This is a genomic window from Ruegeria sp. BHSA118 (assembly GCF_059613405.1).
Genome location: NZ_JBXWSM010000033.1, coordinates 1 through 44,415, shown reverse-complemented (window position 1 = coordinate 44,415; position 44,415 = coordinate 1). Strand labels below are relative to the sequence as shown.

Annotated in this window: 43 protein-coding genes and 2 tRNA genes; 22 read left to right on the top strand and 23 right to left on the bottom strand. The window is 58.4% G+C overall.

Going from position 1 to position 44,415, the window contains the following annotated elements; translation table 11 throughout:
• Nucleotides 1-218: 218 nt before the first annotated feature.
• The 5 genes from AC2FNN_RS11830 to AC2FNN_RS11810 all read right to left on the bottom strand — a co-directional run bounded on the left by AC2FNN_RS11830 (nt 219) and on the right by AC2FNN_RS11810 (nt 3,425).
• Nucleotides 219-524, bottom strand: coding sequence for a hypothetical protein (locus AC2FNN_RS11830; protein WP_152457558.1), 306 nt, complete (start codon nt 522-524; stop codon nt 219-221).
• 59 nt (nt 525-583) lie between these two features.
• A complete protein-coding gene (nusB, locus tag AC2FNN_RS11825; protein WP_496758784.1) occupies nt 584-1,066 on the bottom strand; it encodes a transcription antitermination factor NusB in 483 nt (160 codons plus the stop codon).
• A complete protein-coding gene (locus AC2FNN_RS11820) occupies nt 1,063-1,614 on the bottom strand; it encodes a 6,7-dimethyl-8-ribityllumazine synthase (protein WP_496758783.1) in 552 nt (183 codons plus the stop codon). Before AC2FNN_RS11820 ends, nusB begins: the two co-directional genes overlap by 4 nt.
• A gap of 2 nt (nt 1,615-1,616) precedes the next feature.
• Complete coding sequence (gene ribB, locus AC2FNN_RS11815; RefSeq protein ID WP_496758782.1) at nt 1,617-2,738, bottom strand: 3,4-dihydroxy-2-butanone-4-phosphate synthase; 1,122 nt, start codon at nt 2,736-2,738, stop codon at nt 1,617-1,619.
• Between the two features lie 99 nt (nt 2,739-2,837).
• Nucleotides 2,838-3,425, bottom strand: a complete 588-nt coding sequence (locus tag AC2FNN_RS11810; RefSeq protein ID WP_496758781.1) for a riboflavin synthase — start codon at nt 3,423-3,425, stop codon at nt 2,838-2,840.
• Nucleotides 3,426-3,568: 143 nt separating this feature from the next.
• On the opposite strand from AC2FNN_RS11810, the gene AC2FNN_RS11805 reads away from it, so the two are divergent.
• From AC2FNN_RS11805 to AC2FNN_RS11795, 3 genes are read left to right on the top strand one after another with little or no spacing between them, the layout of a single operon-like run.
• Nucleotides 3,569-4,894, top strand: coding sequence for a capsule polysaccharide biogenesis protein (locus AC2FNN_RS11805; RefSeq protein WP_496758780.1), 1,326 nt, complete (start codon nt 3,569-3,571; stop codon nt 4,892-4,894).
• Between the two features lie 53 nt (nt 4,895-4,947).
• The gene (locus tag AC2FNN_RS11800) at nt 4,948-6,081 is read left to right on the top strand and encodes a polysaccharide biosynthesis/export family protein (protein ID WP_224855168.1); all 1,134 of its coding nucleotides are present in this window, start codon (nt 4,948-4,950) and stop codon (nt 6,079-6,081) included.
• Nucleotides 6,082-6,084: 3 nt separating this feature from the next.
• Entirely contained in the window at nt 6,085-8,085 is a 2,001-nt protein-coding gene (locus AC2FNN_RS11795) for a capsule polysaccharide biogenesis protein (protein ID WP_496758778.1), read from the top strand.
• Between the two features lie 2 nt (nt 8,086-8,087).
• On the opposite strand, the gene ribD is transcribed toward AC2FNN_RS11795, so the two are convergent.
• From ribD to AC2FNN_RS11775, 4 genes are all read right to left on the bottom strand, one after another.
• A complete protein-coding gene (gene ribD, locus AC2FNN_RS11790) occupies nt 8,088-9,188 on the bottom strand; it encodes a bifunctional diaminohydroxyphosphoribosylaminopyrimidine deaminase/5-amino-6-(5-phosphoribosylamino)uracil reductase RibD (protein ID WP_496758776.1) in 1,101 nt (366 codons plus the stop codon).
• On the bottom strand, nt 9,185-9,655 hold the full coding sequence (gene nrdR, locus AC2FNN_RS11785; protein ID WP_117869416.1) for a transcriptional regulator NrdR: 471 nt from the start codon (nt 9,653-9,655) through the stop codon (nt 9,185-9,187). Before nrdR ends, ribD begins: the two co-directional genes overlap by 4 nt.
• Before the next feature lie 120 nt (nt 9,656-9,775).
• A complete protein-coding gene (locus AC2FNN_RS11780) occupies nt 9,776-10,189 on the bottom strand; it encodes a secondary thiamine-phosphate synthase enzyme YjbQ (RefSeq protein WP_496758774.1) in 414 nt (137 codons plus the stop codon).
• A 21-nt stretch (nt 10,190-10,210) separates the two neighbouring features.
• Entirely contained in the window at nt 10,211-10,615 is a 405-nt protein-coding gene (locus AC2FNN_RS11775; RefSeq protein WP_496758772.1) for a hypothetical protein, read from the bottom strand.
• Nucleotides 10,616-11,076: 461 nt separating this feature from the next.
• On the opposite strand from AC2FNN_RS11775, the gene AC2FNN_RS11770 reads away from it, so the two are divergent.
• Nucleotides 11,077-12,117, top strand: coding sequence for a helix-turn-helix domain-containing protein (locus AC2FNN_RS11770; protein ID WP_496758770.1), 1,041 nt, complete (start codon nt 11,077-11,079; stop codon nt 12,115-12,117).
• 161 nt (nt 12,118-12,278) lie between these two features.
• On the opposite strand, the gene rpoD is transcribed toward AC2FNN_RS11770, so the two are convergent.
• The 4 genes from rpoD to AC2FNN_RS11750 form a co-directional block, all read right to left on the bottom strand.
• Entirely contained in the window at nt 12,279-14,267 is a 1,989-nt protein-coding gene (rpoD, locus tag AC2FNN_RS11765) for an RNA polymerase sigma factor RpoD (protein WP_171633431.1), read from the bottom strand.
• Nucleotides 14,268-14,380: 113 nt separating this feature from the next.
• Nucleotides 14,381-16,327: a DNA primase gene (dnaG, locus tag AC2FNN_RS11760; RefSeq protein WP_496758769.1), complete on the bottom strand. Its 1,947-nt coding sequence runs from the start codon at nt 16,325-16,327 to the stop codon at nt 14,381-14,383.
• 80 nt (nt 16,328-16,407) lie between these two features.
• Nucleotides 16,408-16,704, bottom strand: coding sequence for a hypothetical protein (locus AC2FNN_RS11755; RefSeq protein WP_152457544.1), 297 nt, complete (start codon nt 16,702-16,704; stop codon nt 16,408-16,410).
• A 119-nt stretch (nt 16,705-16,823) separates the two neighbouring features.
• Nucleotides 16,824-18,254, bottom strand: a complete 1,431-nt coding sequence (locus tag AC2FNN_RS11750) for a Glu/Leu/Phe/Val family dehydrogenase (protein WP_496758768.1) — start codon at nt 18,252-18,254, stop codon at nt 16,824-16,826.
• A 335-nt stretch (nt 18,255-18,589) separates the two neighbouring features.
• Between AC2FNN_RS11750 and AC2FNN_RS11745 the strand changes: the two genes are divergently transcribed.
• The 3 genes from AC2FNN_RS11745 to AC2FNN_RS11735 are packed head-to-tail and all read left to right on the top strand — an operon-like array spanning nt 18,590 to nt 21,355.
• On the top strand, nt 18,590-20,227 hold the full coding sequence (locus AC2FNN_RS11745) for a pilus assembly protein TadG-related protein (protein WP_496758766.1): 1,638 nt from the start codon (nt 18,590-18,592) through the stop codon (nt 20,225-20,227).
• Complete coding sequence (locus AC2FNN_RS11740; protein ID WP_496758765.1) at nt 20,224-20,754, top strand: TadE/TadG family type IV pilus assembly protein; 531 nt, start codon at nt 20,224-20,226, stop codon at nt 20,752-20,754. The genes AC2FNN_RS11745 and AC2FNN_RS11740 overlap by 4 nt, the downstream gene beginning before the upstream one ends.
• Before the next feature lie 4 nt (nt 20,755-20,758).
• A complete protein-coding gene (locus AC2FNN_RS11735; protein WP_496758763.1) occupies nt 20,759-21,355 on the top strand; it encodes a TadE/TadG family type IV pilus assembly protein in 597 nt (198 codons plus the stop codon).
• Here AC2FNN_RS11735 and AC2FNN_RS11730 read toward each other — a convergent pair.
• Nucleotides 21,317-21,796 carry a hypothetical protein gene (locus AC2FNN_RS11730; RefSeq protein ID WP_496758761.1) on the bottom strand — a complete coding sequence of 160 codons (480 nt, stop codon included), beginning with the start codon at nt 21,794-21,796 and terminating at the stop codon, nt 21,317-21,319. The two genes, AC2FNN_RS11735 and AC2FNN_RS11730, sit on opposite strands and share 39 nt — an antisense overlap.
• 157 nt (nt 21,797-21,953) lie before the next feature.
• Between AC2FNN_RS11730 and AC2FNN_RS11725 the strand changes: the two genes are divergently transcribed.
• Entirely contained in the window at nt 21,954-22,865 is a 912-nt protein-coding gene (locus AC2FNN_RS11725; RefSeq protein WP_496758759.1) for a pirin family protein, read from the top strand.
• A gap of 21 nt (nt 22,866-22,886) precedes the next feature.
• Here the strand turns inward: AC2FNN_RS11725 and AC2FNN_RS11720 are convergent, their stop codons facing one another.
• Nucleotides 22,887-23,474, bottom strand: coding sequence for a TetR/AcrR family transcriptional regulator (locus AC2FNN_RS11720; RefSeq protein ID WP_496758757.1), 588 nt, complete (start codon nt 23,472-23,474; stop codon nt 22,887-22,889).
• A 102-nt stretch (nt 23,475-23,576) separates the two neighbouring features.
• Between AC2FNN_RS11720 and AC2FNN_RS11715 the strand changes: the two genes are divergently transcribed.
• The 6 genes from AC2FNN_RS11715 to AC2FNN_RS11690 all read left to right on the top strand — a co-directional run bounded on the left by AC2FNN_RS11715 (nt 23,577) and on the right by AC2FNN_RS11690 (nt 28,399).
• Nucleotides 23,577-23,825 carry a hypothetical protein gene (locus AC2FNN_RS11715; RefSeq protein WP_496758755.1) on the top strand — a complete coding sequence of 83 codons (249 nt, stop codon included), beginning with the start codon at nt 23,577-23,579 and terminating at the stop codon, nt 23,823-23,825.
• A 126-nt stretch (nt 23,826-23,951) separates the two neighbouring features.
• Entirely contained in the window at nt 23,952-25,238 is a 1,287-nt protein-coding gene (locus tag AC2FNN_RS11710; protein WP_496758753.1) for a homoserine dehydrogenase, read from the top strand.
• Between the two features lie 69 nt (nt 25,239-25,307).
• On the top strand, nt 25,308-26,291 hold the full coding sequence (gene glpX, locus AC2FNN_RS11705) for a class II fructose-bisphosphatase (protein WP_496758751.1): 984 nt from the start codon (nt 25,308-25,310) through the stop codon (nt 26,289-26,291).
• Between the two features lie 93 nt (nt 26,292-26,384).
• Nucleotides 26,385-28,127, top strand: a complete 1,743-nt coding sequence (recJ, locus tag AC2FNN_RS11700) for a single-stranded-DNA-specific exonuclease RecJ (protein ID WP_496758749.1) — start codon at nt 26,385-26,387, stop codon at nt 28,125-28,127.
• A gap of 98 nt (nt 28,128-28,225) precedes the next feature.
• Nucleotides 28,226-28,300, top strand: a tRNA-Glu gene (locus AC2FNN_RS11695).
• A gap of 24 nt (nt 28,301-28,324) precedes the next feature.
• Nucleotides 28,325-28,399, top strand: a tRNA-Glu gene (locus AC2FNN_RS11690).
• Nucleotides 28,400-28,409: 10 nt separating this feature from the next.
• On the opposite strand, the gene AC2FNN_RS11685 is transcribed toward AC2FNN_RS11690, so the two are convergent.
• From AC2FNN_RS11685 to AC2FNN_RS11655, 7 genes are read right to left on the bottom strand one after another with little or no spacing between them, the layout of a single operon-like run.
• Complete coding sequence (locus AC2FNN_RS11685) at nt 28,410-30,251, bottom strand: V-type ATP synthase subunit A (protein ID WP_496758748.1); 1,842 nt, start codon at nt 30,249-30,251, stop codon at nt 28,410-28,412.
• A complete protein-coding gene (locus AC2FNN_RS11680; RefSeq protein ID WP_496758747.1) occupies nt 30,248-30,940 on the bottom strand; it encodes a hypothetical protein in 693 nt (230 codons plus the stop codon). The genes AC2FNN_RS11685 and AC2FNN_RS11680 overlap by 4 nt, the downstream gene beginning before the upstream one ends.
• A 1-nt stretch (nt 30,941) precedes the next feature.
• Entirely contained in the window at nt 30,942-31,619 is a 678-nt protein-coding gene (locus tag AC2FNN_RS11675) for a hypothetical protein (protein WP_496758746.1), read from the bottom strand.
• Nucleotides 31,619-32,062 carry an ATP synthase subunit C gene (locus AC2FNN_RS11670; protein ID WP_152457528.1) on the bottom strand — a complete coding sequence of 148 codons (444 nt, stop codon included), beginning with the start codon at nt 32,060-32,062 and terminating at the stop codon, nt 31,619-31,621. Before AC2FNN_RS11670 ends, AC2FNN_RS11675 begins: the two co-directional genes overlap by 1 nt.
• The gene (locus tag AC2FNN_RS11665; RefSeq protein ID WP_496758744.1) at nt 32,059-33,855 is read right to left on the bottom strand and encodes a V-type ATP synthase subunit I; all 1,797 of its coding nucleotides are present in this window, start codon (nt 33,853-33,855) and stop codon (nt 32,059-32,061) included. Before AC2FNN_RS11665 ends, AC2FNN_RS11670 begins: the two co-directional genes overlap by 4 nt.
• On the bottom strand, nt 33,852-34,457 hold the full coding sequence (locus AC2FNN_RS11660) for a V-type ATP synthase subunit D (protein ID WP_496758743.1): 606 nt from the start codon (nt 34,455-34,457) through the stop codon (nt 33,852-33,854). The genes AC2FNN_RS11665 and AC2FNN_RS11660 overlap by 4 nt, the downstream gene beginning before the upstream one ends.
• Entirely contained in the window at nt 34,435-35,796 is a 1,362-nt protein-coding gene (locus AC2FNN_RS11655; RefSeq protein ID WP_171119510.1) for a V-type ATP synthase subunit B, read from the bottom strand. The genes AC2FNN_RS11660 and AC2FNN_RS11655 overlap by 23 nt, the downstream gene beginning before the upstream one ends.
• Nucleotides 35,797-36,041: 245 nt before the next feature.
• Here AC2FNN_RS11655 and AC2FNN_RS11650 point away from each other — a divergent pair, with 245 nt between their 5' ends.
• The 8 genes from AC2FNN_RS11650 to AC2FNN_RS11615 all read left to right on the top strand — a co-directional run bounded on the left by AC2FNN_RS11650 (nt 36,042) and on the right by AC2FNN_RS11615 (nt 43,600).
• Nucleotides 36,042-37,781 (top strand): ABC transporter substrate-binding protein, encoded by a 1,740-nt coding sequence (locus AC2FNN_RS11650; protein ID WP_496758741.1) that lies wholly within the window; start codon nt 36,042-36,044, stop codon nt 37,779-37,781.
• An 82-nt stretch (nt 37,782-37,863) separates the two neighbouring features.
• Nucleotides 37,864-38,913 (top strand): ABC transporter ATP-binding protein, encoded by a 1,050-nt coding sequence (locus tag AC2FNN_RS11645; RefSeq protein WP_496758739.1) that lies wholly within the window; start codon nt 37,864-37,866, stop codon nt 38,911-38,913.
• A gap of 1 nt (nt 38,914) precedes the next feature.
• Entirely contained in the window at nt 38,915-39,991 is a 1,077-nt protein-coding gene (locus tag AC2FNN_RS11640; RefSeq protein ID WP_496758737.1) for an ABC transporter ATP-binding protein, read from the top strand.
• Complete coding sequence (locus AC2FNN_RS11635) at nt 39,988-40,851, top strand: carbohydrate ABC transporter permease (protein ID WP_496758736.1); 864 nt, start codon at nt 39,988-39,990, stop codon at nt 40,849-40,851. The genes AC2FNN_RS11640 and AC2FNN_RS11635 overlap by 4 nt, the downstream gene beginning before the upstream one ends.
• Nucleotides 40,848-41,645 carry a carbohydrate ABC transporter permease gene (locus AC2FNN_RS11630; RefSeq protein WP_224855122.1) on the top strand — a complete coding sequence of 266 codons (798 nt, stop codon included), beginning with the start codon at nt 40,848-40,850 and terminating at the stop codon, nt 41,643-41,645. The genes AC2FNN_RS11635 and AC2FNN_RS11630 overlap by 4 nt, the downstream gene beginning before the upstream one ends.
• Before the next feature lie 8 nt (nt 41,646-41,653).
• Entirely contained in the window at nt 41,654-42,055 is a 402-nt protein-coding gene (locus AC2FNN_RS11625; RefSeq protein ID WP_224855120.1) for a DUF2160 domain-containing protein, read from the top strand.
• 65 nt (nt 42,056-42,120) lie between these two features.
• On the top strand, nt 42,121-42,516 hold the full coding sequence (locus AC2FNN_RS11620; RefSeq protein WP_170346648.1) for a BlaI/MecI/CopY family transcriptional regulator: 396 nt from the start codon (nt 42,121-42,123) through the stop codon (nt 42,514-42,516).
• Nucleotides 42,503-43,600 (top strand): M56 family metallopeptidase, encoded by a 1,098-nt coding sequence (locus AC2FNN_RS11615; RefSeq protein WP_496758734.1) that lies wholly within the window; start codon nt 42,503-42,505, stop codon nt 43,598-43,600. Before AC2FNN_RS11620 ends, AC2FNN_RS11615 begins: the two co-directional genes overlap by 14 nt.
• A 10-nt stretch (nt 43,601-43,610) precedes the next feature.
• Here the strand turns inward: AC2FNN_RS11615 and AC2FNN_RS11610 are convergent.
• Nucleotides 43,611-44,415, bottom strand: an 805-nt coding sequence (locus tag AC2FNN_RS11610; RefSeq protein WP_496758733.1) for an MATE family efflux transporter, incomplete at its 5' end; no start/stop codon positions are given.

Below are 44,415 nucleotides of genomic sequence, written 5' to 3'. Positions count from 1 at the left end.
CTGACCTCTTGCGCGAACCCGTCAGACACCCTACTTAAGCGCGTGGCGGGTTCTGCCCTTCTTGTGACAGGTAGCATTCTGGTGGCCTTAAGCAATTCCGAGGGGGCTGGCTCTGTTCAGGTCCTGGCCTGATTACCCGGCGCCCACCTGTACATACAGGTCCTCGGGAATCAAACCGCACGGTTGACTGGTGGTCCCGCCGCACTTTCCCTGAAATTTCAGCGCCCTGCGCGAGCTTCCTGTTTCACGGTTGCCGGCTCAAAGCTGTGCGCGACCGGTGTTCCCCGACGCGGCCCCTGCGGCTTTTCCGCCATGCTCATGATCTTGTACGCGAACTGAACGCCGGCAAAGACGATGCCGTTCATGAACCAGATCATCACCAACGCGATCAGGCCGATTTCCGACCCGGTTATCAGATGCCGAAGGTTCGCGACGTTCAGCGCCAAAAGCACCCCGACAAACACGGCCGAGATGACAAAACCCCAGGCGACTTGCGTGATATACAGGCGGATCAGTTTGGGCATGGCGAACCTCCTTGCGCTTCGACAACAATGCTAGCGCATGTCTGGTTCAGGTAAACGTGTCAGAACGCCTCGGGCTGGGCCTCGCGCGCCATGTGATCCAGCACGGCATTGACGAATTTAGGTTCTTTACCCTCAGGGAAAAAGGCACGCGCCACATCGACGAACTCTGTGATCACCACCTTGGGCGGTGTGCCGCTTTGGGTCAGTTCCGCACCCGCCGCGCGAAACAGCGCGCGCAGGGTCGGGTCGATGCGCGCGATCGGCCATTTCGCCACCAGCGCGCGGTCGGTCATCTGGTCGATCGGCGCCTGATAGTTCACGGCGTCATCCACCAGCTTGCGGAATAGCGTGCTGTCGCCCTCGAGCAACTCGTCGCCCTCATAGACCGCGCCGAACCGGTGGTCCAGAAACTCGTTGACCACCTGCTCGGTCGTCTGGCCCGACTGTTCCATCTGGAACAGCGCCTGCACGGCGTAAAGCCGCGCGGCGGATTTCATCAGGCGTTTCCGGTTTGCCGGTTTCGGCGTGTCTGTCTGGGTCATGCTGTCGTTGATCCGTTGCTGTCGCCCGCCACCAGGATGGACTCGGACGGCGGCTTGAATCCGACGCCCTTTTTCGAAGCGCCCCACTTACGGCTGAGCGCGATCAGATGCAAGGCCGCAGCGGCCGCGCCGCCCCCTTTATTCATCTTTTCGGGATTGGCGCGGACTTCGGCCTGTTCGTCATTCTCGACGGTCAGGATGCCGTTGCCGATGCACAGCCCCTGAAGGCCCATCAACTGGATCGCACGGCTGGAGTCGTTGCAGACGGTTTCGTAATGCGTTGTCTCACCGCGGATGACGCAGCCAAGCGCGACATAGCCGTCAAAGTTGCACTGCCGGTCAGCCATGGCGATGGCCGTGGGAATCTCCAGCGCGCCGGGAACTTCGACCACTTCGCAGGTGCCGCCAGCCGCTTCGATCTCGGCCGTGGCGCCCGCAATCAGGTTGTCGGCGATCGAGCGGTAGAACGGAGCCGCCACGATCAGCAGTTTCACCGGCTTGTCGAAGCTGGGTGTCGGCAGAATTCCGTGTTTGTCTTGTTCAGCCATGTTCAGTCTTCCTTCAGAATCGAGCGGGTACCGACGATGGACAGACCAAACGCGTCCAGCCCAAGATACACCGTTTCAGGAGAGTCGGTCAGCAGAACCAGTTCCTGAATTCCCATCTTGGACAGGATCTGCGCCCCCAGACCGGTTTGTTTTATAGTGCGCGGCCCTTCGTCCCCAGTGGCATATAGCGAGTTGCGCGGCTGGCGGAACAGGCAGACCACTCCGCGGCCCTCTTCGGCGATCTTTTCCATTGCGCGCGGCAGCTCGCGCGATGATTTCGGGCCAAGCCCCAGGATATCCGGCGCTTCGTGCAGGGCGTGCGTGCGCGTCAGAACGGGCTCGGGTGTGGTGATGTCACCTTTGATCATGACAACATGTTCAATGCCGTGGGTCTGATCGGTGAAAATCCGCATTTCCCATTCACCGCCATATTCCGAGGTGACGGTCTGACGCGAAGTTTCAACCACCAAGTTGTCATTACGCGACCGATAGCTGATCAGATCGCTGATCGTGCCGATTTTCATGTTGTGCTTTTTGGCGAACTCGACCAGATCCGGCAGGCGCGCCATGGTTCCGTCTTCCTTCATGATCTCGCAGATCACGCCTGACGGGTTTAGTCCGGCAAGGCGCGAGATATCCACGGCGGCCTCGGTATGGCCTGCGCGCACCAGCACCCCGCCCCGCTTTGCCCGCAACGGGAAGACATGGCCCGGGGTGGCGATATGCGCCATCGTGTTCTGTTCGTTGATCGCGGTCGCCACGGTCAGCGCCCGGTCGGCGGCTGAAATCCCGGTGCTGACACCTTCGCGCGCCTCAATCGAAACCGTAAAGGCCGTCTCGTGCCGGGATGAGTTGTTCACGGCCATCATCGGCAGGCCCAGCGCATCTATCCGTTCCGCGGTTATCGGCAAACAGATCAGACCGCGCCCGTGGGTGGCCATGAAGTTGATCGCCTCGGCATCCGCAAACTCGGCCGGGATCACCAGATCGCCTTCGTTCTCGCGATCTTCGTGATCGACCAGAATGTACATCCGGCCGGCGCGCGCCTCTTCGATGATTTCTTCGATCGGGCTGATCGCGTCACGCAACTGGGCCTCGACCGGTCCGGGGGTTTCAAAGCTCATGGGGCAGCCTTTCACATGGCAGGTTTGCTCGGCGGAATAGACCACTGAGGGCGCAAAGACCAGTCCACAAACGGCGCAGGGGTTTTCCGACGCGACGTATCAGGACATCTCGGACAGGCGCGCGACGTACCGGGCCAGCGTATCGATCTCAAGATTGACGCGATCGCCCACACCCACATCGCCCCAGGTCGTGACTTCCTTGGTGTGAGGGATGAAGTTGATGCCAAACTCGCAATCATCCACGTCATTGACCGTCAGCGATGTCCCGTTCAACGCAACCGAGCCTTTGGGCGCTATGAACCGGGCCAGCTCCTTCGGTGCGCGCAAGGTGACACGTGTGCTGTCGCCTTCATCTTCGACCGCAACCACTTCGGCCACGCCGTCCACATGACCCGAAACAATGTGACCGCCCAGTTCATCGCCGACTTTCAGCGCACGCTCCAGATTGACACGTTTGCCGACGGCCCATGTATCAAGATTTGTCTTCGAAACCGTCTCGGCGCTGATCTGAACATCATACCAATCGTCGCCCAACGCGATCACCGTCAGGCACACACCATCACTGGCAATCGAGGCCCCAATATCGATACCGGTCGTGTCATAGGCCGTCCTGATCCGGGCGCGCAGATCCCCCTGCTGTTCCAGCTCGGTGACGGTGCCGATGTCGGTGACGATCCCTGTGAACATTCCGTTAACCCTCAGTTCCTAACCTGTGCCTGCTTTTCACCGTCGAGGTAAGCCCAATGGGCCGCGCGGGCAAGCCCCGCCTTGCCGTACAAGGCCCAAACAGGCATAGTTTCCGCAACAAAAAAACGAAAAGAGCAGTCCAGATGCCGCAAATGCCTTCCGGCTCAGATAAACGGGTCTTCCTGTTTCTTCAGGGACCTCACGGGCCGTTTTTCTCGACACTCGGGCAGATGTTGCGTGCCACGGGGGCACAGGTCTGGCGGGTTGGGTTCAATGCGGGCGATCAGGCGTTCTGGTTCGACAAGGCAAGTTTCATCGCGTTCCAGAACAAGCCCGGCGATTGGCCCGAGACATTGAACAGACTGATTGCCGACAAGGGCGTCACGGATATCGTTCTTTATGGCGACACGAGACCGGTCCACGCCCGCGCAGTTGAGATTGCGAAGTCTCAAGGGCTGACAATTCACGTATTCGAAGAAGGCTACCTGCGGCCCTGGTGGGTTACGTACGAGCGGAACGGGTCAAACGGGCATTCGCGCCTGATGTCACTGAATGTCGACCAGATGCGGCAGGCTCTGGCCCGGTCGGACAGCAAAACGCCCCCGCCACCGTCGCATTGGGGGGATATGCGGCAACACATATTCTACGGTGCCCTCTATCATTGGTTCGTCATGTTCCTGAACAAGAGATACCGCAATTTCCGGACTCATCGTGATCTGTCGGTTTCACAGGAATTCCGGTTGTATTTCAAACGCCTGATACTGATGCCTGTTCATCGCCTGCAACGCGGCATTGCCACGGCGCGTGTCAGATGGGGGGGCTTTCCGTACCACCTTGTGCTGCTGCAACTGGGGCATGACAGTTCGGTTCAGGCCCATTCCGAATTCTCCTGCATGTCCGATTTTCTGGAGCTGGTCATCGCAGGATTCGCGCAAGGCGCACCGGCACATCACAGGCTGGTTGTGAAAGAGCACCCTTTGGAAAACCACCGTGAACCATTGCACCTGCGCGCCACGGAGATTGCCAGAAAACACGGGGTGCAGAACCGTGTTCACTATGTCCCCGGCGGAAAACTGGCAGGTTTGCTGGATGAGGCGAACTCGGCCGTCACCGTGAATTCCACTGCGGGGCAGCAGGTCTTGTGGCGGGGTATTCCGCTGCGTATTTTCGGACGTTCGGTTTATGACAAGACCGACTTCGTATCACAGCAGTCGATCGCCGCTTTTTTTGCTGAACCAGACGCGCCGGATGTCGACGCCTATCGCTGTTACCGGCAATTCCTGCTGGAAACCAGCCAGGTTCCGGGCGGGTTTTATTCCCGGCGCGGCAGGCGGCAGTTGCTGCGCCGCGCCGTGGACATGATGCTCAGCGGCAGTGACCCTTATCAGGCCCTTCTGAACAAGAACGAGGCACCGACGCCACAGTTGAAAATCGTCGAGCAATTCGGGCGCTCTGTGACTGGAAGTTGAGCTGCTTCCCGGCTAATCTTCCCGCAACAACAAAAGACTGAGGATATCCGGCAGTGCAATTCTCTCCTAAGCGATGGATGCGGGGGGTTTCCCTTGTGGCCGCAATCGGCTTGATGGCGGCCTGCCAACTTCCGAAATCCGGGCCGAACAAGACCGAAATTCTGGCGGGTGCCGTCCAGAATGGTGGCAACGCGTTTGTCGTCGAAGTCGATGACCGCGTAACACGCCTTACATCCGCCGTGCCTCAGTTCGGCTTTTCTTCCTCGTTCAGCAGCGCCCAGGCCTTGACCGCCGACACTGTCCGCCCCGGTGACGTGCTGGGCCTGACCATATGGGAAAACGTGGACGACGGGTTGCTGTCCGGCGAAACCGGTGCGGCGACCATTCTGGACGAAGTTCAGGTCGACAGCGATGGTTTCATTTTCGTCCCCTATGCGGGTCGGATTCGGGCCTCGGGCAACACCCCCGAACAGCTTCGCGTTTTGATCACGAACAAGCTGCGGGAACAGACACCGGACCCACAGATCGAAGTGCGGCGTGTTGCGGGTGACGGTTCCACCGTCTCGCTGACGGGTACAGTCGCAACCCCCGGCATCTATCCGATCGAACGCCCAACCCGTTCCCTGCTTGGCATGCTGTCCAAGGCGGGCGGGGTCTCAGTAGCGTCGGATATCGCGTTGGTGACGCTGATCCGAGGGGATCAAAAGGGCACCGTCTGGTACGAAGATCTGTTCCGCAACCCGAAACTGGACGTCGCTTTGCGTGGCGGCGACCGCATTTTGGTGGAAGAAGACAGCAGATCATACATAGCGCTCGGCGCGACCGGAGGTCAGTCTCGTGTGGCCTTTGACAGTCAGGACCTTACTGCATTGGAAGCTTTGGCTCAGGTCGGTGGTCTGCTAACACTGTCCTCTGATCCAACCGGCATTTTCATTCTGCGAAAAGAGCGCCAGGACATCGCGCGCAGCATCACTGGACGCGCCGACCTGAAGGGGGATCAACGCATGATCTACCTGCTGAACCTGACGGCCCCCAACGGCCTGTTCATCGCGCGGGATTTCGTGATCCGCGACGATGATACGATTTATGTGACCGAAGCACCTTATGCACAGTGGAGCAAATCGATCTCGCTGATCGCTGGTGGCCTGACCCCCATCGCAAACGTCGCCACGCTGACCGGCAACTGATGCATGGTACCCGATCCGGACAGCGCAGCCGGGGCCGAGCGCACCCGGCTGTTCGTCTACAACGGCGGGTTTCTTACGCAAAAACGCCTGAGACGGATTCTGACGCTTGCCGGATATGACATCCGTCTGGGTCTTCCCAAGGATGGCGATTGCGTGGGCATATGGGGCAACAGCCCGACCGCGTATCGGGGCCTGCGCATCGCCGAAAAACACCATGCACCCGTTCTGCCGGTCGAAGATGCCTTTCTCAGGTCTCTGCACCCGGGGCGCGCCGGTGAACCGCCCTTGGGTCTTTTGCTGGACCGTTCAGGCCCGCATTTCGATGCAGCCGCACCTTCGGACCTCGAGAAGCTGCTGAACACTGATCCCTTGGACGATACCGCGCTGCTGAACCGCGCACGCGCGGCGATGGAACGGGTCAGGGAATTAAACCTCAGCAAGTATTCCGCGTTTGACCCCGATCTTGCCGCACCTGACCCCGGTTATGTACTGGTCGTCGATCAGACGGTTGGCGATGCCGCCGTCTCGGCAAGCGGTGCTGATCGTGCCCGTTTTCTTGAAATGCTTGTGGTCGCGCAGGAGGAAAACCCAGGCGCGCGCATTCTGATAAAGACACATCCGGAAACGATTGCGGGTCATCGTCAGGGGCATTTCACCGATCAGGACCTGTCAGACCGGGTCGCGTGGTTTGACAAGCCAATCAGCCCCTGGCCCCTGCTTGAAGGCGCCGTTGCGGTCTATACCGTGTCCTCGCAGCTGGGCTTTGAAGCAATCCTGGCCGGCCACAAACCGCGCGTTTTCGGTCAACCGTTCTATGCCGGCTGGGGCCTGACGCAGGATGAATTCCCAGTCCAGCGCCGTCAGCGCAACCTGACGCGCGCGCAACTGTTCGCGGCCGCAATGCTGCTTTATCCGACCTGGTACGACCCCTTTCGCGATCAGCTGTGCGAACTGGAAACGGTTCTGGACATTTTGGAGGCGCAGACCCGTGCATGGCGTCAGGACAGGCACGGTTGGACGGCCGCCGGTATGCGCCTGTGGAAACGCAGGCACATGCAGCAGATTTTCGGGCGGCATGGCAAGTTGCGTTTTACGGCCACAAAGCCTGACACCTCGGATCGCCCCCACATGGTCTGGGCCAGTCAGGCGCGCGAAAGCGAAGGGGCCGTTCGTGTGGAAGACGGCTTTTTGCGTTCTCGCGGACTTGGGGCGGCGCTTGTTCCGCCCCTATCCCTGGTAACCGACGAAATCGGCATCTACTATGACCCCACAAAGCCCAGCCAGTTGGAAAACCTGATCAGCGAGCGTGCAACATTGCGCCCGGATCAGGAATTGCGCGCTGAAAGGATTGTCGAGAGATTGCTGGCCGATGGTTTGAGCAAATACAACACGGGCCAATCCGCGCCGGTTCTGCCCCATGGTCACCGAATTCTGGTGCCCGGACAGGTTGAAGATGACGCCTCGATCCTGCTGGGCACCAACACGGTGCGCAGCAATCTGGACCTGCTGCAAACAGCGCGCGAGGCCAACCCCGATGCAATCCTGATCTACAAACCGCATCCTGATGTCGAAGCCGGGTTGCGGGACGGCCAGATAGACGCAGGGTCACTTGCGGACCTTGTCGTGACCCGGACTGACCCCGCCTCGCTGCTGACGCAGGTGGACGAGGTGTGGACGATGACATCGCTATTGGGGTTCGAAGCATTGTTGCGCGGGGTGAAGGTCACGACTCTGGGCGCGCCCTTCTATGCGGGATGGGGCCTGACCACCGATCTGGATACCGTACCCGTCAGACGAGGCGCACGGCCATCGCTGATGGGCTTGGTACACGCCACCTTGATTGACTATCCACGCTATTTCGATCCGATCACCAAACAGCCCTGCCCTGTCGAAGTGGCTGTTGAACGCTTGGCGCTGGGGTATTCGGCACCGTCCGGTCCGTTCAACCGTTTTCTGTCAAAGCTTCAGGGCGCGTTCGCAACGCATGCCCATCTTTGGCGTTGACGTTATTCCGACGCTCTGCGCCAACGGTGCAACACATCCCCACCGACCGCCTGCGTTTCGATCAATTCGAACCTGGGGGCGGCCTCCAGCGTTTCCAGACCTAGTGTCCCGACCGCGGCCAGGCCTTCGGCCCCGATGGTTAAGCCGGCAGTGAACCCGATCAGCTCGTCCACCAGATCTTCGGCCAGCAGCGAGGCCGCAAGCGCGGCACCGCCTTCGCAGAAGACACTGGTCAAACCGGCCTGACCCAGTTGCTGAAGCAGATCCAACGCATCGATATGATGATCTTTCAATGCACAGGGGATCAGCTTTGCCCCCAATCCCTCCCACGCCTGTGCGCGTTCGACATCCGGGTGATGCGCATGGCAGAGCCAGACAGGTATCTTTGAGGCCGTGCGCGCCAGCTGCCCCATCAGGGAAATATCCATATGGCGGGACACCACGACGCGGACAGGTTGATGCTCAACGCCAAGATCCCGAACGGTCAGCGAGGGGTCGTCGGCGCGCGCCGTCCCTGCTCCGACCATCACCGCATCGTGACGTGCGCGCATGGCATGGACCACACGACGTGCCTGCGGTCCGGTGATCCATTGGCTGTGCCCTGTCGAGGTTGCGATGCGCCCGTCAAAACTGCTGGCCATCTTCAGCGTCACAAAAGGTCGGCCTTGTTCAGTCTTGAGGAAGAAGCCTTCCAGATCCCGTTCTGCCTGTTCCGCAAGAACGCCAGTTACAACGTCGATCCCCGCCTCGCGCAACATGGCAAAACCCAGCCCGGCCACGCGCGGATCGCTGTCTTCGACAGCGGCCACAACGCGGGATACACCTGCGGCAATCAAGGCCTCGGCGCAGGGCGGAGTTTTGCCGTGATGGGCACAGGGTTCCAGCGTTACATAGGCGGTCGCACCACGTGCGCCCTGCCCGGCCTGAGCCAAGGCTTCGGTCTCGGCATGAGGGCGGCCGCCCGGTTGTGTCCAGCCCCGCCCGATGATCCGGTCATCACGAACAATGACACACCCCACAGCGGGGTTCGGCCAGCACGTCCCCTGACCGCGCCGCCCCAAAGACAGGGCAAGCGCCATGAATCGCTTATCTGTTTCGTTCACTCGTCAGTCGAAGGCTGCGGCGGGCGCAGTTCGTGGACGAACTCCTCGAAATCATCGGCCGCCTGGAAATTCTTGTACACACTCGCAAAGCGAACATAGGCGACAGTGTCGATCCGCGCCAGAGCTTCCATAACGATCTCACCGATCTTGTTGGACGGGATATCCGTGTCGCCCATGCTTTCCAGACGGCGCACGATGCCCGAAATCATCTGATCGATCCGTTCGGGATCAACGGGGCGTTTCTGCATCGAGATGCGGATCGAACGCTCCAGCTTGTCGCGATCGAAATCTTCGCGTTTACCATTGGTTTTTATGACAACCAGATCACGTAGCTGCACACGTTCGTAAGTCGTGAACCGCCCGCCACAGGCCGGGCAAAACCGGCGTCGGCGGATTGCCACGTGGTCCTCTGCCGGGCGTGAATCTTTTACCTGAGTATCGATATTTCCGCAAAACGGGCAGCGCATCCGCCGTCTCCTCGTCCCATGTTCGGCCTCTTTTTGTAAGCGCTGCGGCTTACTTATCCACAACTATAGGGCAGCCGCTAGGGTTTGGGTAGTCGGAAATTCAAACCGCTAAATAGTGGGTCAGGCCAGATACGCCGCAACCTTCCTTTGATGCGGCGCAGTGCGATGTTCAAACAGGTAAATCCCTTGCCATGTTCCAAGAACGGGCCGTCCCTGCGAGACCGGGATCGTCAGCGAAACCGGCAAGAGCGCGGCCTTGATATGCGCAGGCATATCGTCCGGGCCCTCGTAGATGTGCCGCAGATACGACATGGCGGGGTTGTCTGACGGTGGAACCAGCCGTTCGAAGAACGCCTGAAGATCTGTTTGAACTTCGGGGTCGGCGTTTTCCTGGATCAGCAATGAGCAGGAAGTGTGGCGAACGAACAGGGTCAAGACCCCATCTTTCGCCACCCGTTCAAGCCATTGCAAAACGTCGGACGTGAATTCGTACAGCCCCGGCCCTTGGGTGTGCAAAACGAACTCGGTCTGCATCGTGACTATCCTGCGGGTTTGTCAGTCGTTGAAGAACGGTCGATAGTTACACCGTGCATTCGCACCTTGTACAGATTCACTGTTGCCAGGTTGAAACCCGAACGAGACAAAGCTGCTTGGTTGCGCATCAACCGATTGAGGTGGCTTGATGGAAAACTGAACCGCTGTTCTGCGACCGGTTGTGACACTGGGCCCGTATCCTCGCAACACGTAAATCCGGTCCGTCCAGCCCAATCCCAAGGTTCGACGTGCATAATCCGCGGCGGCGCACCAATAGCCTTCGGCGCGCATGTCGCCGCGGGGGATGACCTCGAAATCAGTGGCGTTTATGGGTTCCGTTCGAAACCCGTTCCGCGCAGCGTCTGCTGTCAGTGGTACACTGAAGGCCAAGGCTGCCAGCGCGGCGAAAATGTATGACTGTTTCATGGTAATTTCTTCCCTGATTGCTTGTTCCAAATGGTGGTCTCCAAATAGGTTAGACGAACTTCACCGCGCGCACAGGGTGCCTCACGATCAATTCAGCCAGCCTGGTACATAGCGTGATCCGGTGTGAGCCAGCCTTGACAGCGGATCAGCAGGCCCAAGCCCGTCATCGCAGAACAATGCGTCACTTATGGGGAAAAATGAGCGTGCCGGGGAGCCCTGAGCAGAGATTGGTGATTTCTCCGAGGCTCTGACCTCATCCCCATGAAGGTCCCGACCCGGCAACAAAGCTGATTTGGACAGCCGCGCGTTACACTTCATGCGCGTTCCGGTCAAAACCTTTCGAGAACTTGCCAACACGCGATACTCACGCGCAAAATCCTTCCTGCCAAAAGCCAAAGTCAAAAAAGGAATTTCCGTGATAACCTGTTAATGTATTTGAAAATGTAAGGTGTTGTACCACGATGGACGTAGATATCGACCGACTACATTTTTTGATCCAGGCGCTGGATCGCCACGCCGGCAACAGCGATCTATCCCAACGGGTAATGAAACAGGCCGGTCTGCGTCAGCAAGATATCGCGCCCCCTGCCACAGTCTACAGCGCACATAAAGAGGCCCTGTTCATCCGGCACGCCTGTGACGCCGTTGGTGACATCACATTTGCGGCGCGCACTGGGCTCAAGGTCACGTCGGCCTCGACCGTGACGGGGTATATCAGTAAATACTCACGCGATTTGAGGCAGGTGATGGAAAACCTGTCGCGTTTTCACGGCATCATCGATCCGGCCATCGGGCTCAGCTTCCGTGTTGCCGGCAACTTCGCGGCGCTTGAGGCCGATTGGAAAGATGCCAGCTTTGCCCGCTATCATCGGCGCACGGAGTTCCTGTTGTTCGCTGCGCTGGCCAGGATGAGAAACCTCACGCAGGTGAACTTGCATCCGATCGAGATGCGCTTTCAGCACAAAGTTGGAAGCCGCGCCAAAACCTACGAAAAGCTGGCGGGCTGCCCGGTGATTTTCGGGGCTGAAAAGATTGAAATCATTCTGCCGTTATCTGCGCTGGAATTGAAGGTGCCGACCTATGATCCTAAGCTGCGCGAGCATTTGCTGGAATACGGAGAACGTCTGCTGGCCGAGAAACCACCTCCCAAGCACAAGACCCGCGCCCGCGTCGAAGGTCTGATCACCCGATCCCTGCCCGGCGCAATCCTGCAAGCCGAAGATGCGGCGGCGGATCTGGGGATGAGCCTCAGAACCTTCAGTCGACGCCTCAAGGATGAAGGAACAAGCTATCGCGATATTGTGGACGATCTAAGGTGTGATCTGGCCCAGACTTTCATCACAAATGGCATGACTCTGTCTGAAATCTCATACGCGCTGGGGTATGCCGATCAGGCGGCTTTTTCGACCGCCTTCAAACGGTGGACAGGTCAGCCGCCCAGCGCCTTCAAGACCCGAGTGGAACATCCCATTCGGACAGCTGGCCGGGGGTCATCAACCTGAAAAGCCTCGCCCCGGCCTGTCCCATGAGTGGACAAGACCGATATAGAAAGGCACACCGCCCTGGCCTTGTGCATTCGCGCCAACGTGATGCGAGAACCAGCCAATGTGAACGAAAAAAGGCGCCTCTGACGGGGCGCCTTCGTTCGTATTGATCTTTGTTCTTATTGATCCAGGAAAGACCGGAGTTTTCGTGACCGGCTGGGATGCTTCAGCTTCCGCAGCGCCTTGGCCTCGATCTGGCGGATCCGTTCGCGGGTCACGCTGAACTGCTGACCAACCTCTTCCAGCGTGTGGTCGGTGTTCATGCCGATGCCAAAACGCATCCGCAGAACCCGTTCTTCGCGCGGAGTGAGCGAGGCCAGAACCCGCGTCGTGGTTTCCTTGAGGTTTTCCTGAATGGCGCTGTCCAGCGGCAGCACGGCATTCTTGTCCTCGATGAAATCGCCCAGTTGGCTGTCTTCCTCGTCGCCGATGGGTGTTTCCAGAGAAATTGGCTCTTTGGCGATCTTCATCACCTTGCGCACTTTCTCGAGCGGCATCTGCAACTTTTCGGCCAGTTCTTCCGGCGTCGGCTCACGGCCGATTTCGTGCAGCATCTGACGGCCCGTGCGCACCAGCTTGTTGATCGTTTCGATCATGTGAACCGGAATACGGATCGTGCGGGCCTGATCCGCGATCGAGCGGGTGATCGCCTGACGAATCCACCAGGTCGCATAGGTCGAGAACTTGTACCCGCGACGGTATTCGAACTTGTCCACCGCCTTCATCAGGCCGATGTTACCTTCCTGAATAAGATCAAGGAATTGCAGGCCGCGGTTCGTGTACTTTTTGGCGATCGAGATCACCAGGCGCAGGTTGGCTTCGACCATTTCCTTCTTGGCCTGCCGCGCCTCTTTCTCGCCCTTCTGAACCTGCTGCACGATGCGGCGGAATTCCGAGATATCCAGACCGACATATTGGCCGACCTGAGCCATATCGTTGCGCAGCTCTTCGACCTTCGCGGTCGAGCGTTCGATGAACATCTGCCAACCCCGGCCCGGCTTTTCGGCCATCTCGGCCAGCCAGTTCGGATCCAGTTCACGGCCCCGATACGCTTCGATAAACTCGCGGCGGTTGATCCGTGCCTGATCGGCCAGCTTGACCATCGCGCTGTCCAGAGACATGACGCGGCGGTTGATGCCATAAAGCTGGTCGATCAGCGCCTCGATCCGGTTGTTGTGCAGGTGAAGCCCGTTCACCAGTTCGACGATCTCAGCCCGCAGTTTCTGATAGGTTTCTTCGTCTTTTTCACTGAACGTACCGTCCTCGTTCAGCGTGGCCGAAATCCGGCTGTCCTGCATTTCAGACAGCATCGAGAAGTCGGTCGAGATACGCTCCAACGTGGTCAGGACCTGATCCTTCAGCGCCGCTTCCATCGCGGCCAGCGACATGTTGGCCTGATCGTCGTCATCGTCATCGTCGTCGTTGTTCAGCGGGTTGCCATCCGCATCCAGCTCGGGGCCGGTATCCTTGGCTGGCTTGTTCGCCTGCACGGCCGAGGTATCGACGACCGGCTCTTCAACGTCACCGTCTTCGTCCAACTGGTTGCCGAACGTGGTTTCCAGATCAATGACATCCCGCAAAAGAATGTCTTCGGACAACAATTCGTCATGCCAGATGGTGATCGCCTGAAAGGTCAGCGGGCTTTCACACAGGCCTGCAATCATCGTATTGCGACCGGCTTCGATCCGCTTGGCGATTGCGATCTCACCCTCGCGGCTCAGCAGTTCAACCGAACCCATCTCGCGCAGATACATGCGCACGGGGTCGTCGGTGCGATCCAGCTTTTCAGTACCGGAACCGGCCAGCGCAACCTCACGGTTGCTTTCCGCGGCAACCAGTTCGGTCGAGCCTTTGTTCTCTTCCTCTTCGGCCTCTTCATCTTCGATGATGTTGATGCCCATCTCGGACAGCATCGACATTACGTCTTCGATCTGTTCCGAACTGACCTGATCAGGCGGCAAGACCTGATTGAGCTGGTCGTAGGTGATGTAACCTTTCTCGCGAGCCTCGGCGATCATCTTCTTGACGTTCGCCTGGCTCATGTCCAGCGAGATTTCCTGTTCCTGCTCGTCGGATTTGCGGTCTTCGTTCGTATCCTTGGCGGCCATTCAATGCTCCTGCAGGGATGGGTGATTCGTCTCAGCCGAATCATTAGCGCGTATAAGTGATTCGGCCACCCGTTTACCCGTTTTTCTTTTCCAGTGCCTTACGAAAACACCACTTATCGGCGTTTCCGCTCGAATTTGATGCCTGACATGATCGCCGCAAACGCGTCTTTCTCGTCACGATTGATTCGCGCACCATTGTGGGCAATGTCGAATACGGCCCGATCCTCGTTCTGGCTTCGACTCGTGCGGTTACGCTCTTCGGCGGCTTGCGCCAGCCGGTATGTCAGCGCCTCATCGGGCAGATCGGACAGTTCCTCTGCCGCTTCGGCAATCTCGGCATCCAACCCCCGGAGCGCTTTGATCTTTGCGAGTTCCTCGGCCAGTGTCATCTCGGCCTTTTCAACGTCGCCTGGCTTGGACACACAGGGGATGACTGCCACATGGCGAAGGGTCAGCAGGTTTTCAAGGGCGTCAGGCCCCATTGATGCGATAATGTGGTCTTTCAGGTGGTCCGGATCATCAATTGCGTGACGCAGGACAGCATCGCGCAAGGCCGCGTAATCAGGATTGTGACATTCCATTTCTTCCAATTGTTGCTCAAATTGGACAACAACCTTGGGATTCAGAATTGAGATCGCCAGAATCGCGGCTTCGCGCAGTTGGATATCCGCGTTTTCCGATGAGGCCAGAAACGAACTGCGCGCGCCCGGCGTCGCGGTTTGCTGCGGCTGCCATTTTCCCCGCGGTTGCCACGGACGGTTTTGCGGCTGCCGTTGCGGACGGAACAGCTGCCAGCGCAGGTCTTTGATTTCTTGCCCGTAATGCGAGCGGATCGAGGAATCCCGGATCAGCTTGATCTTGTCTCGCAATGCCTTGTCCAGTGCTGCCTTGCGTTCCGGGCTGTCGAATACCTTTCCTTCGGTCTCGCGCTGCCACAGAAGTTTGACCATAGGCACGGCCCCTTCCAGAACGGCCTGAACGGCGCCCGGCCCTTCGGTGCGCAACAGATCGTCCGGGTCCTTGCCTTCGGGCATCAAGGCAAAACGCAGGGATTTCCCGGCCTCCAGCAGCGGCAGCGCCAGATCAACCGCACGCATGGCCGCCCGCAGACCTGCTGTGTCGCCGTCCAGTGCTATGATCGGTTCATCAGCGATCCGCCACAGCAGTTGCAACTGATGTTCAGTAATGGCCGTTCCCAAAGGCGCAACCGACGCGCCAAACCCCGCCTCGGCCAGCGCGATCACGTCCATATACCCTTCGGCCACGATCAACGGCTGCCCTTTGCCCGCCGCCTGCCGCGCCGGACCTTGATTGTAAAGGCTGCGCCCCTTGTCGAACAACTCGGTCTCGGGCGAGTTCAGGTATTTCGCGTTGTCATTCGGGTCCATCGCCCGCCCGCCAAACGCGATACAACGTCCGCGCGGATCGCGGATCGGGTACATGATGCGGTTGCGGAAGGTGTCATAAGGCTTTTTGCCCTTGTTCGAAGGCTTGGCCAGCCCGGCCCCAAGGATCAGATCCTCGGCCACGTTTTTGCCGCGCAGATGGTCCCACAGCGCCTGCCAATCGTCCGGAGCAAACCCGATCTCCCACCGGTCCAGCGCTTGCGCGTTCAACCCGCGGCGCGCGAGGTAGTCTCGTGCGGCGGCTCCTGCCCCGGTCTTGAGTCGCAGGCGGAAGAACTGCACCGCCTGTTCCATCACATCGGCAAGCTGACTGCGACGATCCTGCTTTTCCTGCGCTTTCGGGTCGCGCGCAGGCATCGGCATGCCAGCCTCTCGGGCGAGGATTTCAACCGCTTCGATGAAGGAAACATTTTCCGTTTCTTTCACAAAGCTGATCGCGTCGCCCTTGGCGTGACAGCCGAAGCAGTAATAAAACCCCTTCTGATCATCGACATGGAATGAGGCCGTCTTTTCGTGATGAAACGGGCAAGGCGCCCACATGTCACCTTTGCCCTGATTGGACTTGCGTTGATCCCACATGACCTTGCGCCCGACAACCTGAGACAGGCTCAGGCGGGTGCGCAGTTCATCCAGAAATCCGGGGGGCAGTGACATGTGTCAAACCTGACAGAAACAGGAACGCGCGCCAAGGGGATGGCGCGCGTTTGTCCACAAGGAAATGTCCGGGCTGTGGATTATTGCTGCAAACACAGCTCGAGCCAAGCAGCGCCCAAATCCTTTTTGCGCACATCGCGCATCTTTTGTTCATAGACCCACGGCGTGATCAGCGGGATTGCGGCATTGTAGTTCTCGGGCCATGTCGGGCCACTATCCGCCACGGCTTGCGCCACATCGCGTTCTTTCACGCGGTCCAGCCGCGCCTTTTGGATCGCGGCCACCACATCCGCCTGATATTTGCAGCTTTGTTCCTTAGTTTCCTGAGCGGCCAAAGGGGTGGCCAGCAGAGCCGCGACAATGGCTATACGCAACATGGAGGTCTCCGGGATTCGTTTCTCTGAGTGTCTACTATCCGTCAAACTAACGGGCCGCTATCGACATTCAAGCCGCAGCGCGTACCGGCGGGGCGAAATGATCACCCCGCCCGCCTGCTTCAGAGCCCCTTGGCGCGATAGCTTTTGGCCACGCGGTCGATCGCCACGATATAGGCCGCAGTACGCAGGTCTTCGACATCGTCGCGGCTGTGCCACACTTCACGCATCGACTGGTAGGCAATACGCATCGTGTCATCGAGGCCCGAGCGCACCAGCTCAAGCTCGTCGGCACCCTTGAGGTATTTTGCCTTGAAGTCCGGCGACATCGACCACGCGTCCCCCAGATAACGGTCCAGCCGTTCCAGCTCGCTGACGATCAGTTCATGGCGCGCCTCTTCCTGGCGGCGCTGCATCCGGCCGAAACGAATGTGGCTGAGGTTCTTGACCCATTCGAAATAAGAAACCGTCACACCGCCCGCGTTGGCATACATATCCGGGATGATGATGGTGCCTTTCTTGCGAAGAATCTCATCGGCGCCAGCGGTGACCGGGCCATTCGCGGCCTCGATGATCAAAGGTGCCTTGATCCGTTCAGCGTTGGACAGATTGATGACACCCTCCAGGGCAGCCGGGATCAGGATATCACACTCGACCTCCAGAACGGTTGCGCCTTCCGCTGAATGAGTCGCGTCCGGATAATCCTTTACGCCGCCATGCTTGACGATCCACTGATGGACGGCTTCGACGTCGATACCATCCGGGTTATAGAGCGCTCCGTCCCATTCGATGATACCCACAATGCGCGAACCGTCTTCCTCGCTCAGAAACTTCGCGGCGTGATACCCCACGTTGCCGAGCCCCTGCACCACAACACGCTTGCCTTCCAGCTTGCCCGACAGGCCGGCCGTCTTGACGTCTTCGGGGTGACGGAAAAATTCGCGCAGAGCGTATTGGATACCGCGTCCGGTCGCTTCGACCCGTCCGGCAATGCCACCTGCGTTCAATGGCTTGCCGGTCACACAGGCCCGTGCGTTGATGTCGGTGGTGTTCATCCGCGCGTATTGGTCGGCCATCCAGGCCATCTCGCGTTCGCCTGTTCCCATGTCGGGCGCCGGAACGTTCTGCGACGGGTTGATCAGATCCCGCTTGGCAAGTTCATAGGCAAAGCGGCGCGTGATCTGTTCCAGTTCGTGTTCTTCGTATTTCCGCGGATCAATGCAAAGACCGCCTTTCGATCCGCCAAAAGGCGTTTCGACAAGAGCACATTTGTACGTCATCAACGCAGCCAGCGCTTCGACCTCATCCTGATTCACCGCAGTGGCATAGCGAATGCCGCCTTTGACCGGCTCCATATGTTCGGAATGGACAGACCTGTACCCGGTGAAGGTGTGGATCTCACCGCGCAGACGCACACCAAACCGAACTGTGTAGGTAGCGTTGCAAACCCGGATTTTCTGCTCCAGCCCCGGCGGCAGTTCCATCAGGGCGGCCGCCCTGTTGAACATCAGGTCAACACTCTGGCGAAAGCTTGGTTCTTGGATGCCGGTCATAAAATCCTCCGTACCGCTGGATGACGAAACGTCATGACGTTTTGTCGCACCACTCAAGTCTGGCTGCAATCAAACAATGCACTTTTTTTCATCACCTTCCTAACAGAGACTTGAGTTTCTGATGGTGAGTCGCCCAATCCGGTCAATCGCTTAACGGATTGTCTTCATTTCATCGACAGACCATGGGAAAACGTTAAAATTATACCCTCTGCGCGCCCAAAAAGGCCAAAACCAAGCCTTTTTCGCCCAATTCACGCCACGTTTGAAAATTAACTTTGTCCCAAATCTCTTTTTCTTTGACGCACGAATTCGACGTGTGAAGCGGAGTAACCAGAATGCTGAATTCCTTGCTTTGTAACGACGGCTCGAAACCGAAGCGCAAAACGTTCAAATTAGAGCAGTTCGCTCGCAACGAAGATGGCGCCTTCACTATTTTCGTATTGTTTATGGTGGTCCTGATGCTGGCGATTACCGGCATGGCCATGGATGTCATGAAATATGAACGCGACCGTGCCAGCCTGCAATCCACACTGGACCGCGCTGTGCTTGCCGCCGCGGACCTCGACCAGGACCTTCCTGCCAAGGCGGTCGTCGATTCTTACATGGACAAGGCCGGGCTGGGCAATTTGAACGCCGTTACGACGGTTGTTGAAGGTTTCGGCTCCAAAAAAGTAAGTGCTACGGCCGAAGCGGTTGTTCCGACCCGCTATCTGAGGTTCGGCAAAGTCACTGAACTGGGTCTCGTCGCGACCAGTGCGGCTGAAGAATCCATTGGCGCCGTTGAAATCTCATTGGTTCTCGACATCTCCGGCTCAATGTCGCGCCCGTCTGCCACACCATCGAAGACAAAAATCGCAGTATTGAGAGAAGCTGCGTCGGAATTTGTCAGGCTCATGCTGGACAAACCGAACGAAACGCAGATTTCAATCTCGATTGTTCCTTACGCAACGCAGGTCAACGCGGGTGCGCCAATTCTGGACAAGTTTACGAATGTCACGCAGGAACACAGCTATTCGCACTGCGTAAACTTCATTCCAGAGCAGTACAGCGATTCTGATCTGGAACGGGATGACACGTTGGAGCGTACCGCCCATTTCGATCCTTTCACCTATTCTGAAGGGACTATCGACCTGCCCGTTTGTCCGGTCCGCGCAGGGAGTGCGATCACCCCTGTCACCGACAATATGAACAAACTGCTTGCCCAGATTGCGTCCCTCACCCCAGGCGGCAACACGTCGATCGATATTGGGATGAAGTGGGGTACTGCCCTGCTGGACCCGAGCATGCGCGGAATTGTTCGCGACCTGTCGCTGGAACAGGATCCGTCCTATGCAGGTACAACAATTGTGCCAACAAAATTCTCGGTCCGTCCCTCGGACTATGGCACCGACGTTCTGAAGATCGCTATTGTTATGACAGACGGTCAGAACACCGATCAATACATGCTTAACCCATCGCTGCGCGAAGGTATGTCAGACGTCTGGTACAACCCGGAAGCTGATGAATACACCGTGTACCATTCTCAGGGTCGTCCGAATTTTTTCTGGCCTCAGCAAGACGTTTGGGCAGATCACCCCTACGGAAACCCGGAACCTGAGACACAGCTGAACGAAGAACCCGGAACAGCCGTTCGGTTGACATATCCTGAACTGTTTAACCGAGTATCTTTGGCATGGAACGCACGGTACAACTATTACTGGCAGTCCAGCGGGTGGGCGGAATGGTATTCCAAGGCCTACGCGAAAGTCGAAACATCTGCCAAGAACCAGCGTACCAAACATGTTTGTGATGCGGCCAAAGACCAGGGTATCATTGTTTACGGCATCGCTTTCGAAGCACCAAGAAGCGGATACAGGACCCTCAAAGACTGTGCCAGCTCTGACAGCCACGTCTATAATGTAAGCGGCCTGAACCTTGAGAAAGCCTTTGAATCTATCGCATCGTCGATCCGCAAACTGAGGCTAACCCAATGATCAGCAGAAAGCTGTCGCATCTCCGCCTGTTTCGGCAATCCGAGGCAGGGAATGCGACAATCGAGTTCATCATGCTCGTACCCTTCTTCCTGGCGCTTCTCGTGGCAGGAGCCGAACTGTCCATCATCACAATGAAGCATGCTGCTTTGGAGCGTGGAGTTGACCTGATCGTAAGGGATATTCGGCTGGGTACGGGTACAAACTGGAATCACGACGTGATCAGGGATCGGATTTGCGAAGTGTCCGGAATCAAGGATTGTACAGGGAATTTGCGACTGCAAATGGTCAAGCAGGACGCGTTCGCTGGTATCGTGCTTTCAGACAGCATCCCCTGCACGGACAGTTCCGAAGACCCCAAGCCGGTTTTGGATTTCAAAAGCGGCCAATCCAATGAGTTGATGATCCTGCGGGCCTGCCTGCGCATAGATCCGGTTCTTGAGACCTCAGCCATTGCCAAGCTTGTCCCGGACGCTACCGGCCACTATGCGGTGACCGCAACAACGGCATTCGTACAGGAGCCACTGTAAGATCATGTCTGTACTCCGATATCTGAAAAATCGCGTCAAAGATTTCAAGAATGACGAAAGCGGCATTCTGACCGTAGAAGCCCTCATGATTTTTCCATTGATGTTATGGACGATCACGTTCACGTTCACTGCATTCGAGGGGTTTCGTCAAAGCGCCTCCAATCTGAAGGCAGCTTATACGATCAGCGATCTGATTTCGCGTGAAACGCAGGCCGTGACCGATGTGTATATCGACTCGCTGCACGATTTGGCAGGCAAGATGGTCAATAACCGGTCAGATGTGAAGATGCGTATTTCTCTGATTGTTTACGATGAGGACGATGATCGCCACTACGTTCGCTGGTCGACTGTACGCGGCTTTGACAATGAGTGGGACGACGACAAAATCGAGGAAATCGAAGACCGCTTGCCGCCGATGCCCAATCAGGACACCGTTATTCTGGTTGAAACGTCCAATGAATACATCCCCACGTTCAGACCGGGCTGGGATTTTGCGACAGGTATCACCTTTGAGAACTTCATCTTTACCCGTCCCCGCTTTACGAACGAAGTTGCTTGTAACTTAACTCAGGCCCCGTTCGTCTGCACAAATAGCGGATAGAATTTCGGACATGAACTTGGCCTCGGCGGCAGACGTCATGCCGCCCACGCCGACCCGGTGACCGATCCGCCACCACAAGCCCGGGGCCCATTGGTTCGTATTTTTGTGCTTGGTACGAACCAGAAAACCGTTTGACGGCTTGAACGCAAACACACCGCGATCCACCGATTCAATATCAGCCACCTTCGCGATCAATTGGCCTGACCCGGTACGCAATTCCGACTGTGTCAGCTCAATACGGTCCTGGGTCGCGTGCCAAACACGATAGGCCAGCCAAAGCGACGCACCCCCTACGACAAACAGAAAAACCTGCCACACCGGTTCGGGCGGCGATGCCAAAGCGACGTATGTGACCAGCGCCCCAACCGTCGACAGCATCCCTACTCCGGTCCACCGTCTGGCGGATGATGCCTGAATCGTTGCCAGCACTTCGTCCTGCATGGATGTCTCCTGTCCGTTCAGCTTCGACTTAGCGATTTTCCAGGGGAAACAACAGGGCTTTGGTTGCGCAGCAAATTTGCACAGCTCCGGTTTATAGACGCTGATTGACCGCATTCTCGCAGCGGTTACATGCTGATCAAACGAACCGGAGGCGAATATGTCCCTTAGACCCACACTGGAAACACGCAGGGCCACCCCGACGATGGAAGGGGCTGGCGTGAAACTTCACCGTGCATTCGGGTTTCAGGACCCGTCCGAACTTGATCCTTTCCTGCTGTTCGACGACTTCAGGAACGAACGCCCGCAGGACTATCAGGCCGGTTTTCCCTGGCATCCGCATCGCGGAATCGAGACGATTACCTATGTTCTGGCCGGATCGGTCGAGCATTCGGATTCGCTGGGCAACATCGGCACTTTGGGCGCAGGCGACGTGCAGTGGATGACGGCGGGATCCGGCATCCTGCATCAGGAAATGCCGCAGGGAAACACCTCGGGGCAGATGCACGGGTTTCAGCTGTGGGGCAACCTGCCTTCGGATCAGAAGATGACCGCCCCGCGCTATCAGGATGTTCAAAGCAAGGACATCCCCGAAGTCACTGACGACGACGGCACCACCGTTCGGGTGATTGTCGGAGAGTTTTGGGGCAAAACCGGCCCCGTGGACGGCATTGCGGCAGATCCGCAGTACCTGGACATCTCGGTCCCCGCGGGTGTGAAGAAGACCTTCCGCATCGACACTTACCGTCGAGCCTTTGCCTATGTCTTTCAAGGTCAGGCAGCCTTTGCAGATGCGTCACGCCCGTCCGGTGTGCTGTTGGAAAAAGAGGTCGCCGGGCAAGAGGTGAATATCCGCGATATGTCGGGCGACCGCACGCTTGTCCGTTTCGGGACGGGGGACGAAATCACCGTTCAGGCTGGCCCCGAAGGCGTGCGGTTTCTGTTGATCTCGGGGGCTCCGATCAATGAGCCCGTCGCATGGCACGGGCCCATTGTGATGAACACGCGATCCGAACTGGAACAAGCGTTTCGCGAACTGCGAAACGGGACCTTCATTCGCCCTGCGCACTGACACAGTGATGGTCTGGCCCTGTCAGGCCGTCACCGCCTTATGCACCATGTTCCAATAAATCTGCTCGACCTCGTCCAGTGACAGCCGCCCTCCGGACCTGTACCAGGTCATCACACCGTTCAACATGGCAATCACCGCCAGCGTGGCGATCTTGGTGTCCGGTATCGCAAACTGACCAGCTTGCTGGCCAGAGTGAAGGATGTCTTCCAACGCGTTTTCGTACTGACGCCGAAGATCTTCGATTTCAGCGAAGTTTTCGGGCGAGAGGTTGCGCAGTTCCATATAGGCGATGAACACCTCGTCCGGGCGTTGCAGGTGGAAACGAATGTGAAAACCGACAAATCGGCGCAATGCTTGCTGGCAGTCATCGCAGCGCTCCAGCGCGTTGAACGCTGAAAGCAGATCCTGCATATGCTCTCGCATCAACCGATACAGCAAACTCTGCTTGTCCGGCGTGTAATTGTATAGCGCTCCCGCCTGAACGCCGACCTCTTTCGCGATCTGCCGCATCGAAACCGCTGCATAGCCGTGGCGGGCAAACAGGTTCAGGGCCGCCTTTCGAATACGCGGGCCTGTGATATCAGAGTGGGAGCCTTGAGTACGTGCCATGCAGCCACAGTATCTGAACAAATGTTCATATAGAACCCCGCTTGATCGGCGCCGGCAAAAGGTGCATCACGAAAGGACGAACGAAACCGAAAAGCGTGCCACATGAAACTCCTGCCTGTTCTGCCAATTATTCTTGTGTTTGCCGGGTGTTCAGACTTTCCCGAACTTGAAGGCAGTGAACCGGCCTCGGTCAAATCGGCCCCCTACCCGCGTCTTGTTCCGGTGCAGGAAACGTTGGGGCCTTCGATTGATCCCGTCAGCCAGGCCGCTGAGGTGGAAGAAAACCTGACGCAGCGCAGCGAGGCGCTGGCGAAAAAGGCCCAGGCGCTGCAAAACGCGCAAACCAACTAAAGCGTAGCATTTCACCTCGACAATCCCCCGGTGACGGATTGCACCCTTGGCCTGAACCCGCTAAGGCAGCGCTGATTGGACTAGCATCCGATAACAGAATAATTCGAGCGGAAAAGGACCCACGATATGACACAGGCACTGCGGCTGGGAATTGCGGGCTTGGGAACGGTCGGCGTGGGAGTCGTCAAGATTGTTCGCCGCCATGCAGAATTGCTGAAGACGCGCACGGGCCGGTCGATTGAAATCGTGGCCGTATCTGCGCGCGACCCGAACAAAGACCGCGGCGTGAACCTGTCGGGTTATGCCTGGGAAACCGACCCGGTTGCGCTGGCGAAACGCGACGATATCGATGTCTATGTCGAACTGATGGGCGGCGAAAACGGTCCGGCCAAGGCCTCGGTCGAAGCCGCGCTGGCCAGCGGCAAAGACGTCGTGACCGCCAACAAGGCATTGCTGGCCATTCACGGGCAGGAACTGGCTGAACAGGCCGAAGCCGCTGGCCGCGTCATCCGGTTTGAGGCCGCTGTCGCGGGCGGTATCCCCGTAATTAAATCCCTGACCGAAGGGTTGGCCGGAAACGAGATCACGCGCGTGATGGGTGTGATGAACGGCACCTGCAACTACATTCTGACCCGGATGCAGTCGCAGCGTCAGGGCTATAACGCTCTGTTCGACGAATGCGCCGAACTTGGGTATCTTGAGGCCGACCCCAATCTGGATGTCGGTGGCATCGACGCCGCGCATAAACTGGCTTTGCTGGCCTCGATCGCTTTTGGCACCAAGCCGAATTTCGACGGGATTGAGATCGAAGGCATTCAGCAAATCAGCCTCGACGATATCGACCAGGCCGAGGATATGGGCTTTCGCATCAAACTGCTGGGCGTGGCGCAGCGCACCGCGCGCGGGCTGGAACAGCGCATGCAGCCTTGCCTTGTGCCCAGCGACTCGCCCTTGGGGCAGCTGGAAGGCGGCACCAATATGGTCGTGATTGAAGGTGACGCGGTTGAACAGGTTGTTCTGCGCGGCCCCGGCGCGGGTGAAGGTCCGACAGCCAGCGCTGTGATGGGCGATGTCTGCGATCTGGCGCGCGGACTACAAATCCCGACCTTTGGCCGCCCAGCCACCACGCTTGAAACCGCAGTTCCCGCCGTCACCGGTCGATCTGCGCCGTATTATCTGCGGCTGGGCCTGCTGGATAAACCTGGTGCATTGGCCAAGGTTGCGGCCATTCTGGGCAATGCCGGGGTGTCAATCGACCGGATGCGCCAATACGCTCATGCCGAAAGCACAGCGCCTGTACTGATCGTCACCCATAAGACCACCCGAACGGCGCTGGACGTCGCGTTGGAGGGTTTCCGCGAAACCGATGTGGTCGCAGGCGACCCCGTTGCATTGCGGATTGAAGCGGTTTGACCTTGCGGCCTGCATGAAACGCAAGCTATGCCGATAGAAACGGCTTAAATGACCAGAGGATACATGACAATGAGTGCTGCCAAAACCGATTTCAACGACCGCCTGCTGTCTCTGGGGCTGGCAAGGGTGGCGGAACAGGCTGCGCTAGCCTCGGCTTCGCTGGTGGGGCGTGGTGACGAGAAAGCCGCCGATCAGGCCGCCGTAAATGCGATGCGCGAACAGCTGAACCTGCTGGACATAGCTGGCGTCGTGGTGATCGGCGAAGGCGAACGCGACGAAGCTCCGATGCTTTATATCGGCGAAGAGGTCGGCACCGGAAACGGCCCCGGCGTGGACATCGCGCTGGACCCGCTGGAAGGCACAACGCTAACCGCAAAGGATATGCCCAACGCGCTGACCGTGATTGCCATGGGCCCTCGCGGCTCGATGCTGCATGCGCCGGACGTTTACATGGACAAGCTGGCCATTGGTCCGGGCTTGCCCGAGGGTGTCGTCAATCTGGACATGTCTCCGCGTGAACGCGTTGAGGCTCTAGCTAAGGCCAAAGGCTGCAAACCGGCCGACATCACCGTCTGTATTCTGGAACGCCCGCGTCATGAAGCCATGATTGCCGAAGTGCGCGAAACCGGAGCATCGATCCGCCTGATCACCGATGGTGACGTGGCGGGCGTCATGCATTGCGCAGAAAGCGAAGTGACCGGTATCGACATGTATATGGGCCAGGGTGGCGCCCCCGAAGGCGTGCTTGCCGCTGCCGCGCTGAAATGCATGGGCGGACAGATCTTTGGTCGTCTGTTGTTCCGCAACGATGACGAGCGGGGCCGTGCTGCCAAAGCAGGCATCACCGATCTGGACCGGGTATATTCGCGCGATGAGATGGTGACCGCGGATGTGATCTTTGCCGCAACGGGCGTAACCGGCGGCTCTCTGTTGCCGCGCATCAAGCGCGAGCCGGGTTGGGTGGAAACCACGACGCTGCTGATGCGTTCAAAGACCGGGTCCGTGCGCCGCATGTCGTATCGCACCCCCACGTGGCCGCACGATAACGCCTAACGGCTTGCGCCGTTGCCTCCGGCGGGAGTATTTGGGAAAAGATGAAAAGGCCGGGTCCGAAAGGATCCGGCCTTGGTTCACAAGGGGCAGGCAATGGGTTTTCTTGGCGTAGAACAATCACTGACCGGCCGGCGCTGGGTTGGCCCGGAAGCCGAGCTGGAACGGGCTGCCGAGATGATGGCACAACAGACCGACCTGCCGCGTGCGGTATGTCAGGTTCTGGCCCGTCGTCGCGTGCCGGTCATGGAGGCGCGCGGCTTTCTGGACCCCAAGCTCAAGGAGCTGCTGCCAGATCCCCGTGACATGAAAGACATGGAAACGGCAGCGGCGCGTTTTCTGGACGCCCTACGCCATCGCCAGAAAATCGCGGTGTTCGCGGATTACGATGTTGACGGCGGTTGCTCTGCCGCGCTGCTGCTTGTCTGGCTTCGGCAGATGGGATTGCAGGCGACGCTTTATGTGCCGGATCGGATTGATGAAGGATATGGTCCGAATGTTCCGGCAATGCGGGAACTGGCGACCAGCCACGACCTGATCATTTGCGTCGATTGCGGCACGCTCAGCCATGAACCGATTGCCGCGGCCGCCGGGGCGGACGTGATTGTTCTGGATCACCACCTCGGCGGCGAAACCCTGCCGGATTGCGTTGCAGTCGTGAATCCCAACCGGCAGGATGAAGGCGGTGAACTGGGCTATTTCTGCGCGGCGGGTGTCGTGTTTCTGATGCTGGTCGAAGCAGGGCGCCAGCTGCGCGCGGCAGGCGCAAAGGGGCCTGACCTGATATCGATGCTGGATCTGGTGGCCCTGGCAACCGTGGCTGACGTTGCGCCTCTGATCGGTGCCAATCGCGCCCTGGTTCGACAAGGCCTGAAAGTGATGGCGCAAAGGCAACGCCCCGGACTTGTCGCGTTGTCCGATGTCTCGCGCATGGACACGGCGCCCAACAGCTATCACCTGGGTTTTCTGCTTGGCCCCCGCGTGAACGCAGGTGGTCGCATCGGGCAGGCCGATCTGGGTGCCCGCCTGCTGAGCACGGATTCCCTGCCCGAGGCACAAGCCTTGTCTGAACGTCTGGACGCGCTGAACACAGAACGCCGGGACATTGAAAATGCTGTACGCGCCGCCGCTATGGAGCAGGCCGAGGACCGCGGACTCGACGCGCCGCTGGTCTGGGCCGCCGGCGAAGGCTGGCATCCGGGTGTGGTGGGCATCGTGGCGTCTCGTTTGAAGGAAACCGCCAACCGTCCGGCCATCGTGATCGGCTTTGACGGTGATGAGGGCAAAGGTTCGGGGCGTTCGGTCTCGGGTGTGGATCTGGGAGCGTCGATCCAGCGGCTCGCGGCCGAAGGGTTGCTGGTCAAGGGTGGCGGTCACAGGATGGCCGCTGGACTTACCGTCATGCGCGACAAACTGGAACCTGCCATGGAACGCCTCAGCGAGTTGCTGGCAAAACAAGGCGCAGGTCAGGGCGGCCCTGCGGATATGAAGCTGGAAGGCGCCCTTATGCCCGGTGCCGCGACAGTGGACCTTGTCGAACAGATCGAACAGGCCGGACCGTTTGGCGCCGGAGCCCCTGCCCCGCGATATGCGGTTCCGGATCTTCAGGTGCGTTTTGCCAAACGTGTCGGGGAAACGCACCTGAAGTTGTCTTTGTCCGATGGCATGGGTGGTGGGCTCGAGGCGATTGCCTTTGGTGCCTTTGACGGTCCGATGGGCGAGAGACTGTCAAATCATGGTGGCGCGCGCTTTCACTTTGCAGGCCGGCTTGAGGTGAACACCTGGGGCGGGCGGCAATCCGTGCAGCTCAGGCTCGAGGACGCGGCAGAGGCAAATTGACGTCTCGCTTTGACGGCGCAAAAAACTTTCTCATCCCTGCGTTTTTCGGCTTGCGGGGGTCACGGTGAAACCGTAAAAGGCCCTCCACAAGCCAGCGTGGCCCGTTCGTCTATCGGTTAGGACGCCAGGTTTTCAACCTGGAAAGAGGGGTTCGATTCCCCTACGGGCTACCACTTGTGCTTGCGTCACTACCAAGTGGCCCGTTCGTCTATCGGTTAGGACGCCAGGTTTTCAACCTGGAAAGAGGGGTTCGATTCCCCTACGGGCTACCATTTCTCCTGATCACACCCCGAACTTTTCGCGGCACAGGTCTTGAATCTGCCCCCAGATCGACTTGAACTCCGGCGTGTTTTCCGCAGCATAGTGGAAGTTTTTCATCAGCCCGGTCAGTTGCGTGAACACCTGCCTTACCTCGGCCTTGTCGACAAAGACCGCCTTGGATTGCGTCACATCGTACACAAGCTTGAACGTCTTTATCTGCCGTTCAAGCGGCACCGTCGCATCGACTGTGTCAAATGCGTCCTGCTGCAAGTAGACCATATCGACGAACAAGGCTTTCTGTTGGGTTACAAAGTCGTCAATTGTGACGCCTTCTTCGCCGGTGACCTGCATCATCTGGTCCACCTGCTCGCCCTTTTCGATCAGTGCCAACAAATCGCGCACTTTCCCTGTCCACCCCGGCTCGGCGTTCCTGTCATACCAGTCGGACAATTGGTCAGTATACCGAGACCAGCTGAGCATCGGATCGACCGCCGGGTAGAACCGCTTGTAAGCGCGCTCGGATGACAACCCGAGGAAACACTTGACCGTCGACAAGGTAGACTGGGTTACCGGCTCGTCAAAATTGCCGCCAGCAGGCGAAACCGTTCCGATCAGCGTCAGGCTGCCAAGATCGCCGTCATTCGTTTTCAGCGCCCCGGCGCGTTCGTACAAACCCTTGATCGAGCTTTCCAGATAGGCCGGAAACCCTTCTTCACCCGGGATCTCTTCTAGCTTGCCCGAGGTCTCGCGCATGGCTTGCGCCCACCGGCTGGTGCTGTCGGCGATCAACAAGACATCATACCCCATCTGGCGATAATATTCGCCCAACGTGATCCCGGTGAAGATCGACGCCTCGCGCGCGGCAACTGGCATGGATGACGTGTTACAGATGATGATCGTCCGATCCATCAGGCTTCCGCCGGTGGTTGGATCGGTCATCTTCGGAAATTCCTCGATGGTCTCGACCACCTCACCCGCACGTTCGCCGCAGGCCACGACGATCACGATATCAACCTTCGCGTTCCGTGCGATCAGGTTCTGTAGCACGGTCTTGCCCGCCCCGAACGGCCCGGGAATACAGGCGGTGCCGCCGCGTGCAATCGGAAAGAACGTGTCGATCAGTCGTTGCGACGTCAGAACCGGTTCGGTGGGATACAACCGCTCGGACAGTGCGCGCTTCAGGATGTTTTCCGGCAATGGTCTCCGAACCGGCCATTTCTGCGAAAGGGTCAGCGTATGCTCGCCACCGTCTTCGTCTTCCAGGCGGGCCACGATGTCATGGATCGTGGCCGCGCCTTTTTGCACCCACACCACCTTGTACGCGCCGGTCCAGTTGAACGGCAGCATGATCTTGTGGTTGAAATGGCCTTCGGGCACCGTTCCGATGCTGTCCCCGGCAGTGACCGTGTCGCCAACCTTCACGGACGGCGTAAAGGACCATTTCGCGTGTTCATCCAAGGGCGCGACATCTGCGCCGCGCGGCAGGAAGGTACCAAATGCTGCCGCCACCTTGGGCAAAGGCGACTGCAACCCGTCAAACACCTGCCCCAGCAGCCCCGGACCCAGTTCTACCGACAAGAGCTGACCTGATTGCTCCACCGGGTCGTCGACCGCCACTCCATCAGTGCTTTCATAGACCTGAACGTCCGCCATATCCCCACGTACGCGCAGCACTTCGCCCTTGAGCCTTTCCTGACGTCCACCAGGGCCGGAACGCGAAGGCAATATGTAAACCACTTCGTTTTTGACCAGTTGACCGGGGTGGCCGGTCGCGTCCGGATTGGCCTGTATCCGCACAAGCCCTTCCTGAACCAGGATGACGCGTGCGGTCGATGAATGTTTTGCTGAGATTGGGGCTGTCATGCGCTTGCTCCCTCAGAATCGACATCAGCGAAGTCGGCTATAGCCTGTTGTGCCAGTTTCTCAAATCTTTTGGCGGCTTCCGCAGCGCTGGTTTGCGCCCAGCGGTCGAAGATATTCCAGATCAGAACGTAAATGGCGACCGCCTCGAAATCGAACATGTGACGAGCTGCGTGCCGCTTGAGTTGATTGTGGCTTATCGACAAAAGCAGACGTTCCAGACCCAGCGGATCTTCGTTTTCCAGCAATTGCGTTGCCTCTTTGATCCAGGGCATGAGCCGTTCCAGCCGAAAGCTGGGATCACCCCAATTGGCGGGGATGTGGCGGCTCCATCGTCCGACTCCGAATGGGCCTGAAGGCGCTGGTTCTCCGCGTTTTCTCAGGCGCAGTGCCGCAACCACCGAGCGTAGCTCCATGCGTTCCATGAAGAGTTTGCGCAAGATGGGCTGAGGGATGTCCACCATCGCTTGTTTGCAGCGCTGGATCGCCTGAGCGTCGGTAACATCCATGTCGTAGGCGCTCCAGCTCAACGCGTGCTCGAGGATCTTCAGAACTTTGCTGTCCTCCGGTGTCAAAACCATCAACCGACGGTCCAGCCTGATACGCGAAAGGGGCGGCTGCCTCGCAACGAACAACCGTTCCGAACCCGGAAGGCTGCACATCAGCGCGATATAGGCGTCCTGCTTTGGCATCTCAGCGGATGACCCCTTCCAGAACGGCGCGGAACCGGGGCTGTAGATGCTCCATCAACAGCGACGCCACCGCCTTATCCGTCAGGTCCAGAACAACGCCCTGATCTTCTGCGCGAACGCGGATGCCTTCCTGCCCGTCATCGGCTGCGTGCAATTCGACATTCTCGCGCAGCATCTTCGCAGTCAGCCCAAGAACATATTTTGTCAGCTTGCCGGATTGAATGTCATCGGCGTTTTGCTTGATGTCTTCCTGCGTGGCGACCCGGGTAGGCAGAACGACGGAAATCTTGCCATTCAAATTAGCACCCGCCCCGGCCCGGCCTACCACCTCGAGGATCATCTGCCTGAGAAGCTCGGGATCGGACATCTCTTTGGTTACAAGGCGTTCGACATCTGCCTTGAAGCGATCCGTCAGACCCGCCTTCATGGTCAGCACGGCATCCCGCATCGCCGTGTTCAATGCTTCTTCGCCGGCGGCTCTGTAATTGTCGGTCTCTGTGTGGGCTTTCTTTTTCAACTCCTCGGCTTCGCGCTTTGCCTTAGCCAAGATGCGCGCGGCTTCGGCTTTTGCTTCTGCGCGCAGCTTCTCGGCTTCGGCCTGACCAGCGGCAACCCCATCGTTGCGCAATTTGTCGATCAGCGCGTCAACCCCATGCGCAATCGTTCTGTCTTGTGCCATCAGCTGATCCCCGCACTGATGACCAACGCAAACACGAAGGCAAAAACACCAAACCCTTCGATGATCGCGGCAGGGGCCAGAGCAAGGCCAAAAATCTCGGGCTTTTCCTTGGTCGCATTGATCGCAGCTGCACAGGCCCGACCCTGCCAGATTCCGCAATACATCAGCGCAATACCCGACAGGATGCCAATTCCGAACAGACCGCCCGCGTTTTCAGGTGTCACGTCGCGGTTCAGGGTAAACATGATGACGATGCCGTAGATGACCATCGTTGAGGGAAACGCGGATACACCCACGAAACGGCCATAGCCGCCTTCGGTTTCGGTCATGGCCCCGATACTGGCCATCCCGGCGATCGAACACCCAATGGCGCTGGCCGCAGCCCCCAATGCCATTGGCGCATAAATACCCAGCCAACCCAGTGTAAGAACAAGCTCATTCATTCGTGAACCTCCTTGCGGGCAAATGGACGAAAGATGATGCCTTCATCCGGCAGACCCCATTTAAAGAATTCGATGTAATTGAGACGCAAACCGTGCACGACGCCGCTCATCATCGCGAGCGCGAAGTTCAAAACATGGCCTATGAACAATATCAGCAGCCCAAACAGAATGCCCGGCCCCTTAAGGGCCTGCATGACCGACACCGCCAGATCATTGAACGTGATCGCCAGCGAAGCCGAAGCAAGGCCCAACGCGAAAAGACGCATATAGCTGAGAACATCGCCAAACGCGCCCATCGCCCCGGCAAGGCTTTGAACCCCTTCGATCAAACGCCAGATCCAGTCCATCGGCCCCTGGATGACCCGCTCGCTGGAAAACAGCACAATCGCCACGATGCCGGCGGTCAGGATTGCCGCGCCCGGCACCGGCGACTTGCCGTTCATGTAGCCGAGCCAAAGAACAAACCCGCCGATCAGGGCCGCAATCCAGCCCAGACTGGCGATCGCCTTGCGTTGCCCCCACGCCGAGCGTGCCGCAAGTGCGTTGGCCAGGACAAGGTGTACAACGCCAACGACGATCGAGACCATCATCATTGCGCCGAAATCGTTCAAATCCAGCACCTTGAGCCTTGCCCAAATTGAACCCGCAGCTGGTGGTACCCCAAAATAGCTGCCCACCATAACGCCGTAAAATATCGTAACCGCCGATATGATCAGGCCGAACAGACGCCAGGATCTTTGACCATCGGTGCGGTCCATCCGACTCCAAAAGGCCAGCACCGCCAGCAGGATGACGGCACCGTACCCGGCATCCGCCACGATCATGGCAAAGAAGATCGCAAAGGACGCCGAGACGATGACGCTGGGGTCCCAATCCTGATATCCGGGCACCTGATAGAACAAAGCCAAATCGACAGCGGCCCTGCGGTTTTCAGGCTGCTCTAGCAAGGTCGGAGGCGCGTCGCCCGGCCCCGGATCTTCAATCAGAACGGCCGAACCCTTGGCGTTTGCCATGGCAAGAACAGCATCCACCTGATCCACGGGAACCCACCCCTGCAAAGCAAATAGTGCCTCTTCGTCGCGCACTTTCTGCGTTGCGTGGGCAAGCTCAGCGGCACTTTCGGCGACGGACAGGTTCCGACGCATCAATGTCAGATAGCGCGTCAGCGCCACGCGTTTGGCTTCCAAGGCCTCGAGGGCGATCTCGGCCTCTTCCAACTGTGCCTCAAGCTCGTGTACCGGCAGCGAACCGACATGGGTTCGCGGAACAGGAAGAACACCATCATCGGGTTCGTCAGGTGAAATCAGAACGGCATACAGGTACCGGTGATCTTCCTCTAATATTGCCCATGGAAATCTGACCTCGGACAAGGCATCACGGTGCTTCAGCGGCAGCTGATAGAACCACAGCCTGTTGCCAGCCAACACATCGGTCGGCGGAAAATCCAAGTCACCCCAAGGTCGCACCTGGGCGATGCGATGCGCCAGAAAGTCACGCCGGTCCATCGTATCCCGAACGCGCTGCATGAGGTCGGTCACCTCGCGCACGAAACGGTCCATATCGAAATCGGGCGCACGCTTGACCTGGCGGCGCGGGTCAGGCACTTCTGCAAGGAAACGCAATGCCTTATACGCCTCTCTTGCACCGCGCTCACTGATCTTTTCCGGCTCTTTCGGTGTGGGAACAAGCGGCAAAACATGCATGCAGCCAAGGGCCTGAAGCGCCTCAAGCGTTTCCGCCTTTCGGGCAGCAGGTCCGATCAGAGACATCTTTTTCAAACGCGCAACGCTCATGTCAAAGCCTCCTGCGCGTGTTTGCGTTTCGAGATTTTTGACCGCACGACGGCCTGCATCTGTTCGTCGCTCAGGTAGATGCGGATTTTTTTGATGTTGGATTTCGCGCGCGGAATCAGAACCTTTTCGAACAAGTTGACCCGCTGGGTAATGGTGGCCACCGCCTTGTCGAAGATGCGAACGCGTTCTTCGGCAATCTTCACCCGCACCCGCGCTTCGATGACGTCGTGCAGCAAAAGCGCAGCGGCATCGACCCAATGCGGCTTGGCCAAAACGGAATACGGGCGCACCACCACTTCGATCCGATCAAGGTCAGGCAGCTTGACGCCCACCACATTGACCTCTTTGACTTTGTAGTCCTTGAGCGTGACCAGCCCATCCAGAACCACACTCTGCTGCGCCAGCATCGGCAGCTTTTCACCAACCTGCTGCACCAGCGCCTGCACCTTTTGCTCGAGGCGGTCGACCTCTTCCCGGGCCCGGACCCGTTCAGCCATCAACTGTTGTCGCTTCAGGTCCAGCGAAGGCAGGAACCGCTCATAGCTTTTCAGCTGTGTCTGCTCGCGCGCAAGCGACGATTTATTCAGCTGCAACTGCGCCATTGGCATCCTTCGGGAAATACTTGTCGATCAATGCCTGCTTCATCAGCAACTGTTCCGGCGCAAAACACTCTGCCAGCGTCTTCCAACCCAGATCCAGCGCCTCTTCCAGCGGGATCGAAACATTGATGTCCATGAACCGAGACCGGAACAGGCCGCCGAATTTCAGCAATTGGTGATCATAGTCTGACAGGTCGAAGGCCATCGCCTGTTTTTGCGCGGCATCGCGGCTTTCAGAATAGAATCGGATCATCGTGTTCATGATCTGCCCGTGATCTTCGCGGGTGGTCTTGCCGATCACGTTCTGCTTGAGGCGCGACAGGCTGCCGAACGGATCGATCACGCCGGAATGCAGATAGAACTGCCCTTCGGTGATATAGCCGGTGTTGTCAGGTACCGGGTGGGTTACGTCGTTTCCGGGCATCGTTGTCACAGTCAGAACTGTAACCGATCCGCCCTTGGCATAATCGCAGGCTTTCTCATACCGGCGCGCAAGCTGCGAATACAGGTCCCCCATATAGCCGCGCTGAGATGGCACCCTCTCCTGACTGATGCCAACCTCTTTCATTGCGTCAGCATAGGCGGTCATGTCGGTCAGCAGGACCAGCACGCGCTTGCCCTCTTCCACCGCGAACTTCTCGGCCACTGCCAATGCCATGTCCGGCACCAGCAGACGTTCGACCAAAGGATCCATCGCCTGATTGACAAACATGACGGTGCGCGAAAACACACCCGCATCTTCGAACGAGGTACGAAACGTGTGGTAGTCGTCGAAAATCAGCCCCAGCCCGCCAAAGATCACGATATCTGCGTCGGCCTGAATACCGATTCGGCTGAGGAACGCGTTGAATGGCTCGCCTGAAACCGAGAAGATCGGAATCTTCTGGCTCTCGACCAATGTGTTGAACACATCGATCATCGGCACATCCGTGCGGATCATTCTGTTTGGAACCGCGCGTTCCGCCGGGTTGACGGTTGGTCCGCCAATATCGATATGCGGTTCCGCAGACAGGTCGGGGCCTCCATCAATGGCGACACCGGCGCCGTCAAAGACGCGGCCCAGAATGTTGGCCGAATAAGGTGTCTGCATCGGGTGACCGAGAAAGGTTGCCGTTGCTTCAGTCGATATGCCCTTGGTGCCGGAAAACACCTGCAACGTGACGACATCGCGGTCGATGAAGATCGTCTGGGCCAGTGTTTTTCGGCCATCCACCGTCTCGATCACAGCGAGGTCATTGAACCGGACAGCCGGTTCCCCCTTGTTCTGGATCGGAACCCGGACCTTGATGGTGTCCCCGACGATTTCCAGAACACGCGTGTACTTCAACAGACTTCGGGACATTGCCTATCCTCACTGTTCCAAGTCGTTTTTCGTAATTCGCGCCGCACGGCTCAGCGGTAATTTTTGTAATGACAATCCCAGCTTACAACGAATTCAAAAATTGGCAAACGAGTTCGGCCCCGCCCCTTTCGAAATGCCTGAACGTCAATTACTAAATTTTTAGTTTGACACATACGCAAGAAATCGCTGATGCTATGCGTCATCCGGTTTCCACCGGAGAACCATAAATTTTTGGGAGGAGACAGATGCGGAGACATCTACTTTCCGCAGTGGCGGCGGCTGCCGTCATTGCGGGGCACGGTCCTGCTTGGGCCGACGAAGCCGCAGCACAACGTTGGATCGACGACGAATTCCAGCCATCGACCTTGTCGAAAGACGAACAAATGGCCGAGATGCAGTGGTTCATCGAAGCTGCACAGCCTTACGCAGGTATGGAAATCAACGTCCTGTCCGAAGGTATTCCAACGCATTCCTACGAGTCGGAGGTTCTGACCAAGGCGTTCGAGGAAATCACCGGCATCAAGGTCAATCATCAGATCCTTGGCGAAGGCGAAGTGGTCCAGGCTGTTCAGACCCAGATGCAGACAGGTCGGAATCTGTATGACGGCTATGTCAACGACAGTGACCTGATTGGTACGCATTCGCGTCTGCAACTGGCCTATCCGCTGACCGACATGATGGGCGGTGACTGGGCGGCGACAACCTCGCCGACAATCGATCTGGATGACTTTATGGGCATTCAGTTCACCACCGGGCCGGATGGCAAGCTGTATCAGCTGCCCGACCAGCAGTTTGCGAACCTTTACTGGTTCCGCAAGGACTGGTTCGATGATGAGGCGAACAAAGCCGCGTTCAAAGAAAAATACGGCTATGATCTTGGCGTTCCGGTCAACTGGTCGGCCTATGAAGACATCGCCGAGTTCTTCACCAATGACGTGAAAGAAGTCGACGGCGTGGCGATCTACGGCCACATGGATTACGGCAAGCGCGCGCCTGACCTTGGCTGGCGCATGACCGACGCCTGGCTTTCGATGGCCGGTGCCGGTGACAAGGGCGAGCCGAACGGTATCCCGGTTGACGAATGGGGCATCCGCATGGAAGCGGGCACCTGTAACCCGGTCGGAGCTTCGGTGTCGCGCGGTGGTGCTGCAAACGGTCCGGCTGCGGTCTATGCGATCCGCAAGTGGGACGAATGGCTGCGGGCCTATGCGCCTCCGGGTGCCGCGTCTTACGACTTCTACCAGTCGCTGCCGGCACTGAGCCAAGGCAACGTGGCCCAGCAGATTTTCTGGTACACCGCCTTTACCGCCGACATGGTCAAGCCGAAATCCGAAGGCAACAACACCGTGGATGACGAAGGCACGCCGCTGTGGCGGATGGCACCCAGCCCGCATGGCCCCTATTGGGAAGAAGGCCAGAAGGTTGGCTACCAAGACGTGGGTTCCTGGACATTCCTCAAATCGACCCCCTCGGATCGTGCCCAGGCAGCCTGGCTCTATGCCCAGTTCGTGACCTCCAAAACTGTCGACGTGAAGAAGTCCCATGTGGGTCTGACCTTCATCCGCGACAGCTCGGTCAACCACGAGTCGTTCACCGAACGCGCGCCCAAGCTGGGTGGTCTGGTCGAGTTCTACCGCTCGCCTGACCGCGTGGCATGGTCGCCGACCGGCATCAACGTGCCGGACTATCCGAAGCTGGCCCAGATCTGGTGGCAGCAGATCGGTGACGTGAACTCGGGTGCCTTTACACCGCAAGAGGCGATGGATCGTCTGGCCGAAGAGATGGACATCACCATGGCCCGGATGCAGGCCGCAGATGAAAGCGCCGGTGTTTATGGCGGCTGCGGTCCACGCCTGAACGAGCCGCAGGACCCATCTTTCTGGCTGGAAAAAGCGGGCTCGCCCAAGGCCAAGCTTGAGAACGAAAAGCCGCAAGGCCAGACCGTCAACTATGACGAACTGGTTCAGCGCTGGCAGTCTCAGTAAGCCGTTGAAACCCGGGGGTGCCGCGTCAGGCACCCCCACCTCAAGACCAGTGCACCGCACTGAAGGACCGGAACCCACGGACATGATCGAACTTCAAGACGCGACCAAAAGGGTCGGCAACGTCATCCATATCAAGCCCACAAACCTGACCCTTGAAACAGGCCACTTCAACGTGCTGCTGGGCGCGACGGGCTCGGGCAAGACCTCTCTGATCAAGATGATGGCCGGGCTGGACCCGATCGCCTCGGGCAAGGTCCTGATGGATGGGCAGGACGTCACACGGCTGAATACGCAAAAGCGGAAAATCAGCCTCGTGCACCAGTTCTTCGTGAACTACCCGCATATGACCGTATTCGACAACATCGCCTCGCCCCTGCGTGTGGCAGGCATGGCGCAGTCCGAGATCGAAGGCCGCGTGGAAGAGGCCGCCGACCTGCTGCAACTGCGCCCGATGCTGCACCGCCGCCCGCACGAGCTGTCGGGTGGGCAACAACAACGGACCGCGCTGGCGCGTGCCATTGCCAAAGAAAGCCGCGCCGTGTTCCTTGACGAACCGCTGGCCAACCTTGACTACAAACTGCGTGAAGAACTGCGTGAGCAGCTGCCGGACCTGTTCGCAGGTCGTGGGGCCGTGGTGGTCTATGCCACGTCCGAGCCCGAAGAGGCGCTGCTGCTGGGCGGCTACACCGCCCTGATGGACGATGGCCGCGTGACCCAGTTCGGGCCAACCGCTGACATCTATCGCAACCCCGAGAACATAGCCGCCGCGCGGGTCTTTTCGGATCCGCCGATCAATGTCGCACACATCACCGTTTCTGCTGCGCAGGCGCAACTGGCTGGCGGAGGTGGCTGGGCCGTTACCGACATCGCCGACGGGGATTACATGGTCGCGGTGCGGCCGCATCGCGTGACGCCGTTCCGTACGTCTGACGCGGACGTGGAACTGACCGGCCGCGTGATCGTGACCGAGCTTTCGGGCTCGGATTCCAGCGCGCATTTCCAGCATGGCGAGGACGCCTGGGTGTCGCTGGCCGCCGGGGTCCATCCCTATCAGGTGGGCGAAGACCATACATTCTTCATGAACCCGGCCCATTGCCGGTATTTCGGCCAAGACGGCAAAAGGGTGGCCTGACATGGCACAGATCAAACTTTCGAACCTCCGCCACAGCTACATGCCGTCGCCAAAAGGCCCCGAGGATTATGCGCTGAAGGAAATTGACGTGACCTGGCGTGATGGCGGGGCCTATGCGCTGCTGGGGCCGTCAGGCTGCGGCAAGTCCACGCTGCTGAACATCATATCCGGCCTTCTTACCCCCTCGGAAGGTCGGATCCTATTTGATGACCGGGACGTCACCGCCCTGCCCCCCGATCAGCGCAACATCGCACAGGTGTTCCAGTTCCCGGTGATCTACGACACGATGACCGTGGGCGAAAACCTGGCGTTCCCGCTCAAAAACCGGGGCGTAGATGCAGCGACGATCAAGCGTCGCGTCGATGAGATTGCCGAGATGCTGGACGTCACGGATATGCTGAATACCCGCGCCAGCGGCCTCAGCCCGGACAACAAGCAGAAGATCTCGATGGGGCGCGGTCTGGTCCGCGACGACGTGAACGCGGTCATGTTCGATGAACCCCTGACCGTGATCGACCCGCATCTGAAATGGAAACTGCGGTCCAAGCTGAAAGAACTGCACCAGCGCGTCAAAGCCACCATGATCTATGTCACCCACGACCAGACCGAGGCCCTGACCTTCGCGGACGAGGTCGTGGTGATGCAGGAAGGCGAAGTGGTTCAGATCGGCACCCCGGTCGAACTGTTCGAACGTCCGCAGCACACATTCGTGGGCCATTTCATCGGCTCGCCCGGCATGAACGTTCTGCCCTGCGAGGCACGGGGCGACCGCGCCCTGTTCGAAGGGCACGAAATCATGCTGGAAGGTCCCATTCATGGTGATGGCGGCCGCACCGATCTGGGTATTCGCCCGGAATATGTCGGCTTCGACGAGACCGGCATCCCAGCACATGTGACCAAGGTTTCCGACATTGGTCGCCACTTTGTGGTCAGCGCGATGGTCGGCAATACCGCCCTCAAGGCCGTGACCGAACACAGCGTGCCCGAACCCGGATCACAGGTTTTCCTGCAATTCAAACCCGAACAATCCCGCGTCTACCGCGACGGCTGGATCGCAACCGAGGAGCGGGCCAAATGAGAACAGAAAATCAAAAAGCCTGGTTCTTTGTCCTGCCCGTGCTGGCACTGGTCGCGTTCAACGCGCTGGTGCCGATGATGACAGTGGTCAACTATTCGGTGCAGGAAACCTTTGGCAACAACCAGTTTTTCTGGGAAGGCCTGGGTTGGTTCGAACAGATCCTGCGGTCGGACCGGTTTCAGGCCGCACTTGGACGACAGTTCCTGTTTACTTTCCTGATCCTGATCATCGAAGTGCCTCTTGGCATCATCGTGGCCCTGTCGATGCCGCGCAAAGGTTTCTGGGTGCCTGTCTGTCTGGTCCTGATGGCCCTGCCGATGCTGATCCCATGGAACGTGGTCGGGTCGATGTGGAACATCTTTACCCTGCCCCAGATCGGTCTGTTGGGGTATTTCCTGAATGACGTTCTGGGCGTCAATTATGACATGACGCAACAGCCGCTTTCGGCCTGGATCACCGTCATCGTCATGGACGTCTGGCACTGGACGTCGCTGGTCGTGTTGCTGTGCTACGCGGGTCTCGTGTCGATCCCGGACGCTTATTATCAGGCGGCCAAGATCGACGGCGCCAGCCCATGGTCGGTGTTCCGCTACATCCAGCTGCCCAAGATGAAGACGGTTCTGACCATCGCGATCCTGCTGCGGTTCATGGACAGTTTCAACATCTATACCGAGCCCTTCGTGCTGACCGGGGGTGGCCCCGGAAATTCGACCACCCTGCTGTCGATCGACCTTGTGAAAATCGCGCTTGGACAGTTCGACCTTGGCCCTGCGGCAGCGATGAGCCTGATCTATTTCGCCATCACGCTGCTGGTTTCGTGGCTCTTCTACACTCTGATGACAAAGGATGACGCACAATGAAGAAGCGGTCCATCATCCCGATCCTCTATATCGCGTTCCTGATGCTGCCGATCTATTGGCTGGTGGCGATGTCCTTCAAGACAACGAACGAGATCCTGTCGGGTTTTTCCCTGTTCCCCCAGACCTTTACGCTGGAAAATTACATCACCATCTTCACCGATCCGACGTGGTATTGGGGCTATATCAACTCGATCACCTATGTGACGTTGAACACGGTGCTGTCGGTCAGCGTCGCCTTGCCCGCTGCCTATGCGTTCTCTCGCTATCGGTTTCTGGGTGACAAGCAGCTGTTCTTCTGGCTGCTGACCAACCGGATGGCCCCGGCAGCGGTCTTCGCCTTGCCGTTCTTCCAGCTCTATTCTTCGATCGGCCTGTTCGACACGCATCTGGCCGTGGCACTGGCGCATACATTGTTCAACGTGCCGCTGGCAGTTTGGATTTTGGAAGGCTTCATGCGCGGCATTCCAAAAGAGCTGGATGAAACAGCCTATGTCGACGGCTATTCCTTCCCGCGCTTCTTCGTGACAATCTTCCTGCCCAATATCAAAGCGGGCGTGGGTGTGGCGGCCTTCTTCTGTTTCATGTTCTCGTGGGTGGAAATGCTGCTGGCCAAAACCCTGACCGCGGTCGAAGCCAAACCCATTGCCGCCGTGATGACCCGCACCGCATCCAGCGCGGGATATGAATTGGGCCTGCTGGCCGCCGCCGGTACCCTGACCATCATCCCCGGCGCCATCGTCATCTGGTTTGTCCGCAACTACATCGCGCGTGGTTTCGCGATGGGACGTGTGTGAGGTTCGATATGCGTAAACTTCTTCTCACCCTCCTTTTCCTGCCTTCCACGACCTTTGCCCAGCAGGCCGGGTGGGGCAGTGTCGGCCAGCAAGAGGAAAAAGGCTTTTCCTGGACTGCGCCACTGTGGCCCGATTTCTGGATGGCCTGGACCCCGGCAACACTTGCCGTATTTGTCGGCATCTTTTCGGCCATCGCACTGATTGGCGTTCTTGAGGGCTTTAAGTACCGCGATGGAATAGAACGGCGCGGTGTACTGGGGCTGACAACCACATTGGGCGACCGGCTTTTCATCACCCTACTGGGGTCCGCCTATATCTTCCTCGCCTGGCTGGGTCTTGTCGGACAGCCGGTCTGGACGCCGCTTTTCCTGTCTATCGGCTGGGGCGTTTTTGTGTTCTGGAAAGTTTAGACTTTGAGAAATCGCGAAAGGATGCTTGTCTGTCAGGCATACTAAACATGACAACACCGAGATCGATGCGAAAGAAAAAGACAACAAATCTGCTGACCGAGGTTGAACTGGAGTTCATGAACGAGCTCTGGGCCCTCGGGCAAGGCTCGGTGCGAGATGTCCTGGACCGCCTGCCTTCGGAACGCAATCTGGCCTACACATCCGGCGCCACGATCCTGCGTATTCTGGACGAGAAAGGTTTTGTGGAAAGCCGCAAGACAGGCAAGACCCTGATCTATACGCCGCTTCTGGAAAAGGACAGATATCAGGCCCGTTCTCTGCAAAACCTGTCCCGCACTCTGTTCGACGACACACCGGCCACACTGGTGGCACGGCTTGTCGATGACGCGGGGCTGAGCGAAGCCGACTTGGAGGAAATTCGAGCACTGGTAGAAAGGAGACTGCAAAATGACAGCGGTTAGACCGGTTCTCGACACGTTTATCGAACTCAACATCGTGCTGGCCTTGTCAGCCGTCATCTGGCTGGCGGCCCGCGCAGCCCTGACCCGAACAGCCCTGCGCCACAGCTATGTCGCGCAGTTGCGTGCGCTCAAGGCGCTGTGCGTGTGCGTCCTGGTCAGCCCGTTTCTTGCGTTCGGCGTGTCATCACTCGCCTCTTATGCATGGCCGGGCAGCGCCATGGCGCTTGGCGACATCGCCGTTGCCGCCTATCTGCGCGGCGATATCGCCATGCCCGCCACCCAGTTCGAGGCCTTGCTGAACACCCGTGAACGGTGGGTGGACCTTGCATTGTCAGGGCAACAGCCGGTGATCACTGCCCTTGTAACGCTGCTTGTTTTGGTCGCCGCCGTGTTTGCGGCCCGCGCTCTGCGGGACGCGGCGATGATCCGTCAGACAGTCAAATCCAGCTTTCTTTGGCGGCAGTCGGCCAAGGTTGATATCCGTCTTTCTGATCGCATCACCGTACCGTTCGCCGTGCGCGGATTGCGCCGTCGTCATGTCGTTCTGCCAAGCCATCTGCTGGATACCCCGCACGAACTGCGCTTTGCGTTGGCGCACGAGCTTCAGCATGTTCGGGCCGGTGACGTGGAATGGGAACTGGGCTTTGAAATGCTGCGCCCGCTGTTGTTCTGGAACCCAGCCTATCTGATGCTCAAGTATCAGTTCGGCCGCTTGCGTGAACTGGCATGCGACCAGTCCGTGGTGGCCCGCAGACGGATCGATGCGCGCGAATACACGGCCTGCTTGCTGGATTATTGCGCGCGTACGATCTCGGCAAACAATCCTCGCGTTCTGAATGTCGCGTTTGTGACGGGCGGCAAGGCCAAGCGCGTGCTGCGTCAGCGCGTGCTTGCATTGACCGATGCACAGCCGGCGGTGCCCACCCTGCCCGCTCTGTTCCTGGGGATGGCATTGACCTTCGCCACCCTTCTTGCATTGGGGTCTGCGTCGATCCAGCAAACGCAGGACTGGAGCCATGACCGCCTGATGCTGTCAACCGTGGTCAATCTGGAACGGCTGGAAGCGCGCAATCAGGGGAACTGATCCGACCTGATCACCAACCGCGACGCCCGAACAGTGAATGAAGCCGACCCTGATCCGAAAAAGGCTCGAGCGCTTGCGAGCGCTCCAACCGCGCCACGACCCGCGCGACCGTAACCCAGCCTATGACTGCAAAGATGACGCCTGCGAACGCCTGCCCCAGCAGAACGCCGGATGCGCCGGCGATCTGTGAACCAATCGTTGCGAAAACCCATGTGCCGATAGTGTGGCGACCCCAGTTTATCCATGTGGAATAGACCGGATGCCCCAGATTGTTGAAGCTGGCATTTGTCACGAAGATCACGCCATTGAAGAACGAAGCCAGGGCCAGCGGGCCGCAGAACAGATAGATCAGACTTCGGGTTTCACCCTCGGCTGCAAACAGATCTGCAATCGGAGCGCGCAGCAAGAACAAAATGGTCGACATGCAAAGTACGTAAATAGCCGTAAACTTGACCCCTGCCAGAAAGGCCGCGCGCACACGATCGAACTTTTCGGCCCCGAAATTCTGCCCGATGATTGGCCCTATCGCGCCGGACAGGGCGAAGATGACCGAAAACGCCACCGGCAAAAGCCGCCCGATCACCGCCATGCCCGCAACCGCATCCGTTCCGTATTGCGCGATTTCCCGCACAACGATTGCATTGCCGATCGGCGTGGCGACATTTGTCAGAACCGCCGGAATTGCAATCGCCCGCACGGGGCGCAAATCCTTTGCAACCTGCTTCAGTGAAGGGCGCGCAAACCCCCGATGCACCCGTAGCGCAGGCCACAACGCTGCCCCCAACATGCACAGCCGCGCCAGGACCGAGGCGATT

Coding starts and splice junctions, on each gene's coding strand:
- ribB (WP_496758782.1), bottom strand. CDS start 2,738: ATGAGCTTTGAAACCCCCGGACCGGTCGAGGCCCAGTTGCGTGACGCG.
- AC2FNN_RS11620 (WP_170346648.1), top strand. CDS start 42,121: ATGCGAAAGAAAAAGACAACAAATCTGCTGACCGAGGTTGAACTGGAG.
- AC2FNN_RS11770 (WP_496758770.1), top strand. CDS start 11,077: ATGGACGTAGATATCGACCGACTACATTTTTTGATCCAGGCGCTGGAT.
- AC2FNN_RS11805 (WP_496758780.1), top strand. CDS start 3,569: ATGCCGCAAATGCCTTCCGGCTCAGATAAACGGGTCTTCCTGTTTCTT.
- AC2FNN_RS11670 (WP_152457528.1), bottom strand. CDS start 32,062: ATGAATGAGCTTGTTCTTACACTGGGTTGGCTGGGTATTTATGCGCCA.
- glpX (WP_496758751.1), top strand. CDS start 25,308: ATGAGTGCTGCCAAAACCGATTTCAACGACCGCCTGCTGTCTCTGGGG.
- AC2FNN_RS11755 (WP_152457544.1), bottom strand. CDS start 16,704: ATGTTGCGTATAGCCATTGTCGCGGCTCTGCTGGCCACCCCTTTGGCC.
- AC2FNN_RS11730 (WP_496758761.1), bottom strand. CDS start 21,796: ATGCAGGACGAAGTGCTGGCAACGATTCAGGCATCATCCGCCAGACGG.
- dnaG (WP_496758769.1), bottom strand. CDS start 16,327: ATGTCACTGCCCCCCGGATTTCTGGATGAACTGCGCACCCGCCTGAGC.
- AC2FNN_RS11710 (WP_496758753.1), top strand. CDS start 23,952: ATGACACAGGCACTGCGGCTGGGAATTGCGGGCTTGGGAACGGTCGGC.
- nrdR (WP_117869416.1), bottom strand. CDS start 9,655: ATGCGCTGCCCGTTTTGCGGAAATATCGATACTCAGGTAAAAGATTCA.
- AC2FNN_RS11640 (WP_496758737.1), top strand. CDS start 38,915: ATGGCACAGATCAAACTTTCGAACCTCCGCCACAGCTACATGCCGTCG.
- rpoD (WP_171633431.1), bottom strand. CDS start 14,267: ATGGCCGCCAAGGATACGAACGAAGACCGCAAATCCGACGAGCAGGAA.
- AC2FNN_RS11645 (WP_496758739.1), top strand. CDS start 37,864: ATGATCGAACTTCAAGACGCGACCAAAAGGGTCGGCAACGTCATCCAT.
- AC2FNN_RS11650 (WP_496758741.1), top strand. CDS start 36,042: ATGCGGAGACATCTACTTTCCGCAGTGGCGGCGGCTGCCGTCATTGCG.
- AC2FNN_RS11675 (WP_496758746.1), bottom strand. CDS start 31,619: ATGGCACAAGACAGAACGATTGCGCATGGGGTTGACGCGCTGATCGAC.
- AC2FNN_RS11680 (WP_496758747.1), bottom strand. CDS start 30,940: ATGCCAAAGCAGGACGCCTATATCGCGCTGATGTGCAGCCTTCCGGGT.
- recJ (WP_496758749.1), top strand. CDS start 26,385: ATGGGTTTTCTTGGCGTAGAACAATCACTGACCGGCCGGCGCTGGGTT.
- nusB (WP_496758784.1), bottom strand. CDS start 1,066: ATGACCCAGACAGACACGCCGAAACCGGCAAACCGGAAACGCCTGATG.
- AC2FNN_RS11740 (WP_496758765.1), top strand. CDS start 20,224: ATGATCAGCAGAAAGCTGTCGCATCTCCGCCTGTTTCGGCAATCCGAG.
- AC2FNN_RS11780 (WP_496758774.1), bottom strand. CDS start 10,189: ATGCAGACCGAGTTCGTTTTGCACACCCAAGGGCCGGGGCTGTACGAA.
- AC2FNN_RS11720 (WP_496758757.1), bottom strand. CDS start 23,474: ATGGCACGTACTCAAGGCTCCCACTCTGATATCACAGGCCCGCGTATT.
- AC2FNN_RS11615 (WP_496758734.1), top strand. CDS start 42,503: ATGACAGCGGTTAGACCGGTTCTCGACACGTTTATCGAACTCAACATC.
- AC2FNN_RS11715 (WP_496758755.1), top strand. CDS start 23,577: ATGAAACTCCTGCCTGTTCTGCCAATTATTCTTGTGTTTGCCGGGTGT.
- AC2FNN_RS11795 (WP_496758778.1), top strand. CDS start 6,085: ATGGTACCCGATCCGGACAGCGCAGCCGGGGCCGAGCGCACCCGGCTG.
- AC2FNN_RS11660 (WP_496758743.1), bottom strand. CDS start 34,457: ATGGCGCAGTTGCAGCTGAATAAATCGTCGCTTGCGCGCGAGCAGACA.
- AC2FNN_RS11830 (WP_152457558.1), bottom strand. CDS start 524: ATGCCCAAACTGATCCGCCTGTATATCACGCAAGTCGCCTGGGGTTTT.
- AC2FNN_RS11630 (WP_224855122.1), top strand. CDS start 40,848: ATGAAGAAGCGGTCCATCATCCCGATCCTCTATATCGCGTTCCTGATG.
- AC2FNN_RS11735 (WP_496758763.1), top strand. CDS start 20,759: ATGTCTGTACTCCGATATCTGAAAAATCGCGTCAAAGATTTCAAGAAT.
- AC2FNN_RS11820 (WP_496758783.1), bottom strand. CDS start 1,614: ATGGCTGAACAAGACAAACACGGAATTCTGCCGACACCCAGCTTCGAC.
- AC2FNN_RS11750 (WP_496758768.1), bottom strand. CDS start 18,254: ATGACCGGCATCCAAGAACCAAGCTTTCGCCAGAGTGTTGACCTGATG.
- AC2FNN_RS11685 (WP_496758748.1), bottom strand. CDS start 30,251: ATGACAGCCCCAATCTCAGCAAAACATTCATCGACCGCACGCGTCATC.
- AC2FNN_RS11635 (WP_496758736.1), top strand. CDS start 39,988: ATGAGAACAGAAAATCAAAAAGCCTGGTTCTTTGTCCTGCCCGTGCTG.
- AC2FNN_RS11745 (WP_496758766.1), top strand. CDS start 18,590: ATGCTGAATTCCTTGCTTTGTAACGACGGCTCGAAACCGAAGCGCAAA.
- AC2FNN_RS11655 (WP_171119510.1), bottom strand. CDS start 35,796: ATGTCCCGAAGTCTGTTGAAGTACACGCGTGTTCTGGAAATCGTCGGG.
- AC2FNN_RS11725 (WP_496758759.1), top strand. CDS start 21,954: ATGTCCCTTAGACCCACACTGGAAACACGCAGGGCCACCCCGACGATG.
- AC2FNN_RS11810 (WP_496758781.1), bottom strand. CDS start 3,425: ATGTTCACAGGGATCGTCACCGACATCGGCACCGTCACCGAGCTGGAA.
- AC2FNN_RS11775 (WP_496758772.1), bottom strand. CDS start 10,615: ATGAAACAGTCATACATTTTCGCCGCGCTGGCAGCCTTGGCCTTCAGT.
- AC2FNN_RS11625 (WP_224855120.1), top strand. CDS start 41,654: ATGCGTAAACTTCTTCTCACCCTCCTTTTCCTGCCTTCCACGACCTTT.
- AC2FNN_RS11665 (WP_496758744.1), bottom strand. CDS start 33,855: ATGAGCGTTGCGCGTTTGAAAAAGATGTCTCTGATCGGACCTGCTGCC.